Origin of the sequence: Sedimenticola hydrogenitrophicus, from assembly GCF_029017505.1 — a bacterium.
GTDB classification, from domain to species: domain Bacteria; phylum Pseudomonadota; class Gammaproteobacteria; order Chromatiales; family Chromatiaceae; genus Sedimenticola; species Sedimenticola hydrogenitrophicus_A.
Window position 1 is genome coordinate 1 of the sequence record NZ_JAQGEI010000001.1, and the last position, 57,671, is coordinate 57,671.

Annotated in this window: 46 protein-coding genes (1 of these 46 running past the window's edge); 28 read left to right on the plus strand and 18 right to left on the minus strand. The window is 62.5% G+C overall.

Translation table 11 applies throughout. The features are described 5' to 3' along the window. The first annotated feature begins 226 nt into the window (after nt 1-226). From O9K64_RS00005 to O9K64_RS00020, 4 genes are all read left to right on the plus strand, one after another. Nucleotides 227-661 carry a hemerythrin domain-containing protein gene (locus O9K64_RS00005; RefSeq protein WP_275096008.1) on the plus strand — a complete coding sequence of 145 codons (435 nt, stop codon included), beginning with the start codon at nt 227-229 and terminating at the stop codon, nt 659-661. Continuing rightward, complete coding sequence (locus tag O9K64_RS00010; protein WP_275096009.1) at nt 661-918, plus strand: DUF2249 domain-containing protein; 258 nt, start codon at nt 661-663, stop codon at nt 916-918. The genes O9K64_RS00005 and O9K64_RS00010 overlap by 1 nt, the downstream gene beginning before the upstream one ends. A 329-nt stretch (nt 919-1,247) precedes the next feature. Continuing rightward, nucleotides 1,248-2,606 carry a hypothetical protein gene (locus O9K64_RS00015; RefSeq protein ID WP_275096010.1) on the plus strand — a complete coding sequence of 453 codons (1,359 nt, stop codon included), beginning with the start codon at nt 1,248-1,250 and terminating at the stop codon, nt 2,604-2,606. Between the two features lie 193 nt (nt 2,607-2,799). Next, nucleotides 2,800-3,507 carry a Crp/Fnr family transcriptional regulator gene (locus O9K64_RS00020; protein ID WP_275096011.1) on the plus strand — a complete coding sequence of 236 codons (708 nt, stop codon included), beginning with the start codon at nt 2,800-2,802 and terminating at the stop codon, nt 3,505-3,507. Nucleotides 3,508-3,614: 107 nt separating this feature from the next. Here O9K64_RS00020 and nadA read toward each other — a convergent pair whose 3' ends face one another. Next, nucleotides 3,615-4,667 carry a quinolinate synthase NadA gene (nadA, locus tag O9K64_RS00025; RefSeq protein WP_275096012.1) on the minus strand — a complete coding sequence of 351 codons (1,053 nt, stop codon included), beginning with the start codon at nt 4,665-4,667 and terminating at the stop codon, nt 3,615-3,617. Nucleotides 4,668-4,692: 25 nt separating this feature from the next. After that, nucleotides 4,693-5,361: an NUDIX hydrolase gene (locus tag O9K64_RS00030; protein ID WP_275096013.1), complete on the minus strand. Its 669-nt coding sequence runs from the start codon at nt 5,359-5,361 to the stop codon at nt 4,693-4,695. 167 nt (nt 5,362-5,528) lie between these two features. Here O9K64_RS00030 and O9K64_RS00035 point away from each other — a divergent pair, with 167 nt between their 5' ends. Further along, nucleotides 5,529-6,395, plus strand: coding sequence for an HDOD domain-containing protein (locus tag O9K64_RS00035; protein WP_275096014.1), 867 nt, complete (start codon nt 5,529-5,531; stop codon nt 6,393-6,395). 144 nt (nt 6,396-6,539) lie between these two features. Further along, nucleotides 6,540-7,727, plus strand: a complete 1,188-nt coding sequence (locus tag O9K64_RS00040) for a diguanylate cyclase domain-containing protein (RefSeq protein ID WP_275096015.1) — start codon at nt 6,540-6,542, stop codon at nt 7,725-7,727. A gap of 218 nt (nt 7,728-7,945) precedes the next feature. Here the strand turns inward: O9K64_RS00040 and O9K64_RS00045 are convergent, their stop codons facing one another. Further along, entirely contained in the window at nt 7,946-8,854 is a 909-nt protein-coding gene (locus O9K64_RS00045) for an ROK family protein (protein WP_275096016.1), read from the minus strand. Between the two features lie 22 nt (nt 8,855-8,876). Then, nucleotides 8,877-10,412 (minus strand): dynamin family protein, encoded by a 1,536-nt coding sequence (locus O9K64_RS00050; protein ID WP_275096017.1) that lies wholly within the window; start codon nt 10,410-10,412, stop codon nt 8,877-8,879. A 550-nt stretch (nt 10,413-10,962) separates the two neighbouring features. Between O9K64_RS00050 and O9K64_RS00055 the strand changes: the two genes are divergently transcribed. The 9 genes from O9K64_RS00055 (at nt 10,963) to O9K64_RS00095 (ending at nt 21,186) form a co-directional block, all read left to right on the plus strand. Continuing rightward, complete coding sequence (locus O9K64_RS00055) at nt 10,963-11,358, plus strand: SCP-2 sterol transfer family protein (protein WP_275096018.1); 396 nt, start codon at nt 10,963-10,965, stop codon at nt 11,356-11,358. A gap of 162 nt (nt 11,359-11,520) precedes the next feature. Continuing rightward, nucleotides 11,521-12,675: an efflux RND transporter periplasmic adaptor subunit gene (locus tag O9K64_RS00060; RefSeq protein ID WP_275096019.1), complete on the plus strand. Its 1,155-nt coding sequence runs from the start codon at nt 11,521-11,523 to the stop codon at nt 12,673-12,675. A 73-nt stretch (nt 12,676-12,748) separates the two neighbouring features. Continuing rightward, nucleotides 12,749-16,714: an efflux RND transporter permease subunit gene (locus O9K64_RS00065; RefSeq protein ID WP_275096264.1), complete on the plus strand. Its 3,966-nt coding sequence runs from the start codon at nt 12,749-12,751 to the stop codon at nt 16,712-16,714. Beyond that, nucleotides 16,695-17,198 carry a hypothetical protein gene (locus O9K64_RS00070; protein ID WP_275096020.1) on the plus strand — a complete coding sequence of 168 codons (504 nt, stop codon included), beginning with the start codon at nt 16,695-16,697 and terminating at the stop codon, nt 17,196-17,198. The genes O9K64_RS00065 and O9K64_RS00070 overlap by 20 nt, the downstream gene beginning before the upstream one ends. An 86-nt stretch (nt 17,199-17,284) precedes the next feature. After that, nucleotides 17,285-18,076, plus strand: a complete 792-nt coding sequence (locus tag O9K64_RS00075) for a hypothetical protein (protein ID WP_275096021.1) — start codon at nt 17,285-17,287, stop codon at nt 18,074-18,076. 54 nt (nt 18,077-18,130) lie between these two features. Then, entirely contained in the window at nt 18,131-19,057 is a 927-nt protein-coding gene (locus O9K64_RS00080; protein ID WP_275096022.1) for a hypothetical protein, read from the plus strand. Between the two features lie 52 nt (nt 19,058-19,109). Next, complete coding sequence (locus O9K64_RS00085; protein WP_275096023.1) at nt 19,110-19,742, plus strand: division plane positioning ATPase MipZ; 633 nt, start codon at nt 19,110-19,112, stop codon at nt 19,740-19,742. Between the two features lie 204 nt (nt 19,743-19,946). Further along, on the plus strand, nt 19,947-20,525 hold the full coding sequence (locus tag O9K64_RS00090) for a DUF302 domain-containing protein (RefSeq protein ID WP_275096024.1): 579 nt from the start codon (nt 19,947-19,949) through the stop codon (nt 20,523-20,525). Between the two features lie 175 nt (nt 20,526-20,700). Then, complete coding sequence (locus O9K64_RS00095; protein ID WP_275096025.1) at nt 20,701-21,186, plus strand: hypothetical protein; 486 nt, start codon at nt 20,701-20,703, stop codon at nt 21,184-21,186. Between the two features lie 6 nt (nt 21,187-21,192). On the opposite strand, the gene O9K64_RS00100 is transcribed toward O9K64_RS00095, so the two are convergent. The 3 genes from O9K64_RS00100 to epmB all read right to left on the minus strand — a co-directional run bounded on the left by O9K64_RS00100 (nt 21,193) and on the right by epmB (nt 26,308). Next, a complete protein-coding gene (locus tag O9K64_RS00100; RefSeq protein WP_275096026.1) occupies nt 21,193-23,280 on the minus strand; it encodes an EAL domain-containing protein in 2,088 nt (695 codons plus the stop codon). A 47-nt stretch (nt 23,281-23,327) separates the two neighbouring features. Next, a complete protein-coding gene (locus tag O9K64_RS00105) occupies nt 23,328-25,154 on the minus strand; it encodes a hypothetical protein (RefSeq protein ID WP_275096027.1) in 1,827 nt (608 codons plus the stop codon). 146 nt (nt 25,155-25,300) lie between these two features. Continuing rightward, nucleotides 25,301-26,308 carry an EF-P beta-lysylation protein EpmB gene (epmB, locus tag O9K64_RS00110; RefSeq protein ID WP_275096028.1) on the minus strand — a complete coding sequence of 336 codons (1,008 nt, stop codon included), beginning with the start codon at nt 26,306-26,308 and terminating at the stop codon, nt 25,301-25,303. A gap of 35 nt (nt 26,309-26,343) precedes the next feature. Here epmB and efp point away from each other — a divergent pair, with 35 nt between their 5' ends. Together efp and epmA are read left to right on the plus strand one after the other, a co-directional pair. Beyond that, nucleotides 26,344-26,916, plus strand: a complete 573-nt coding sequence (gene efp / locus O9K64_RS00115) for an elongation factor P (RefSeq protein ID WP_275096029.1) — start codon at nt 26,344-26,346, stop codon at nt 26,914-26,916. Between the two features lie 255 nt (nt 26,917-27,171). Continuing rightward, nucleotides 27,172-28,161, plus strand: coding sequence for an EF-P lysine aminoacylase EpmA (epmA, locus tag O9K64_RS00120; RefSeq protein WP_275096030.1), 990 nt, complete (start codon nt 27,172-27,174; stop codon nt 28,159-28,161). A gap of 184 nt (nt 28,162-28,345) precedes the next feature. Here the strand turns inward: epmA and O9K64_RS00125 are convergent, their stop codons facing one another. Continuing rightward, nucleotides 28,346-28,876, minus strand: a complete 531-nt coding sequence (locus tag O9K64_RS00125) for a MarR family winged helix-turn-helix transcriptional regulator (protein ID WP_335342203.1) — start codon at nt 28,874-28,876, stop codon at nt 28,346-28,348. A 149-nt stretch (nt 28,877-29,025) separates the two neighbouring features. Between O9K64_RS00125 and O9K64_RS00130 the strand changes: the two genes are divergently transcribed. The 4 genes from O9K64_RS00130 to O9K64_RS00145 all read left to right on the plus strand — a co-directional run bounded on the left by O9K64_RS00130 (nt 29,026) and on the right by O9K64_RS00145 (nt 35,888). Further along, nucleotides 29,026-30,798 (plus strand): N-acetylglutaminylglutamine amidotransferase, encoded by a 1,773-nt coding sequence (locus tag O9K64_RS00130; protein ID WP_275096031.1) that lies wholly within the window; start codon nt 29,026-29,028, stop codon nt 30,796-30,798. Nucleotides 30,799-30,809: 11 nt separating this feature from the next. Then, complete coding sequence (gene ngg, locus O9K64_RS00135) at nt 30,810-32,561, plus strand: N-acetylglutaminylglutamine synthetase (RefSeq protein ID WP_275096032.1); 1,752 nt, start codon at nt 30,810-30,812, stop codon at nt 32,559-32,561. A 3-nt stretch (nt 32,562-32,564) separates the two neighbouring features. Then, complete coding sequence (locus tag O9K64_RS00140; RefSeq protein WP_275096033.1) at nt 32,565-33,719, plus strand: osmoprotectant NAGGN system M42 family peptidase; 1,155 nt, start codon at nt 32,565-32,567, stop codon at nt 33,717-33,719. Nucleotides 33,720-33,959: 240 nt separating this feature from the next. After that, on the plus strand, nt 33,960-35,888 hold the full coding sequence (locus tag O9K64_RS00145) for a putative bifunctional diguanylate cyclase/phosphodiesterase (RefSeq protein WP_275096034.1): 1,929 nt from the start codon (nt 33,960-33,962) through the stop codon (nt 35,886-35,888). Nucleotides 35,889-35,919: 31 nt separating this feature from the next. Here the strand turns inward: O9K64_RS00145 and O9K64_RS00150 are convergent, their stop codons facing one another. From O9K64_RS00150 to O9K64_RS00190, 9 genes are all read right to left on the minus strand, one after another. After that, entirely contained in the window at nt 35,920-37,212 is a 1,293-nt protein-coding gene (locus O9K64_RS00150) for an RNA polymerase sigma factor (RefSeq protein WP_275096035.1), read from the minus strand. 6 nt (nt 37,213-37,218) lie between these two features. Beyond that, nucleotides 37,219-37,623, minus strand: a complete 405-nt coding sequence (locus O9K64_RS00155) for a VOC family protein (protein ID WP_275096036.1) — start codon at nt 37,621-37,623, stop codon at nt 37,219-37,221. A gap of 25 nt (nt 37,624-37,648) precedes the next feature. Continuing rightward, nucleotides 37,649-38,053 (minus strand): YciI family protein, encoded by a 405-nt coding sequence (locus tag O9K64_RS00160; RefSeq protein WP_335342204.1) that lies wholly within the window; start codon nt 38,051-38,053, stop codon nt 37,649-37,651. A 49-nt stretch (nt 38,054-38,102) separates the two neighbouring features. Further along, nucleotides 38,103-38,456 (minus strand): DUF1428 domain-containing protein, encoded by a 354-nt coding sequence (locus O9K64_RS00165; RefSeq protein WP_275096038.1) that lies wholly within the window; start codon nt 38,454-38,456, stop codon nt 38,103-38,105. A 336-nt stretch (nt 38,457-38,792) separates the two neighbouring features. Then, entirely contained in the window at nt 38,793-39,149 is a 357-nt protein-coding gene (locus O9K64_RS00170; protein ID WP_275096039.1) for a YciI family protein, read from the minus strand. 307 nt (nt 39,150-39,456) lie between these two features. After that, complete coding sequence (locus tag O9K64_RS00175; RefSeq protein WP_275096041.1) at nt 39,457-42,654, minus strand: efflux RND transporter permease subunit; 3,198 nt, start codon at nt 42,652-42,654, stop codon at nt 39,457-39,459. Between the two features lie 291 nt (nt 42,655-42,945). Next, nucleotides 42,946-44,193: an efflux RND transporter periplasmic adaptor subunit gene (locus O9K64_RS00180; protein WP_275096043.1), complete on the minus strand. Its 1,248-nt coding sequence runs from the start codon at nt 44,191-44,193 to the stop codon at nt 42,946-42,948. Nucleotides 44,194-44,880: 687 nt separating this feature from the next. Further along, nucleotides 44,881-45,606, minus strand: coding sequence for a response regulator (locus O9K64_RS00185; protein WP_275096044.1), 726 nt, complete (start codon nt 45,604-45,606; stop codon nt 44,881-44,883). Nucleotides 45,607-45,611: 5 nt separating this feature from the next. Further along, entirely contained in the window at nt 45,612-47,123 is a 1,512-nt protein-coding gene (locus tag O9K64_RS00190) for a DUF4118 domain-containing protein (protein WP_275096045.1), read from the minus strand. Between the two features lie 173 nt (nt 47,124-47,296). Between O9K64_RS00190 and O9K64_RS00195 the strand changes: the two genes are divergently transcribed. From O9K64_RS00195 to O9K64_RS00220, 6 genes are all read left to right on the plus strand, one after another. Next, nucleotides 47,297-48,742 (plus strand): TrkH family potassium uptake protein, encoded by a 1,446-nt coding sequence (locus tag O9K64_RS00195; protein ID WP_275096046.1) that lies wholly within the window; start codon nt 47,297-47,299, stop codon nt 48,740-48,742. Between the two features lie 389 nt (nt 48,743-49,131). Continuing rightward, nucleotides 49,132-51,636, plus strand: coding sequence for a PAS domain S-box protein (locus O9K64_RS00200; RefSeq protein ID WP_275096047.1), 2,505 nt, complete (start codon nt 49,132-49,134; stop codon nt 51,634-51,636). Beyond that, nucleotides 51,633-52,070 carry a response regulator gene (locus O9K64_RS00205; protein ID WP_275096048.1) on the plus strand — a complete coding sequence of 146 codons (438 nt, stop codon included), beginning with the start codon at nt 51,633-51,635 and terminating at the stop codon, nt 52,068-52,070. The genes O9K64_RS00200 and O9K64_RS00205 overlap by 4 nt, the downstream gene beginning before the upstream one ends. Nucleotides 52,071-52,091: 21 nt before the next feature. Further along, nucleotides 52,092-54,185 carry a putative bifunctional diguanylate cyclase/phosphodiesterase gene (locus O9K64_RS00210; protein WP_275096049.1) on the plus strand — a complete coding sequence of 698 codons (2,094 nt, stop codon included), beginning with the start codon at nt 52,092-52,094 and terminating at the stop codon, nt 54,183-54,185. A 181-nt stretch (nt 54,186-54,366) separates the two neighbouring features. Next, nucleotides 54,367-55,977 carry a CHAD domain-containing protein gene (locus O9K64_RS00215; protein WP_275096050.1) on the plus strand — a complete coding sequence of 537 codons (1,611 nt, stop codon included), beginning with the start codon at nt 54,367-54,369 and terminating at the stop codon, nt 55,975-55,977. Then, on the plus strand, nt 55,974-56,720 hold the full coding sequence (locus O9K64_RS00220) for a ParA family protein (protein WP_275096052.1): 747 nt from the start codon (nt 55,974-55,976) through the stop codon (nt 56,718-56,720). The genes O9K64_RS00215 and O9K64_RS00220 overlap by 4 nt, the downstream gene beginning before the upstream one ends. A 97-nt stretch (nt 56,721-56,817) precedes the next feature. On the opposite strand, the gene O9K64_RS00225 is transcribed toward O9K64_RS00220, so the two are convergent. Beyond that, nucleotides 56,818-57,159 (minus strand): S24 family peptidase, encoded by a 342-nt coding sequence (locus O9K64_RS00225; RefSeq protein WP_275096053.1) that lies wholly within the window; start codon nt 57,157-57,159, stop codon nt 56,818-56,820. A 55-nt stretch (nt 57,160-57,214) separates the two neighbouring features. Between O9K64_RS00225 and O9K64_RS00230 the strand changes: the two genes are divergently transcribed. Then, nucleotides 57,215-57,671, plus strand: partial view of an ABCB family ABC transporter ATP-binding protein/permease gene (locus O9K64_RS00230; protein WP_275096054.1) — the 5' portion only. 1,352 nt of this gene lie beyond the right edge of the window; the window shows 457 of its 1,809 coding nt (coding positions 1-457); its start codon is at nt 57,215-57,217; its stop codon lies off the right edge, out of view.

Here is a 57,671-nt window from a genome sequence, read left to right on the forward strand (position 1 = left end):
GTTACCCCCCATTATTTTTCCGTTTGTAAGTACCGCGAAAGGTGTACAGGGAGGCATTAGGCCTGCAGTTCCCCGTGGATTCCTTGACTTTGGTCAAGAGAATATTATGGATCGCTAACGTTTTGAATTTGCTCTGGATTGATTGAAATCAAGGTGCCGGGGGGCGGGTCTTTCGATACTCTACCGCTGCGGAATATTTTAAACTGACAATGTGAGAATACGAGTAATGACAACGATCACCGAAACCATGGCACGCAATCACCGGCATTGCGATGAACTTTTTGCTGAAGCGGAGGAGTTGATTTCACAGGGAGACTGGGTGCAGGGACGTGACAAGTTTGAGGCCTTTCGTGATACCACCGAAAACCATTTCACGATGGAGGAGGGGGTGCTTTTTCCCGGTTTTGAACAGCGTACCGGCCAGACAATGGGGCCGACCCAGATGATGCGCATGGAGCACGCGCAGATGCGCCAGCTGATGGCGGACATGGAAGCGGCGGTGGCGCATGAGGATGATGAACGTTATCTGGGACTCTCCGAAACCATGATGATGGTGATGCAGCAGCACAATATGAAAGAGGAGCAGATGCTTTATCCGATGACGGATCAGGCATTCGCCGGCGATGCGGAAGCCACCCTGCAAGAGATGAAAATGCTCTAATGGAAGTGCGGATCGATGTGAGCATGCTGGAGCCCTGTGAGCCGTTGGAACGAACCCTGGAGACGATACAGCAGTTGCATCCGGGTGATTATCTGCGCGTACTACATCGGCGTGAACCTCACCTGCTCTATCCCCTGTTGGAGAAAAGCGGTTTTTCCTGGCAGTGCCGGGGCGACGAGTCGGCGGGCTATGAGGTATTCATCTGGAAGACGGATGATCTTGCCGCGGCCCTAGCTGTGGAGTCTGTCAGCGAGTAGCTAGAACCTTTATTTATCACAACGTTCTCCTCGGATATAGATATATAGTATCGTTTGGTAACTACTCGCCCGGTCAGTAAGTGATTGGCCTGCCTTGTTGGCCGATCTTGATGGCGCCTCGAATCCGGCCCCTTTTTCAGATTAACGCCTGCCCTTGTTTGAGCGAAGCGAGTTTGGGCAGGCGCTGAAAATGGGGCCGTATTCGAGGAAACAAGCCATCATGTGAGGCCGGCGAGGCAGGCCAATCAACCCCTGAGTATTTACATCGTTTGATACTTTATCGTTCGATACTCTATTGTTTGGTTATGAACTGACGGCTTGGTTAACAGATGCTCAACACCGCGACGCTCTCCCTGGATCAGGCTCCGCCGATTTCGATTCCCTTCAGGTACTTTCTGACGGCGCCGCTGTTTGGTCTGGCCGCGGCACTGATGTTGCTGATCAACGGTCCCGATCTGTTCCTCACCCGCTGGTCGCCCCTGACCCTGGGCCTGACCCATATGATCACGCTCGGCATGCTGGCAATGGTAATGTGCGGTGCGCTGTTGCAGATGCTGCCCGTGATCGCGGGTTCACCTGTACCCGGGGTGGTTGCGGTCGGCACGTTGTGTCATATCCTGATCACCCTGGGAACCGGCCTGCTGATTTTTGCCTTTCTATCGGGGAGTGTTGTCGGTGAGGCGGTGGCGCTGGGCATGATGGGCGTAGGCGTCATCGTGTTTTTTGTGGCCGTTATGATCGCCTTGTGGCGGGTGAAGCACGTCAGCGCCACGATTGTCGCGATACGCCTTGCCGTTGTCGCCTTACTGATTACGCTGTTGTTCGGCGTGCTGCTGGGGAGCGGCATTCTCGGCTCCCTGGGGTTCGGGGATATCGCCGCGCTGGTGGATGTCCATCTTGGCTGGGGCATATTGGGCTGGATCGGGCTGTTGCTGATCGGTATCTCTTATCAGGTGGTCCCCATGTTTCAGGTGACGCCGGAATACCCGCCCCGCCTGCGTCGACTGCTGGCGCCCGGGCTGTTTGTCGGCTTGCTGATCTGGACGCTGCTGATGCTGGGGGCGATCTCCGGTGTGGTGAACGGTTGGGTAGCGGAGGTTGCAATGTTCATTCTGATCTGCGGCTTCGCGCTCTATGCGGGGGTGACTCTCCGGCTGCAGTCGCAGCGAAAACGCCGGGTCCCGGATATCACCCTGCTGTTCTGGCGTACCGGCATGCTGTTCATTCCGTTCTGTGCACTGATCTGGATAGCCGGGAGCGTTTCACCCGCTATCGGCAATGACCCCCATTACAGTCTACTCCTCGGCGTGGGCCTGCTGTTGGGGGTGGGTGTGGCCGTAATCAACGGCATGCTGTACAAGATCGTCCCCTTCCTCTCCTGGTTCCACCTGCAGAACCGGCAGATGAGACTGATGTGCATGACCGTGAAGGTGCCGAACATGAAGGAGTTTATCCCTGACAAGGCCGCGCGCCTGCAATTGTATCTGTTTCAGGCGGCAATGCTGTTGACCCTGGCGGCCACCCTGTTCCCTGCTTGGTTTACCCACTTGGCGGGACTCTTGTTCCTCGCTTCGAATGCCCTGCTGATGAAAAACCTGTTGCTCTCCATGCAGCGGTATCGTCAGACCAACGAAGCCCTGTCGGCCTACGCGGAAACCACCGGCGCGTCCAGCGCCGGCGCGGGTTGAGCGCCGTAAAACCCGGAATTCGGCCGCTCCGCCGCGGGATTGCGGAGGAGCGGTCCTGGCTTTTGCCACTACTGCATTGGCCTCTTATCTAGGTCCATGTGATTTCCATCAGTTGTTTTCTGCGCTAAAATACCCATTCCTCAAATATTAACTTACTGAAAGTTAAGCAATTGTTATTATTGATGGTGTGATTATGCCGACCGAACTGAGTGAGGCCTTCCTTTTTTCCCAGCTTGATGAGGGTCAATTGGAGCGCGTTCGCAAGATGAGCAGCGAGATCCGCTTGCAGGATAATGAGGCCCTGTTTGAGGTGGGTGATGAGGCGAGGCGCTTCTTTCTGGTCCAGGAGGGGCAGATAAAACTCTCCCGGCTCTCCATGAACGGCAACGAGAAGGTGATTGAAGTGGTAACGGCGGGTTATACATTCGCCGAGGCCCTGATGTTCTCGGATAAACCGTCATATCCGGTACGTGCCACATCCATCGGTAAATCGCGACTCATCGCGGTGGACAGCCGGGGCTTCCTGGATCTGCTCAGGGAGTCGACCGATACCTGTTTCCGGGTCATGGGCGATATGAGCATGCGGCTGCGCCGCATGATCAAGGAGATCGATGACCTGACCCTGCAGAGTGCCACCGGCCGGGTGGCCGGTTATCTGTGCGGTAAATCCATGTTGAAGGGCCAGACGCGGGTCGCCTTTGAACTGGCGACCCCGAAAGGGGTGCTGGCCTCACGACTGTCGGTGAAGCCGGAGACCTTCTCAAGAATTCTGCACAACTTTACCGACCAGGGGCTGGTCAAGGTGAGGGGCGGTCATATCGAAATCCTCGACGTGGAAGGGCTGCGCAAGCATGCCGAGTCATCGGGCGTCTGCGGCCAGCAGATCGGCCCGGAGAGTTGACGTCGGGATTGCGGACCCCAGGTTAAACGAGAGAGGGCGCTTCAGGACGCCCTCTCTCGTTTAGTCATGATCGATCACCAACCGGATGAGCGGGTCAGCTTCCCTGACTATTTCTGCCTGCTCCGGGCGAAATCCAGCATCCGCTGTATCGGTTTCACCGCCAGCTCCCTGACGTCCGGATCGATCAGGATTTCGTTATTTTCCTGTTCCAGCACCTGCAGCAGATTCTGCAGCGCGTTCATGCCCATCCAGGGGCAGTGGGCACAGCTCTCGCAGGTGGCGCCTTCACCGGCGGTGGGCGCCTCGATCAATTTCTTGTGTGGTGCCAGCTGCTTCATCTTGTGGAAGATACCGCCATCGGTGGCGACGATGAATTCACTGTTGTCCATCTCCACCACCGCCTTGATCAGGGCGGTGGTGGAGCCCACCACATCGGCCTGCTCGATGACCGCCTCGGGGGATTCGGGATGGACCAGCACGGCGGCGTCCGGGTGCAGTCGCCGGACCCTTTCCAGGGCCACCGATTTGAACTCTTCGTGCACCACGCAGGCGCCGTTCCAGAACAGCATGTCGGCACCGGTCAGCTTCTGCACGTAGTGACCGAGGTGTTTGTCCGGAGCCCAGATGATCTTTTCACCGCGGGCGGCCAGATGCTCGACGATCGGCAGGGCGATGCCGGAGGTCACGACCCAGTCGGCGCGCGCCTTCACCTTGGCGCTGGTATTGGCATACACCACCACCGTGTGATCGGGATACTGATCACAGTAGGCGCTGAATTCATCGGCCGGACAGCCTTCGTCCAGGGAGCAGGTGGCGTCCAGGTCGGGCATCAGAATCCGCTTTTCCGGATTGAGGATCTTCGCGGTTTCGCCCATGAAGCGGACGCCGCAGACCACCAGGGTGGTGGCCTCCTGCTGGGCGCCGAAACGGGCCATTTCCAGGGAGTCGGAGACACAGCCGCCGGTCTCCTCCGCCAGCTCCTGCAGGTCGCCATCGGTGTAGTAGTGGGCCACCAGCACGGCATTGCGTGCCTTCAGCAGCGCCTTGATGCGCGCCTTGATCGCCTGTTTCTCATCCGCACTGAGGATCGGCCATTGCGGATGGGGAGGGACGATGACCGGGTGCGGTCGGATTTCTGCAGGAGCGATTGTCTGCGTCATGGTGTTCTCTCTGTGGTTGGTCGGCTCAGCGTATGATATCGACCCGATCCGGGGCGGTTAGTCGGTAGATTTTAGCCGGGCGGTGATTGCCGTTGCGGCGCTTTCCGCCGATCTCTTCCAGGCGGTTGAGGGACAGGGCCCATTTGCGGAAATTCCGTTTATCGAGCTTTTCGTTGCGCAGGATCTCGTACACCGATTGCAGTTCGCTCAGGGTGAATGTCTCCGCCATGAGCTGGAACGCAATAGTGGAGTAATGGGTCTTGGCGGCGAGCCGTTCGCGTGCCAGGTGAATGATCTCCGCATGGTCAAAGGCCAGTTCCGGGAGCCGGCGCAGTGGAAACCAGGCGGCCTCGGCGGCATCGCTGCCGGGCGACAGGCTGAGCTTGTCGGCCGACACCAGGGCATAATAGGTGACGCTGATGACCCGCTCCCGTGGATCCCGGTCGGGACGCCCGAAGGTATAGAGCTGTTCCATGTAGAGATCGGCGACCCCGGTCTCCTCCTCCAGCTCCCGTTTGGCACAGCTGTCCAGATCCTCGTCGATTTCGAGAAAGCCTCCGGGTAACGCCCAACGGCCCTTGTACGGCTCCTGTGCCCGGCGTATCAGCAGCAGTTGCAGCTGCTGGTCGCGCAGGGCGAAGACCGCCACGTCGGTGGTGACGGCAGGGTGGGGGTATTGGTACTGAAAAGGCACGGCTATCCGATTACTAAGTGTTAAAAATACACTATATCTTGGTCGTTGCGCTGCAACATGTCAAGCGGTCTGTTTATCCGGTTATTCGGTTAGATGCCATAGCCACTAAAGAAAACCAGCCAACCCCCGCTAACATGGATACGAAAATAACCGGGAACACTATTGCTATGGACGCTGAACAAGAGCGCGCGGTGCGGGAACTGCTCAAGGTCAAGCAGCTGCCGCCACTCTCGACCACCGCCGCCCAGCTGCTGGAGGCCGTTTCGAACGACGAAATCGACTTGAAGGCACTGGCGGCGATAATCAATCAAGATCCGGGGCTGGCCGCGCGCATCGTGGGGCTGGCCAACTCGGCCTATTTCGCCCAGCCCGCGCCGGTCTACAGCGTGGAGGAGGCCATCATCCGGGTACTCGGGCTGAATATGGTCAAGAGCCTCGCCCTGGGCATCAGCGTCGCCAGGGTGTTCGACCTGGAAAAGTGTCCTGTTTTCGATCTGCCGGGATACTGGTATAAAGCCTTGGCGGCCGGCCAACTGGCGCGGTCACTCGCCCTGTTGCTGCCGGCGGTGCGGCGGCCGGATGCGGCAGCGCTCTATCTGGGCGGGCTGTTCCATAATCTGGGAGCCCTGCTGCTGGTGCATGTGATGGGCGAGGCCTACGCCGGCGTCCTGCAGCTGGCGGCACAGGAGCCGGCGGGAAAACTGCTGGATATCGAACGGGAGCGGCTCGGGCTGGACCATCGGCAAGCGGGGGCCTGGCTGGCCGAGCGCTGGCACCTGCCACCCGTCATTGTGACCATGCTGGGATCTCTCGGCGACGGCAGCTATTCCGGTGCGCATCAGACGGCGGTCAATCTGTTGAATTGCGCGGTTGACTGGGTGGGCGCCATTCGTACCGGCGAGGCGTATGCGCTGGTAGACTGCCGCTGGTTGAATAACATCGACGGGCTGGATCGGGAGCGGACCCCCCAGATCGAAGAGACCTTGCGCCACCAGTTGGATGATCTGGAACGGGTTGCGGGACAGCTGGCATGAACGTAACTACTCACGGGGTGATTGACCTGCCTTGCCGGCCTCACACGATGACTCCCCCAAGATCGGCCAACAAGGCAGGCCAATCACTTACAGACCGGGTGAGTAGTTACGCATGAACAAGAATACCAACCAAAGAGATCCAATGTGATATTTGGCCATCAGGACCATTTTTTTTCACTTGTCGATTCACTCTCGGCCATCCGCCTGCTCTCCCGGATACCGTTGGAGGGTGTCTCGGAAGGGCGGTTGTTGGAGCGGGCACTGGAGGCGCTGATCGAGTACCAGGACCTGGAGCAGTGTTCGATTTTTCTGCTCGAGGGTGAGGTGCTGCGTTGCGCGGTGGGGGGTGGCCTGGATACCTTCGGCCGGCGCGTTCCGGAGCAACCCGCAACGGGCGGCGCAGGCATGCTGTTCAGCGTCGGGGAAGGGATCATGGGGCTGGCTCTGGAGAGCGGCCAGATTCAGTATTGCCGCAACTGCAAGACCGATCCGCGTTTCAAGCCCTTCGCCAACACCACCCTGTTCTATGGCGATGGTTCGCTGATCTCCGCCCCCATCGTCTCCGATGACGAGGTGTTGGGCGTGCTCAATGTGTCCCATCATCTGCCGGAGTTTTTCCAGACCTGGCAGCAGCATTTTCTCATGTTGTTCGCCAATTTTCTCGGCCGGCTGCTGCATCTGCACCGTCTGGTCAACCGGCTTGAGGAGCGGATCAGCTCACGCACCCAGGCGTTGGCCCAGTCGCTGGAGGAGTCTGAGCGGTTGCGTGCCCGCTACCAGGAACGCTCGATCATGGATGAGCTGACCGGGCTGTGCAATCGGCGCTATTTCTTCGCCGAAGGTGAACCGATGCTCGCCCGGGCGGTGCGTTACGGTCACCCGCTGGGGCTGATGCTGATCGATGTGGATCAGCTGCGAGGGCTCAATGACAAATGGGGGCACCTGGCGGGGGATCAGGCGATCTGTCGGATAGCGGAGACCCTGCAAAAGGAGGCGCGCACGGGTGATCTGCTGGCCCGGCTGGGAGACAGCGAATTTGCGCTGCTGCTGCCCCATACCCTGCCGGATGGACTGGAGAGTATGGCCGGACGCATCCAGGCGGCGGTTGCCGAGCTGGAATTGCGGCCGCAGGATGAACCGGTGAATCTCTCCGTGAGTATCGGCATGACCACGTTGTGCCGGCAGCCGGACATCAGGCTTGTTGATCAGCTTGAGTTGCTCTATAGCCAGGCTGGTTACGCGCTTGCCCAATGTAAGCAGGCGGGGCGCAACCGGCGGCTGTTCTATGCGGCGGAGCTGGAGCCGGCCCTCGGACCGTTGCCGGATGAGTGATCGGCTGCCGCCGCGCCTGGCTCACAACGCCCTTAGGGCTTTCGGGTGAAAGGATTCCAAGATCGTTGGCGGCAGGAGGAGTGGTACAGGGATGTACCGTTTACGGAGCCGAGGATGCCATGCCGCCATCGAGCCCCCAGGGATGGGTTTACGGCGTTGTCTTGGAATCCTTTCACCCGGAAGCTATCCGCACTGCACCAGAATCCGACAAAGTAGAATTAGCCCTGTTCGTCCACAGCCCAGAGCCAGGCGGCGCCGCGCACCCCGCTGGCGTCGCCGTGCTGCGGTGGCAGCAGGCGGGTACGCACCACATCAGAGAAGATATAGTCCGTCCAGATCCGCGGTACCTGTTGATACAGTCGCGCGACGTTGGATAAGCCGCCGCCGAGGATAATCGCTTCGGGATCCAGGAGGTTGATGACCGCGGCGAGACTGCGTGCCAGCCGATCCTCGTAACGCGCCATGACCCGTTGCGCCGCTTGCTCCTGTTGTGCCAGTCGTTCGGACAACGCCGCGCCACTGATCGATACTCCCGTCTCCCGGTGGTAATCGGCGGCCAGGCCGGCCCCCGACAGGAAGGTCTCGATACAGCCCCTTTTTCCGCAATAGCATGCCGCCCCGGGCAGCTCCGCCGCGCCAGGCCAGGGGAGTGGGTTGTGTCCCCATTCACCGGCGATGCGGTTGGCGCCGGGGATCAGGCTGCCATTGATAACGATCCCGCCCCCGACACCGGTGCCGATGATGACACCGAAAACCGAAGCATAGCCCTGACCGGCGCCGTCGATGGACTCCGAGAGGGCAAAGCAGTCGGCATCATTGGCCAGGCGCACGGGACGCTCCAGCAGCCGTTCGAGATCCTGTTGCAGGGGGTTGCTATTCAGGCAGGTGGAGTTGGCGTTTCTGATCAGTCCGCTGGCGGGAGAGAGCGATCCGGGCGAGCCGACGCCGACCGTTCCGCGCCGGCCGGTCTCCTGTTCGATGCGCTTTATCAGCCCCGCCACCGCAAGGAGGGTGGCCTGGTAGTCACCCGCGGGTGTCGGGATACGCCGCCGGGTCAGGTGCTGGCCCCGCTCATCCAGGGCTAGCGCCTCTATCTTGGTACCCCCGAGATCAACCCCGATACGCATGGCAGGGACCGTTGCGGGAAAATCAGGAGGGACCGCTGGAAGCCGGACTCAATGCCGCCTCCGCATCCGGCTCGATCTGCGCGGCGGCGAGCAGGGGTTGGTTCTCCAGGTGTACCGAGGCGTCCCCCGACGGATTGGTGAAGCGGTCATTGAGGGTCTGCACGTAGTTGTCGGCATCCTCCTTGACCTGGGCCAGGCGTTTCCTGGCGCCACGTCCCCAGCCGGCCGGGACGCTGCTGAAGATGCTGCGCCAGGGCTTGGTGTTACGCAGGAAGGCGTTGCTCAGGTTACCGCGGACCGCCAGCTTGTCCGTCTGCCGTTTCAGCTGCCCCAACAGACTGCGGGCCGCCAGCGAGCGGATCAGGAAATGCAGCCCCAGCACCACGGCCAGGCTGGCGATCGTCGCGCCGATCTGCAGGGGCGGACTGGCCAGGAGGGCGTCCAGCCAGGGCGGGGCAAAACTGAATCCCTGCCAATAACCCTGGTTCAGGGTGATGGCGACCAGGGCGATCAACAGCAGCCCGAAGGCCAGCGCATCGCCCCAGAGCACGCGTCTTTTCCAGCGCGCCATCGCCTCCCGCACGGCGGGGATGGCCCGTTCCTCGATGTCCCGCGCGGTTCGTTCCAGTACCCCGACAATACGGTAGGCGCGTTCGATCTCCACCTCGTGCATGCGGTTGTGGATCTCTTCCAGATCCGCATCCCGTTTGCGTTCGAAGCGCTGGCGGAGATTGTCGTCATCGATCGGTACCGCGGCGTCCGGGTTATAGATGGTGTAGAAGCGGCCGGCGGTCAGGCCCCTTTCTCCCAGGGCTCGCTGCCAGGCGGCCACCACCTCTTCCGGATTGTCCTCCCGCGCGGCGGAATCGATCTGGTTGAGGATATAGAGGAACTTGCCCGCATCATTGCGGCTGATGGTATTGCTCACCAGATGGCTCAGGGTATCCTGCATGGCGCCCGGTTCCGGATGGCGGGCGTCGAAGAACACCAGGACCAGGTCGGAGAGGTCGATGATGTGATCGGTAATGCGCAGGGTGGAGGTGCGCTGGGCATCGGCGTCGAATCCCGGGGAGTCGATCAGGATCTTGCCGCGCAGCCGTTCGCTGGGGCAGGTCTTCAACTGCAGGTAGGAGTCGATGCGCTCCCCCTCGCCCTTGGCAACCCGCTCGATATCCCCGCTCATCTGGTAGAAGGGGAAGCGTGGATCCGCGTCCAGTGCCACCCCCGGCAGGGCGTGTGCCGTTTTCTCCCGGCTGTAGCAGGTGACGGTGAACTTGTCGTCCACGGCCTGATTTCCGGTGCGCTGGAGTTTGTAGTCGAGGTAGTGATTGATAAAGGTGGATTTGCCGGATGAGAAGGTGCCGAGCACGGCGATCAGCGGCCACCAGGGTATCTGGGTGGCATAGGATTCATCCGTCCCGAGCAGGCCGGTGCGGTAGGCGATGCGGTCCAGCTTCTTGAAACTCTGTACTGTCCTGAGCAGTACCGGGTTCTCTTGTTCAAGGTGGGTTTCAAGATGTTTCAGGCGTCCTTCGATGAGTCTTCCTGCCGTGTTCATGAACTGCTCCTGATGTCGGGTATGGCTGTAGGGATGGGGTATTGCCCCGACTGCTGTTTAGGGCTCGTGCAAAAATAAGTTCCGGTATTCGGTCGCCACTGGACCCCGTCGGCGGCGTTACGCTTTTTGGCAAGGGAACAGCCATTGCCTGCAAAGCGTGCCTTGCCGACATGGCCCAGTGACACCCTCGGTACTGCGGAATTATTCTTGCGCGAGCCCTTATTTGCCTCAGATCACTGTTACCCCGGATTTATCTAGTGGCCATACTAACGCGCCGCAACGGTGGGTGGTAGTCTGTCGGTGGGTTTCCGGTCACTAACGGGGCGCGGTATCCCTCCTGCCGTGGCGGGGGGCGGTGGCGACACGGGAAGTGAAAAATACGTATTTGCCCAAATACTTATAGGTGCTTTTTTCAACCGCGGAGGGTGCGGGGGTATTGATCAATATCAGTATATAAGAGATACTTAATAAACTCATGTTGCCTGTTGCAGCCGCCGATGGCGGTCATCAGGCGACAGGGACTTGATCTTAATAAGTGAGGGAGCGTGACATGGCTGAACTTTTTTCTGAAGAGTGGATGCAGAGTTTTATGACCCAGTGGAACGCGGAGTCCGAACTGGTCTCCGCCCTTGAGCAGATCGGTTTTGGCAGCGTGATCGGCTACGGGTTTGAGGGCGAAGCGCAGCCGCGCGGGGTGATCAGCGTGGAAAACGGCCGGGCGGTATCCGCCGGAGCCTACACGGGGGAGCCATTGAACTGGGATATCCGTTGTAGTGAGGCGCAGTGGAAAAAGTGGATCAGTAAGCCGCCCGGCATAATGGGACTCGGGGTGGCATTTACCTCGGGCAAGATGAAATTCAAGGTGGGTGACTACGCTTCCATGCTGAAGGATCCGCGTATGGCCGCGCCGTTCATCAAGAGTTTTTCCGTCATGGGCAAGGCCTGAGCACCGGCGAGACCGGTTTTACGGCGACGGGCATCAGCTGATAGGCAGAAGGCGGGATAACACGCCTGAAAAACTAAAAGTGCCCTGGGGGCTGCCGGTCACGGCAACTTTCCCAGGATGATATATCAACAGCAGTTCTTAATCGGCGGGATAACTAAAAAGATGGAAATACAGGTCCATGCGGTCACGCTGGCGATAGCACTGAGTGTCGCCGCGGTTCTGCCCCAACAGGGTTTGGCACAGAGCGAGAATGGCGATTATTTCGTCGTCCAGCAGGCGCGCGGCACCTCAACCGTCTCGCTCGGCGGAACGGTGATGCCATACAAGGAGGTGACGCTGTCGGCCCAACTGCCCGGGCGGGTAAGGCACCTGGCCGGTATCGAGGGGGATACCTTTGAAAAGGGCACGCTGCTGGTGGCCCTGGACGACAGTGAGTTGCTGGCCACGCGCAATGCCGCCCTGGCCCAGCTGGCCAATGCCGATGCGCAACTGCGCGCCGCCGGGGTGCAGTATAACCGTGAACTCTGGTCGCCCCAGTCCCAGCAGGCGATGGGTGGCATGGGCTTGCCGAACCTGTTCGACCAGATGTTCACCCGGCCGATGGAGGGCTTCTCCGGCAACCGTAACCAGACTGTGGAACGGCGCGCCGACCTGTACAGCTCCGGGGTGCAGATCACCCAGGCACAGAATGCCATCCTCTCCGCCCAGTCCCAGATCCAGGCGATCGACGCCAAGCTGCGCGATGCCATCAGTCTCGCGCCGTTCGACGGGGTGATCCTGAAGAAGTTCGTCGAGGTGGGGGATACCATGCAGCCGGGTCAGCCGCTGCTGGTGTATGCCGATGTGGAGTATCTGCAGATCATGGTGGACGTGCCGGCCAGGCTGCGCCCCGGCCTCTATGAGCAGATGATGCTGCGGGCGGAACTGGATGTTACCGGGCAGGTGGTGCCGGTGCGGGTGGCACAGATCTTCCCGACCGCCGATTCACAGCGTCACACCGTCAAGGTGAAGTTCGACCTGCCCCAGGGGGTGTCCGCGCCCGGCATGTATGTCAAGGTCAGGGTGCCGGACCACACCGCCCCGGCGCGCAATCATCCGGTCATTCCCGCCTCCTCCATCCGCTACAACGGGAGTCTGCCGGGGGTCTATGTGGAAGGCCAAAACGGCCGCCCGGAACTGCGCCTGATTCGGGCCGGCGAAAGCCTGGACAACGGTTTTGTCAGTGTGCTCTCCGGTTTGACCGCCGGTGAGCGGATACTGCGCGATCCGGCAAGCGGTCTTGCCTCGGGCTGGACCCGTCCGGTGGATCAGCGCTGAACGGGCGTGAAACCTCCGGTACCCGTGGACGCCACCCAGGCCTGTCATAGCGCTGCAACCAAGTGTGAAAATGATGAATCAGGAAGATGCCAATAAAGATGAGCGGAACAACGCGCAACTGACCGACGAGCAATTGGGGCTTGCCGGGCGTACCGCGCGCTTCTTCATCAACTCGCCGCTCTCGCCGCTGTTTTTTATCTCCATGATGCTGATGGGACTGCTGGGTCTGATGATGACGCCGCGGCAGGAGGATCCGCAGATCTCGGTGCCGATGGTGGACATCTTCGTCCAGTACACCGGTGCCTCCGCCGACCAGGTCTCCAATCTCGCCATCGAGCCGCTGGAGCGGATCATGAGCGAGATCGACGGCGTCAAGCACGTCTACTCCGCCTCGCAGCGCGGCATGGGCATGGTGACCATCGAATTTGATGTGGGCGAGCAGATGGGCCCCTCGCTGGTCAAGGTGAACGACAAGCTCGACTCCAACATGGACAGGATCCCGCCCGGGGTGTCGCCACCCCTGGTCAAGGCCAAGGGCATAGACGACGTACCGGTGGTCAACATCACCCTCTGGTCCAAGGATCTGGACAACAACGGCCTGCCGGACGTGGATGACGGCCAGCTGCGCATGCTGGCGCATGATGTGCTGCAGAGCATCAAGGAGATCCCGGATACCGGCAACGGTTTCGTGGTGGGCGGGCGTGCCGAGCAGGTGACCATCGAGGTCTCGCCGGAGCGGCTCTCCGGCTACGGCATCAGCCTCGACCAGGTGGCCAACCGTATCCAGACCTCCAACAGTGAACAGCAGGCGGGCGGGGTCGAATCCGGCAATACCCGCTTCACCGTCATGACCGGTGCCTTCCTCAAGACCACCGACGATATCAGTCGCCTGGTGATCGGCACCCACAACGACGTGCCGGTCTATGTGCATGACGTGGCGCGGGTGGTGCAGGGGCCGGAGGATGCCCGCCAACTGGTGGCCTACTACACGGGACCGGCCGGCGATCAGGCACAGCCGGCCAGCGGGATTCCCGCCGTGACCATCGCCGTGGCGAAGAAACCCGGGGTCAATGGCGTCACGGTGGCCAGTGCCATTATCGACCGGGTCGAACACCTGAAGGGGCTGCGCATCCCCTCCAATGTCGGCGTCAGCATCACCCGCAACTACGGCGAGACGGCCGAGGACAAGGTCAACGAGCTGATCTTCAAGCTGTTCGTCGCCACCGGTTTCGTGTTCCTGCTGGTGCTGTTTGCCTTCCGCGCCCTGCGCCCGGCCATCGTGGTGGTCCTGGTGATCCCGGTGGTGCTGTTGATGACCATCTTCTACGCCTGGGTGACCGGCTACACCATCGACCGGGTCAGCCTGTTCGCCCTGATCTTCTCCATCGGCATCCTGGTGGATGACGCCATCGTGGTGGTGGAGAACATCTACCGGCGCTGGCTGGAGAATGGCTCCACCGACGCCTATACCGCGGTGGACGCGGTGCGGGAAGTGGGCAATCCCACCATCCTGGCGACCTTCACCGTGATCGCGGCGCTGTTGCCGATGGGTTTCGTCACCGGCATGATGGGCCCCTATATGGAGCCGATCCCGGCGCTCGGTTCGGCCGCCATGCTGATCTCCCTGTTCGCCGCCTTTGTCTTCACTCCCTGGCTGGCCATCTCCCGCTGGCTGCGCCCCAGCCTGGCCTACCTTGAGGTGGCGGAAGAGCGCGAGAAGGTGGGTACGCAACGCCTGGCACGCTTTTACGAAAAGATCCTCACCCCGCTGATCCGCTCGCGCAACAAGCGCATCCTGTTCCGCGTGCTGTTGTGGGGGAGCTTCCTCTTCGCCTGTTCCATGTTCTACACCCAGTGGGTGACGGTGAAGATGCTGCCGCTGGACAACAAGCCCGAGTTCTCGGTGGTGCTGGACATGCCGGAGGGCACGGCCCTGCCGGTCACCGCAAACCTGGCGCACCGGATCGCCGAGCAGCTGCGCCAAATGCCGGAGGTGACGGCGCTGCAGGTGTATGTGGGTACCGCGCGTCCGTTCGATTTCAACGGCATGGTGCGGCACTACTATCTGCGCCAGGATCCGTGGCAGGCCGAGGTCCAGGTACAGCTACTGCACAAGAGCAAGCGGGAGCGCAGCAGTCATGAACTGGCGCTGGCGGCGCGCGAGGCGGTCAGGGAGATCACCCGTGAGTCAGGGGCCAGGTTTGCCGTCGTGGAGATGCCGCCCGGTCCGCCGGTGCTGCAGTCGGTGGTGGCCGAGGTGCATGGCCCTACCCCGGAGATCCGCCGCCAGCTGGCCGCCGATCTGACCGGTATATTCGAGCAGACGGAGAGCCTGGTGGACGTGGACAACTACCTGCGAGGCAGCTATGAATACTGGCTGTTCCGCGTGGACACCGAGAAGGCGGTGCGGCGCGGTGTCTCGGTCGACACCATCAACCGCAACCTCTCCATGGCGCTGGGCGGGATGCGCCTGGGCGACGTCAAGCAGAAGGCGGGGCACGAGCCGATCAATATCCTGATCCAGGTACCCCTGGCCGAGCGCTCCCAGATCAACCGGCTGGGCGACCTGCCGATCCAGTCCACCAGCGGGGTCACCCTGCCGCTGCGCGAGCTGGGAGCCTTCGAGGTGATGCAGGAGGAGCCGATCATCTATCACAAGGACCTGCGCCCGGTGGAGTATGTGGTGGCCGACGTGGGCGGTGCACTGGCCGCGCCGGTGTACGGCATGTTCCAGGTGCAGGATCTGCTGGCGGCCGATTACACGGCACCCGACGGGATCAAGGTGGACGCCTTCTGGTTCAAGCCGCCGGCCGACGACAACCGTTCCAGCATCGAGTGGACCGGCGAGTGGACGGTCACCTTCGAGACCTTCCGGGACATGGGGGCGGCGTTCATGGTGGCGCTGGTGCTGATCTATATCCTGGTGGTGTGGGAGTTCGGCAATTTCCGCATCCCGGCGCTGATCATGGCACCGATTCCCCTGACCCTGCTGGGCATCATCCCCACGCATGCCCTGATGGGGGCGGAGTTCACCGCCACCTCGATGATCGGCTGGATCGCCCTGGCCGGCATCATCGTGCGCAATTCGATCCTGCTGGTAGACTTCTCCATCCACGAGATCCAGCGCGGGGTATCGGTGGAGCAGGCGGTGATACGCGCCTGCACCACGCGGACCCGGCCGATCATGATTACCGCCCTGGCCCTGGTATGCGGCTCCAGCGTGATCTTTACCGATCCGATCTTCCAGGGCATGGCCATCTCGCTGGCCTCGGGTGTCATGGTCTCCACCATCCTGACCCTGATCGTGATCCCGCTCGGCTGCATGAAGGCTAGCGACGCGCTTTGTGAAGTGGCGGCCGCCGGGTATGACGGCGGCAATACCCCGCTGCCTGAACTGGCGGATGGGCCCTCCTGCCCGGCCGCTCCGCCCACCGTCCGGGGTCCCTCGCTGCTGCTGGTGCTATGGGTCAAGATCGCCAGCCTGCTGCTGATGCTGTTCTACGCCGGACGTGGAATCTTCCTGCTGCTGGGAGAGCGGCTGCGGCGTGGTAAATCCGCTGCGACGCCGGCCGCCATGGAAGCCGCTGTGGCGCCGCAACCGGTGACCCAGGGCCAGCCGTCACCGGGAGGTGAAGCCGCCCAGGCGGACGCGCCGAAAGCGGGGCGGGATCCGGGGCCGGGGGTGGGGCAGGCGATACCTGGTGAAGATAGGGGTGAGGATAGGGGCATAGCTCGGCCGGCAGCGGTTAAGCGTGCCGTCAGGAAGGCCGCGGCAAGGAAAAAACCGACGCCAGAGAAAAAACCGCTGGCCGGGGAAAAGCCAGCGGCCGGAAAAAAGCCGGCCGCCAAGAAAAAAGCCGTCAAGAAGGCGGCCGCCAAGACCCAGCCCGCGCTGCCACGCAGCGCGCCCGGTTCGGGGCCCGTGGCGGAGCCGGCGTCCACTGAAGATGATTTGCACACCATGCCGACACCGCCTGGACGCAAGGGGGGGCGGCGCGGGATTCGCCTGAAGGTGGATAATGAAAGCGGCATTGAGTAACCCGGTGGCAGGCGGGGTGGCAGGCAGGATGGTGCTGAGGCGGCTGCTCGCCCTGGGCATGCTGTGCGCCCTGGTGGTGCCGCGGCTGTTGCTTGCCGAGGGGACCGGGCCGTTGTACGGAAAATTCCGTCCCCTGAACCAAGCGGGGGGCAAGCCCCCGGCCGCGCAGCGGGCGCGGCGCTATTCCGGCGAGGCGGGGTATCACCTGAGGGGGCCGCTGGCCGATCCCCCCGCCTATGCGCCGTCAGGCGGTCCTTACCCGCAGCGACCGGCGGTGCAGGGCGGTTTTTTCATGGCCTATCCTAATGGATCGCCGGGGCGGCGATTCGGGCCCGGTCCGCGCAGCGTCAATGCGCCGGCGCAGAGGCCGTCCTTCCTGCGTCCGCCGGACAAGGGCCGCTACCTTAGACCGGCAGGGCCGCTGTCGGCGCCGCCGGAATTGGGCTACCGCTTCCGGCCACCGGGGCGAGGCCGTCAGGAGTAGCCCGGTGTTCCCGCGCGGGAAAGCGAAATAAAACAGATAACAGGCCCGTCCGGCGACCGCACCCGGACGCCATTTTGGAGGTATAGATGTCTATCCGTGGTCAATGCATGTTACTTGGCCTCTCGCTGCTGGTAGCCGGGGTGGTGCCCGGTGTGGCGTCCGCTGCGGCGCTCGGTGTCGCTCGGGGCGAGGCGGCCTCCCCTGCCGCGGTGGAGTTTTCCGCCGATACTGTTCAGACTGATCCGCAAAAGCGGCAGCGGGTCGGCCGTATCTATGTCGGCACGAGTCGCATACGCAGTGAGATGGAACAGAATGGCCAGCCGGTGGTTAATATCATCGATACCGGGCAGCGGATAACCTGGGTACTCTATCCACAGCAGCGAAGTTATATCGAATATCGGATGGAGACCGGGGAGACGACAGCGCCGGAGAGCCCCTGTGCCGGTATCCCCGGCGCCCGTTGCAAACGGTTGGGTGATGAGCCTGTCGATGGCCGTCCCGCCAGCAAATGGCAGGTGATGCTGCCGTCGCCGCGCGGAGTGGTGGAGAGCACCCAGTGGATCGGCAAACAGCGCTCATTCCTGTTGCGGCAGGAGATCCAGGGAGGGGCGGTGATGGAACAGCGCCTGCTGGCGATGGAAGTGCTCCATGGACGTCCCGTCGAGAAGTGGGAGATGGTCCTGACCCAGGGGGAGCAGCCGGCCCAGCGCTCTACCCGCTGGTTTGATCCGCAACTCAATCTGGCGATCAAGGAGGCGAATCCGGGAGGCTATGTCCGTGAGCTGCAGAACATCATGGTCGGGCCGCAGGACCCGGGGCTGTTCAAGATACCGGAACAGTTCAAGCAAATCGTACCCCAGCCGGGTCAGGAACGCTGACGTACGGGCTGCCGGGAAACCCACTGAGTGATCGGATGATCATGGAGTAATACGATGAAGATCAGATTTGGATGGATAATGGCGACGGTCGGTTTGACCCTGGCCGGGATGGCGGGGGGAGTATTTGCGACCCCGGCGGGTCTGCCCCAGCAGATGCTGCCCAGCTATGTGCCGGCAGCGCCCGGCCGGGGAGTTGCCAGTTTCCGGCCGCATTATCGCATGCAGCCGGTGCGCCAGTTGCCGTACTTCGTCCGGCCCGGCGTCAGACCGCCGGTGTACGCGCCGCTACCGCGTACCGCGGCCTGGCCGATACCAGTGAGTTATCGACCCATCGCGCCGCTGCCGCCCCCCCGGATGCCCCGCTATGGCTACCCGGGACAAGGGCCGCGCTGGGCCGCTTATCCGCTGCCGGTCCCGGTCAGGGGGTATGGAGCGCGGCCAACGCCATGGACGGGGTATCCCTATCCGCCACGCCCGCCGGTCGTAGCCTGGGGCTATCCTCGCCCGGCGCCGTATCGCCAACGCCCGGCCTATCCACCGGTGACCCCTGCCTTCCAACCGCCGCCGTTCTGGATACCGCCGGCCGGGGCGGGTGCGCCGCCGCCCCAGTTCGGGTACCCCGGTCGGCCCTGGTTCAGGCAGCCGGTGCGGCCGGCGCCACGCGCGGTTGCGGGGCCACTGGCCGGGCGTTACCAGCCCTATGCGGGCTATCCGGGCGCGCGACCGGATTATCGATTTCGCCCCCTACCCCAGGCGGTGGCATTTCAGGGCCAGCCTGTCGCAACAGCGTACCGACCCGGTCCGGCTTATCCGCGGGACTCCCGTTTCCGCCAGGATCCACGTTTTCATCCACTGGCCGGGCAGCGGATGACCACCGCTCCCTATCGGTATAGGCAGCGCCCGGCGCGTGGCGAGGCGGCCTACGGACCCGGCCGCCGGGACGCCACCCGTGTGGCACTCGGGTGGCGGCAGGGATATTGAATAACCGCTGTAGCGGTCGGCTGAATCTGAACAACAAACATAAGGGCCTGGCATGATCACTGTCGTGGGTAGTCTGAAAGGTGGCTCGGGAAAGAGCACGGTAACCTTCAACCTGGCCGTCTGGCTGGCGATGGCGGAAGCCGAGGTACTGGTTATCGATCTGGATCCCCAGGCCACGCTGCGCGACGTGGTGGACGTTCGGGATGAAGAGGGGTATCACCCGCGGATCTCCGTGAAGGGGAAAAAACAGCTGGATGGGAACAGGCTGAATGGCGTGGACGAGGTGCTGATCGATATCGGTACCGCGGATATCGAGATGATGAAACGCGCTATCCAGCTGGCCGACCGCATCCTGGTACCGGTTCCGCCCTCCCAGGCGGATATCTGGTCGACCCAGCGGTTCATCCAGTTTGTAAATTCCACCACCGCGGGGAAGAGCCCGGAGATCATCGGTTTCATCAATCGGGGCGATACCCACCATGCCGTGCGGGAAACCGATGAGGCCGCGGCGGCCCTGGTGTCGCTGCCCGGGATGAAATTCATCAAACCGCGACTGTCGCAGCGTACCATTTTTCGCCGCTCGTTCAGCGAGGGGCTGGCGGTGTTTGAGCTGAATCCGCGGGGTAAGGGAAGCCGGGAGCTGAACGCGCTCTGTGCAAAACTTTATCCCGGGATGCTGAAGTAAATAAGACGTAACTACTCACCCGGTCTGTAAGTGATTGGCCTGTCTTGCCGGCCTCACGTGATGGCTGGATCAAGATCGGCCAACAAGGCAGGCCAATCACCCCGTGAGTAGTTACAATAAGACTAAATAAGCGGCCAGGGATTCGGCAGATGAACCAGCCGGCCCGGTACACAGGGCCATTATAGGCCGGGGAGAGGTGTAATCATGCATGTCATCAGAAATCTGTTTGCCCTGATCGGCGTGGTGGCGGTGATCGCCGCCGCCGTGGCGGTGGTGAAAGCCCGGACCGTGCTGGATGGGTTCGATCCCGGCGCTGTGCAGGTCTACCGGGAACTGGCCGGGAAAATAGTCGAGACCCGCAATGCCGCCGAGGCAACCGTCTGGAAGGTACCGGTAGAGGAGGGGCTGACACCCGAGGATGTCGAACTGTCCATGAAGACGGTCGCCAATGAGCTCAACATCTCCAATGTGGGGGAGCTCCCCCTGTCCAAGGATGTGGAGGCGAAAAGCGGCGCGCAGTACCGCTTCGTCAAGATCTACATGTTCTGCAACTCCCTCACCGCCGCGCGGATGCTGGATTACAGCGACGCCTTCTCTGCCTATCTGCCGTGCCGGATTACCCTGGTTGAAGATAAACAGGGGCGACTCTGGCTGTATGCGCTGAATATGGATCTGATGATTCATGGGGGTGAGCCGCTGCCCGCCGCGCTGAAGGAGGAGGCACTGCAGGTGAAACAGGTGATTCTCGACATTATGCGGCGTGGCGCGGCTGGCGATTTTTGAGTGTATTACCGGCTGGCGGCGAATCGCCGTCGGCCGGTTCCCCCGGCTCCGGTACACCAGCCCTAAGGAAAAAACAGGGGCCAGGAGAATCCGTATGTGATAGTATTCATTAGTTTATTAAAATATAAGCAAATGATAATTTATCTTGTCCGGGCTCAGCCTGAGGGGGGCGCAGATGGTCGAAGAAAAAGAACGGCAGGATCAGGGGCGGGTTCCGGAACAGGGCCCGGCGTATTCGATGGAGCGTCTCTCGGAAGCGTTCGAGAACAGTGCCCGACGCTGGGAGCTGATTGTCTATCCCTCCCTGTTCGCCTTTATCATCCTTGCGGCCTACGGTTTTTTCCTGGTCTACAACCTGGCCAAGGACGTGCATTATCTGGCGGTCAGCGTGGATACCAATATGACGCGGTTGGCCAGCAATATGCAGTCCGTGTCGGACAATATGGGACGGATGACAGTGGATATCCGCACCATGTCCGCCCATATGTCCGATATCAACGACAAGATCAGCACCCTTGAGCCGATGCTCGAGACCATCGGATCGATGGATCGCTCGATCCAGCAGATGACCCAGTCCACCTATATGATGCAGCGGGATTTTGCCCGCTTTAATCACAATATTGCCCGCCCCATGAACTTCATGAACAACATGATGCCGTGACGGCGGCTAGGCGGAGCTGAACTCGTAGGAGATGCTTTCCGAGGGCTCCTGGAGGAAATAGCCCTGAATGTAATTGACCCCGACGGTCCAGAGGATGGCCAGGCTGTTGGCATCCTCCACCCCCATGGCGATGGTCTTGATGTTGTGTTGCCTGGCCAGCGCGTTCAGTTCATTCAGCTGATCCTGTTGGTCCTGCCTGGAGGCCAGCTCCTGCATCAGTTCAAAATCGAACTTCACAAAATCCACCTCCAGATGCTTTAACAGGGTTTCCGCCTTCGGGCTGGCGCCGAACTGATCGATGGCCAGCTGGCACTTGATCTTTTTCAGGCCCTCGATCAGTTTCTTCGCGGACTGGATATGATTGCGCAGATCCCGCTCATGTATCTGGAAGGTGATCCAGGGGCCCTTGGCCTTGTGCTTGCGCAGGCAGTCACAGATCCACAGCAGCATGCCGTCATCTTCCAGGCCGGCGCTGGAGATATTGATGAAGAAGTTGACCTTCTTGCCCTCCTTGCGCTGTTCCGCCAGTTCCTGGATCGCCCTGTTGATGACCCAACGATCCACTTTGGCCATCTGTTCCCCCTGCTTGGCATGGCGGATGAAGTAGTCGGGAAGGATCTCCTCATTATTGTTGTCCAGCAGCCGGGTCAGCACCGCGTAGTGTTCCCGGCTGTCCCCCTGCAGGCTGACGATCGGTTGATAGACCAGGCGGAAACGGTCGTTTTCCAGGGCATGCTGGATCAGCTCATTGATGCGCGCCTCATCGCCGGTATTATCTTCCCCGTAACTGGCCTGCATCTCGCCGGCGTCGTAGAGGGAGTAGCGGTTGCCGCCGGAATTGCGCGCCGCCTCGTAGGCGTGATAGGCGCGGTTGATGAAATCCTGACTGCCGCTGATCTCCTGATCCAGCAGCGTGACGCCAATACAGCAGGTGACATTGGTCTGCTGATAGACATACGCCTCGACCAATTGCCGCAACCGCTCCGCCATGGTCTCCGCGTCGACCGGGTTCTGCTTGTCGCTCAAAATGGTGAAGGTGTGATCACCGAAGCGCGAGAGCAGCTCCTCCTGGTCGATGTGGGTGGCGAGAATCCGTGCCAGCTCCTTGAGCAGCTGGTCACTGGCGGTGATGCCGATTTCAGCGCGGATCTCGCGGAAGCCATCGATCACGATGTAGAACAGGGAACAGCTGCCCCCGGTTTCACGCCGCGCCGCGAGCGTCTGTTCCATCTTGGCCATGAAATACTGCCGGTTGGACAGGCCGGTCTGGGAATCCTGGTTGCTCAGTAGTTCAATGGTCTGTTCAAGCTCCTTGCTCTGCGCCTCATTGCGGATCACCAGTTGGGTGCAGGGTTCGCCGTCGTAGGTGGCGGGCGAGAACTCCAGCTTCGCATCAAAGGTCTCGCCGGCGCTGTTCTGGCAGGCGATGCTGAGTTCGCTGTGCTCGTCACCCAGGGTTCTGAGGAACGACTTGATCCGTTTATGGTCCTTGGGCGAGACCATGTCGAGGATAGGCAACCCCTCCAGCTCACCCATGTCGACGAAACCGAACATCTGCAGGTAGGCCGGGTTGGCCTGCATGTGCATCCCTTCGTGTATATAGGCGATGGCATCCTGGGAGCTGTCGATCAAGGTATTGCAGCGCGCTTCGGCCTCTTTCAGTTTCTGCCGCGTCAGGGCCAGTTCCTGGCGCACCCGCCGATCTTCCGACTCGCGCCGGATCACCAGTTGCAGATGATCCGGGTCGCCGCTGGAGACCACGTCCCGCGCCCCGTCACGCATCGCCTGGAGAAGGATTTCCGGATCGGTTTCCGGATCCTTGTAGAGCAGGATATAAGGTGCGTCCTGATAAGCGGCCCGGAACAGCCGGGTGGTGGATGCCAGCTTGTCGCTGGTCTCCGGCAGGGAGAGCAGGATCAGTTCGGGTTGCCCGCCGTCGACGAGATCGAGCAACGTCTCCTCATCCGCGGCAAATGTGGGATGGATTACCAGACCGGCATTGCGCAATGTACTGATGTAGGTCTCGGCCTCATTGAGGGAGGGCTCGACGACCAGAAGGCTTATCGGTATGTCGGTCTCGGAGTATCCATTCATAGTAGGTGTCGGGTGTCCAGTGTATTGAATCCACAGCCCATGCATCTCTACAGCATGGGCCAGATAGTGTCGAAGTCTGTGTCGTCATCCGCCAGGTCGTCGCCGTTGCCGGTCTGCGCATCGAGGTAGCTGAAGTGAAACTGGGCGAAGGCGCCGGTCGTCTCAAGTAGCTGAGTGAGCCTGGCCTTGCGTTCGGCCCCCTCCTCATTGACGATCATCACCAGATCACCGGTCTTGAACGGCAGGGTGGGCAATATCAGACAGGCGGGCTGATCCGAAGCCGCCAGTTCCGGCAACAGCAGGGCCTTGTGAGGGTGGCTGGCCGGGTCATCGCCTTCCAGGTAATGAATCAGCACCGCGGCGGCGCTCGGGGCGATCATCTGCAGGCCAAGCTGTAGCCCCTGGCCGGACAGGTTTCTCGCCCAGCGGCTGATGCCGATCGCAAACAGCCGCTTGTTGGTGGCCGATTGTACGCCGATGACTTCGCCGATCTTGATCTTCGGTGCATCGATGCCCTGCCAGTGGATGCAGTAGCCACCGGCGCTCTCGTTGATGGTCTTGCAGGAGTAGGCCTCATGCTGCTGCTCGGATGGCCGGGATGCCCAGAGGGGGGCGCTACCCTTTCCGGAGCCCGGTTCATTGACACTGCTCGCGATGATGGTCTCCTGGATCGATTCATCAAATCCCTCCAGGCTCAGCTTGTGTCCCGCCAGGGTGTAGGATGAGCGGTCCAGCAGGTCGCCGGCCGGCTGATCCATCCACTCCAGCCCCCGGCCCGGCCGTTGCGTGGCTGCCGGTTCCTCCGCTGTGCCGTCGCCGATCAGCAGGTAGTGGATAGCGGTCACGCCCACGGCCACTTTCAATTCAAAATTGAGCCGGGTGCGGACAAACTCCCGTTTCGGGGCGGAACTCAGGATCTGGATCAGCCGACGCAGCAGAGGTCGGGAGGGCCGGGGATCCGTCAGCCCCATCTCGGCGGCGGCGTCATCCGCCGGCAGGGTGTCGCAGGTTTCCCGCAACATGTCTACCAGCGGCTGGGTATTCAGCACCCGGCGGGAATCGGCGGCCTCCTCGTTCTCAAGCGCATGGTGGAGGGGCGGGGAGTCCGAAGAGAGCCTGGCCACAAAGTCGAACTGGCTCAGCGGTTCGGCGCCCGGCAGGCGCAGGGTCGTGCGGTTGCTCCAGTCATCCAGGGCGTGCGACACGCACTCGATCTCCCGCTGCCGCAGCCGGTAGGGTGAGCAGATGGAGAGCAGCAGCGCCTGTTTATACAGCGTGGCGATGGTGCTGATGGTGTCATCGTTCCTGCCATCCCTGACCGGCACTTCCTGGATGCCGTTCTGCTCGGCAAAGGCGTAGAGGCGGTGTATCTCTTTCCACACCGTGGCCGGGACCGGGTCATAAACAATCACCGACTGATAGATGACCCTGGAGAGCAGACGCATCACCCGGTGAACGGCGATGATCAGCAGTTTGCGATCGAATTTTGCCGAACCGCCCGCGACCATGGTCTCGATGAATATCTTGTAAGCGAGGGCCAGTTCGGTATGCAGTTCCCGACAGAGTACGGCGATCTTTCTGCTTTTTGCCGAGAGCGGGAAGGGTGAATCATAATAGTATTTGCGCAGGTTGTCGGATATGTAGTCGATCGGGCGGCAGAACAGTTCGGCAATCTTGATACGGTTCAGATTGGGGACTTCAAGCCGGTTGAATTCGACCAGGGCCTTGAATACCTGGCGCGACGTTTCACCCACATTGGCCACCGGCAGACTGCTGATCCAGGTGGTGGCATCCTTCGGTTTAAGCAGCAGCGAATCTGCGGGCGCGGCACTGCGCTCAGGCATTTTAAAACCGAGTGTGTTCTTAGTCTCCATGAAATCGTTATAATCCTGACAAATGGAATTCAACAACCGACCAACCACACGCATTTTACAGTATTATTATCGGCAGGTTCAGATCCTACTATAGTAAATATTTGATTGTAAGCGGGTTCAGCCCCAGCGGGTGGCGGCGTGGTGGCTCAGAATGCCGGCTGCTTGGAGGCCGCGCCCGCCACCTCCCGGACCATTCGGGGGACCAGGTAGCCGGGCAGGTTCGCCTGCAGTGCCTGCTGCAGGCGTCGCGCCTCGGCGGCCTCCACCTCGAAGTGCGCGGCGCCGGCGACCCGGTCAAGCAGATGTAGATAATAGGGGAGTACCCCGGCCTCGAACAGCGTCAGGCTGAGTTCGGTCAGGGTGGCGGCGTTGTCGTTCACCCCCTTGAGCAGCACCGACTGATTGAGCAGGCTGACGCCCGCCTGCCCGAGCCGGCGCAGGCCGCGGGCGAGTTCCGGGCTCAGCTCCCGGGCATGATTGATGTGCAGCACCAGCACCGGTTGCAGGCGTCCGCCGGCGAGCCACCCGGTCAGCTCTGCCGTCAGGCGCGAGGGGATCACCACCGGCAGGCGGGTATGGACACGCAGCCGCCGCAGGTGCGGGATCGCCTCCAGCCGAGCGACCAGTCCGGCGAGTTTTGCATCACTCAGAGTCAGGGGGTCGCCGCCACTGAGGATGATTTCATCGATCTCTTGTGCCTGGCTGATGTGGTCGATCGCCTGCTGCCAGCGCTGCCGCAAGACGGCGGCCTCCTGGTACGGGAAGTGGCGCCGGAAACAGTAGCGGCAGTTGACCGCGCAACTCCCATTGGCGATCAGCAACAGCCGTCCCCGGTATTTGTGCAGCACCCCCGGCACGATCGCCTTCTCCAGGTCACCCACCGGGTCCTCCACGAAGCCCGTGGCCGGCAGGTTTTCCGCGCCGAGCGGCAGGACCTGGCGCAGCAGTGGGTCGTCCGGGTCACCTTTTACCATCAACTCGGCAAATTCCCGCGGAACTTTCAGGCCGAACCGCCGCGCCGCGGCACGCGCGGCCGGCAACAGCTCCCGATCCAGGCGCAGAAACCCGAAGAACGCATCGACGTCGCCGAAGGCGTTGGCCAGCGATTGCTGCCACAGGGGAGTCTGACAGACAGGCTCTATTCGATGTATCATGCGCGTTTTCCAGTCGGCTGTTTGGTGAGGACAAGATGGCAACGTATAGTACCAGTGAGTTCAAGGGTGGGCTAAAGATCATGCTCGATGGCGACCCCTGCTCCATTATTGAAAACGAATTCGTGAAGCCTGGCAAAGGCCAGGCGTTCAACCGGGTGAAGATCCGCAACCTGAAGACCGGCCGCGTCATCGAGCGCACCTTCAAGTCCGGGGATTCGGTCGAGGCCGCCGACGTGATGGAGATGGACCTGCAGTATCTCTACTCGGATGGCGAGTTCTGGCACTTCATGCATCCGGATACCTTCGAGCAGGTGAGCGCCGACGCCGCCGCGGTCGGCGATTCGGTGAAGTGGCTCAAGGATCAGGACATGTGCACCGTCACCCTGTGGAACGGAACGCCGATCATCATCGAGGTGCCCAATTTCGTCAACCTGACCATCACCGAGACCGATCCCGGCCTCAAGGGCGATACCTCGGGTGGTGGCGGCAAGCCGGCGACCCTGGAGACCGGTGCCGTGGTGCGGGTGCCGCTGTTCGTGCAGACCGGCGAACTGATCAAGGTGGATACCCGCTCCGGGGAGTATGTCTCGCGGGCCAAAGAGGAGTGACTTGGGGCAGCGCTTGAACCTAGATTCCTCAGTTGACCGCTTCGAGCGGCATGTAAGCCATTAATATGCAAAAAGTTACTCTGCAATCGTCGACCCACCCATCGGGTGAAGGCCGCTACGACCGCCAGTGCACGCACCGCGCGGCGTCTGGCTGCGTTATAACTCGTTGCAATAGAATGACTATTACGCCTCGTTATGCCTTGCCAGACACCACGCTGCACGCACCCTGGCGGCCGTCCAACTGAGGATTCCAGGTTGAACGACCGTCAGACCGGTTCCGGGGTGTCTCCGGCGGCGTCCATCGAGACGCTCCGCCTGCGTGCCCGGGTGATTGCGCAGATCCGGGCGTTTTTCCAGCGCCAGGGCGTGCTGGAGGTGGAGACCCCGGTCTGCTCCCGGGCGGCGACCACCGATCCCGCCATCGAGTCCCTGGTCACCCGCTATACCGGTCCCGGTGCCCCGGGCGGCCTGCCGCTCTACCTGCACAGCTCACCCGAATTTCCGATGAAGCGCCTGCTGGCCGCCGGCGCGGGCCCGATCTACCAGATCTGCAAGGTATTTCGTGACGGAGAGGCGGGGCGACTGCACAACCCCGAGTTCACCCTGCTGGAGTGGTATCGCCCCGGCTTCGATCACCATCGGCTGATGGACGAGGTGGAGCGGCTGGTCGGTGGGTTAATGCCGGAACCCGCGGTTGCCCGGCGTCTCAGCTACCGGGCGCTGTTTCAACAGCGGTTGCAGATCGATCCCCACCCGGCCACGGCCGAGCAACTGCGCAACTGCGCCCTGCAACAGGGCGTGCCGGGTGTGGACCGGCTGGACCTGCCGCAGCGCGACGCCTGGCTGGATCTGCTGATGACCCACTGCATCGAACCGGCCATGGGGCCCGGGCTCTGCTTTGTCTATGACTACCCGGCCAGCCAGGCGGCCCTTGCCCGGGTGCGGCCCGGCAGCCCGCCGCTGGCGGAACGCTTCGAACTCTACCTGGATGGTATCGAACTGGCCAACGGCTTTCACGAGCTGACCGATGCGGCCGAGCAGCAGCGTCGCTTTGAGCGGGATCTGCAGGCCCGCACCGCAGCCGGTCAGCCGGTCGTACCCATGGACCGCCGGTTCATCGACGCCCTGGCCCGGGGCCTCCCCGACTGCGCCGGGGTGGCGTTGGGGATCGACCGCCTGATCATGCGCCTGGCCGGCGCGGACCATATCGAACAGGTGATCGCCTTTCCGCTGTCACGCGCCTAGTAGTCTTCCAATGTAACTGCTCACTTACCGACCGGGTGAGCAGTTACCTTCCAGTTTAATATTGCCGGGTAAAGCTGTTTCAGTTTTGTAGGGTGGATAAGCCGGTAGGCGCATCCACCATTGCCGCGGTGAGGAGTGGTACAGGATGCACCGTTTACGGACCTAAGGATGGAATGAACGCAAATCAGGGGCCGGGCGGGTCGATATCCAGCAGCGGGGCGGCATCGATACTCTCCGCATCCATCATGGTGGCGACGCGCTGCAACGCGGAGAGGATCTGGGTCTTCTCCCAATCCTCCAGCGCCTCGAACCGTTCAATGAACTTCTCGTGCAACAGCGGCGGGGTGGCGAGCAGGATCTTCAGGCCTGCCTCGGTCAGGCGCGCATTGACCACCCGCTTGTCCACGCTGCTGCGCACCCGCTCGGTCAGTTTTTTATCCTCGAGACGATTGAGAATGGTGGTGACGGTGGCCTGACTCAGGGACACATCGTCGGAAATCCGCTTTACCGTGACGTCGCCCAGGGCGTTGATGGCGCGCAGCACCATCACCTGGGGGATGGTCAGTCCACAACTCTTCACCATGCGTTTTGACTGCAGATCGGTTGCGCGAATGATGCGGCGCAGGGAGACGAGCACGTCATGCCAATACTGATTTTCGGCCATGAGTTGGGTCAGGTTGAATTTGAAGGGTGGGGAATTATAGCCAGTTTTCATATTTCAACCAATTTTCAACTAATGGTTTGGACTCTAAACATTAGAAGTGTAATAATAACCTATTAAAATTACCATGAGAAGGGCGCGGCGGAATTCGCCGGGACAGTCGGCTGGCGCGGGCTGCCGTGTCGACAACAGGAGTTTGTCATATGTGTGGATTCGCCGGGATATATGCCCCCGGAGTGGCTGAATCGAATGTCGCCCGGGTAGCGAGTATGACCCGCAAGCTGGCTCCCCGGGGCCCCGACGGCGAGGGGATTGTGACTCGCAACGGGCTGGCCCTGGGGCATCGCCGCCTCAAGGTGATCGACCTGTCGGAACATGCCCAGCAGCCGATGGTGGATGCCGAACTGGGCCTGGACCTGGTGTTCAACGGCTGTATCTACAACTACCGTGAGCTGCGCGAGGAGTTGCAGGGCCAGGGCTACCGCTTCTTCTCCCAGGGCGATACCGAAGTGGTCCTCAAGGCCTACCACGCCTGGGGAATCGAGTGTGTGAAGCGATTCAACGGCATGTTCGCCTTCGCCATTCACGAACGCGACACGGGACGTCTGGTGCTGGCCCGGGACCGGCTCGGCATCAAGCCCTGCTACCTGGCGGAATCGGCCGGACGGCTGGCCTTCGCCTCCACCCTGCCGGCGCTGCTGGAAGCGGGCGATATCGATACCGGTATCGACCCGGTGGCGCTCAACTATTACCTGAGTTTCCATGCCGTGGTGCCGGCGCCCTTTACCCTCCTGAAGGGGGTGCGCAAGCTGCCGCCGGCGACCATCCGGGTCTACGAGAAGGACGGCTCGCATCGCAGCGAGACCTACTGGCGGTTGCGCGTGGGTAGCCGCGAGGAGGACCGCTCGGTGAGCGCCGGGGAGTGGCAGGAACGGGTACTGGAGGCACTGCGGCGCGCGGTGCGCCGGCGCATGGTGGCGGATGTGCCGGTGGGCGTGTTGCTCTCCGGCGGTCTCGACTCCAGCCTGATCGTCGGTCTGCTGGCGGAACATGGCCAGACCGGCCTGAGCACCTTCTCGGTGGGTTTCGAGGAGGCCGGTGGCGAGAAGGGGGACGAGTTCCAGTACTCCGATCTGATCGCCGAACACTTCCAGACCGATCACCACAAGATCATTGTCCCCTCCAGCCGCCTGCTGGAGACCCTGCCGGAGACCTTCGGTGCCATGTCCGAGCCGATGGTCAGCTATGACAACATCGGTTTCTACCTGCTCTCCCATGAAGTCTCGAAGCACCTTAAGGTGGTGCAGTCGGGGCAGGGTGCCGACGAGGTGTTCGGCGGCTACCACTGGTATCCGCCGCTGCTGGAACCAGGCGCCGGAGCGGCCGATTACCGCCGCCTGTTCATGGACCGTGATTTCGACGAGTACGCCACCACGGTCCAGTCCGAATATGTGCAATCGGACTTTGCCGGTGCCTTCATCGAACAGCAGTTCGCCGATGAGAATGGCGGCAGCGCGGTGGACCGGGCGCTGCGTCTGGATACCACGGTGATGCTGGTGGATGACCCGGTGAAACGGGTCGACAACATGACCATGGCCTGGGGGCTGGAGGCACGGGTGCCGTTCCTGGATCACGAACTGGTGGAGCTGGCTGGCCGGGTGCCCGCCGAACTGAAGGTGCGCGACGAGGGCAAGTGGGTGCTCAAGGAGGCGGCGCGGCAGGTAATCCCGCACCAGGTGATCGACCGGCCCAAGGGGTATTTTCCGGTACCGGCGCTAAAATACATTGAAGGGCCTTACCTGGATTTTGTCCGGGACGCCCTGAACGACAGCCGGGCCATCAATCGCGGGCTGTTCAACCGCGACTACCTGACCAGGCTGCTGGATAAGCCGAAGGACCACATTACCCCGTTACGGGGTTCCAAACTCTGGCAGGTCGCCCTGCTGGAGCTTTGGCTGCAGACCCACCATCTCTAGGGTACAGAGCAATGACCAAACCAGAGAAAGGAATGGATGGTAATCTGAATATCGAGCAGATGGGATCACTGAAACACTGGGGGGAACCCCCCAGTTCGATCGCCGACGAACTGGACAAGCAGGCGGTGGTCGACTGCGGATGGGGCCGGCTGATCTTCGGTCAGACCTTCCGCTCCAGCCGCCAGCTGGCCGACCAGCTGCGGGATGAACGTCTGGGGCGCCGTGATGTAGCGCTCTACAGCCGCGACCCCCAGGTGGTGGTCTCCCAGGCGCCCCGGGAGCTGTTTATCGATCCCTCCCTCACCTACCGCCTGAACCTGGAATACGCCGAGCTGGCGGATGTGGCGCCCGCCGGCATCGAGATCCGGCCGATAGCCGATGCCGCCGATATCGAACAGGTCAACCGCATCTACAAGGCGCGCGCCATGGTACCGATGCGCGAGGAGTTCTTCGACTATCAGCAGTCCCATCCCGAGTTGCGGATTCTGCTGGCGGTGGAGGAGCAGAGCGACCAGGTGGTCGGCTGCGTCACCGGGGTGGATCACTATCGCACCTTCGCGGATCCCGACAACGGCTCCAGTCTGTGGGCACTGGCGGTCGATCCCCAGTGTGAGCACGCCGGTGTCGGCGAGGCGCTGGTGATCGCCCTGATCAACGCCTTCAAGTCCGCCGGCCGCTCGTTCATGGACCTGTCGGTGATGCACAACAATGCGCAGGCGATCCAGCTGTATGAAAAGCTCGGTTTTTTCCAGGTGCCGGTGTACTGCATCAAGACCAAGAACGCGATCAATGAGCAGCTCTATATCGGCCCGAAAAACGACGCCAAGCTGAATGTCTATGCCCAGATAATTGTCGATGAGGCCTATCGACGGGGCATCGTGGTGGATATTGTCGACGCCGCCGGCGGCTTTTTCGACCTGAGCCTGGGCGGTCGCACGGTCAGCTGCCGCGAGTCCCTGACCGATCTCACCAGCGCGGTGGCCATGAGCCGTTGCGACGACAAGGCGGTGACCCGGCGGTTCCTCGCCCGGGCCGGCCTGAACGTGCCGGAGCAGGAGCTGCTGCGGGACGAGGCGCAGGCGCTGGCATTCCTGCAGCATCACCAGCGCATCGTCATCAAGCCCGCGCGCGGCGAACAGGGAGTCGGCGTCTGCGTCGATCTGAGCGAGTCCGGCGAGGTGATTTCCGCCTATGCCCAGGCCGCGTCTCTCTGCGACCGGGTGGTGGGCGAACGTTTCGTGCCGGGTGAGGATCTGCGCATCATCGTGATCAACGACGAGGTGGTGGCGGCGGCGGTGCGGCGGCCCGCCTCGGTGGTGGGGGACGGTGAGCACACGGTGGCCGAACTGATCCGCAAACAGAGCCGGCGGCGGGCGGCGGCCACCCAGGGTGAGAGCGTGATCCCGATGGATGAGGAGACCGAACGCTGTGTCAACGACGCCGGCCTGGCCATGGACCGGGTGCTGCCGAAGGGGCAGCGCCTGAAGGTGCGCAAGACCGCCAACCTGCACACCGGCGGCACCCTGCAGGATGTCACCGAGCGGTTGCATCCGGCACTGGCCAAGGCGGCCATCCGCGGTGCCCAGGTGCTGGACATGCCGCTGGTCGGGTTTGATTTCATGGTGCCGGACGTGGAACGCCCGGAGTACGCCATCATCGAGGCCAACGAACGCCCCGGGCTGGCCAATCATGAACCCCAGCCCACGGCGGAAAAACTGCTGGACATGCTGTTTCCGCAAACCACCCTGGCACATCACAGGTGATGCATGAAGATACTGGATATCGATCGCCGCTACCTGCGCGAAACCCTGCTGGAACTGCTGCATATTCCCAGTCCCACCGGCATGACCGACATCGTGGTGCAGCTGGTCTGCCACAAGCTTGAGGCGATGGGGGTAGAGTATGAGCTGACCCGGCGTGGGGCGATCCGCGCCAACCTGTATGGCCAGGTGCACTCGCCGGACCGCGCCATCGCCGCCCACCTCGACACCCTCGGGGCGATGGTCAAGAATCTGAAACCGAACGGCCGCCTGGAGGTGGTCTCGGTCGGCACCTGGCCGGCGCGCTCCGCCGAGGGGGCCCGGGTGACCCTGTATATCGACAAGGGGGTGCAGTACCGCGGCAGCCTGTTGCCGCTGAAGGCCTCCGGTCATGTGTTCGGCAAGCAGGTGGATACCCAGGAGGCGAGCTGGCAGAACCTGGAGCTGCGCCTGGATGAGCCGGTGCACAGCATCGGCGCACTGCAGCAGCTCGGTATCCATCCGGGGGACATGATCTCCATCGATCCGCAGCCGGAGTTTCTCGACAACGGCTTCTGGATCTCGCGTTTTCTCGATGACAAGGTGGGGGTGGCGGCGGTGCTGGCCGCCGCCAAGGCGATCAGCGATGCCCAGTTGCGACTGCCGATGGACTGCCATCTGCTGTTCACCATCTCCGAGGAGACCGGGGTCGGCGCCTCGCATATCCTGCATGGCGACGTGGCCGAACTGCTGGCGGTGGATAACGGCACCATCGCCCCGGGGCAGAACACCTCCGAGTACGGTGTCACCATCGCCATGCAGGACTCCAGCGGCCCGTTTGACTGGTACCTGACGCGGCGCCTGATCTCGCTGTGCCAGACCTGTGGTATCGAACACAGCCGCGACGTGTTCCGTTTCTACCGTAGCGACTCGGCCTCGGCGGTGGAGGCCGGCAACGACATCCGCACCGGGCTGATCTGTTTCGCCCTGGACGCCTCCCACGGCCATGAGCGCACCCATGAAAAATCGGTCCTGGCGGTGGCCCGGCTGCTCGCCATGTACATGCAGAGCGGTCCGCTGTTCGAGCGCGACGAACGGCCCCTGGGCCCGCTGGACGATTTCCCGGAAGATCCCACCGACTGGGCCGACGACCTCAGTGTGGACAAGCCGGAGTCCGAATAGCCGATTACGCCGGGGGTGGCAAAGCTGCTCAATATGGGGATCCTTTGAAACTACCTACTTACAGACCGGGTGAGTGGTTACGATACTTTTTGCTATTTTTGATGCGGTCTGATTCCGACTCCAGTGCATTGAAATTCGGGAATTTCCCGAGAAACATTCGATGGCCAAAGGGATCAAGTTTCCATCCTGCTTGCCGACAACAGGTTCACGTGCACGATTCCTACACCGTGAATGGGGAGTATGGGAACTATATTCGATATCAAAACGGAACAGGTACGGCTTGTTTACAGCGCCATCCCGTTCTCCACGCTGACCATTTTCATCAACAGTACATTACTGTGCATCGTCCTTTGGTCAGTCACCGACAACAAATTACTCTTCCCCTGGCTGGCTGTTACCTATCTTTTATCGGCACTTCGATTGGGGTTGTACCGAAAATTCAAGCTCACTAGTCCCGCCCCGGCCAACATCCTGCTGTGGGAAAAACGGCTCCTGATCACTACCGTTCTATCCGGCCTGCTCTGGGGCATGGCAAGCCTCGTGCTATTTCCCGGTGACGACATCGCCCATCAGGTATTCCTGGCTTTTGTGGTTGCCGGCATGAGTGCTGGCGCTGTCACCACGCTCTCGGCCCACACCACCGCCTGCCTGGCGTTTATCAGTTTGGCGTTGCTCCCCGTTGTCCTGCGCTTCTTCTCGCTGGGCGATTCACTCGGATATACCATGGCGTTCATGTCGGCGCTTTTCCTTGTCATGCTGATGATCACCTCAATACGTCTCAACCAGACGATTTTGGGGGCTCTTGAGATGCGATACAGACGGCAGGTCGCGGAGGCGACCATCCAGCGCCAGGCACTCTACGACACCCTGACGGATCTCCCCAACCGACGCATGTTTTTTGATCGCCTGAAGCAGGAGCTGGCCCGATCACAGCGACACAGGCATCTGGGTGTGGTCATGTTTCTCGATATTGATCACTTCAAGAAAATCAATGATTCACTCGGTCACCTGGTCGGAGATGAACTCTTGATTGCGATCGCTGACCGGCTAAAAGGGCGCCTACGCGACGAAGACGTTATCGCGCGTCTTGGTGGAGATGAGTATGTGATCCTGGTTCCCGATATTGGGGATGCCCTGGAAGGGGCCACGCGCCGCGCCCAGTTGTTTGCCGAAGAGTTGCTGACACTCATCCGCGGGCACTTTGATATCAGGGGGCACCATCTGCATGTAACGGCCAGCATTGGCATTACACTCTTTCCCCTGCAACAGAAAAAACCTGAAGACCTTCTGCAGCAAGCTGATACAGCGATGTACCAGGCAAAGAAAGAGGGGCGCAATAGCGCATGCTTCTTCCTACCCAACATGCAGGAGGCAGCCAACCAGCGTTTATCCATTGAAAAAGGTTTGCATCAAGCCCTCGCCAGGGATGAGTTTGAACTCTACTATCAGCCTCAGCTGGATAGTCACGGTACACTCATCGGCGCCGAGGCACTGCTGCGCTGGCATCACCCGGAGCGTGGCGCGGTTTTACCCGGAGAGTTCATCAAGATTGCCGAGGAGACCGGGATCATCCTGGAGATAGGCGAATGGGTGTTGAGGGCGGCTTGCAGGGCTATCTCGGCGCTCTCCCTGTATCACATGACGATATCGGTCAACGTAAGTCCCAAGCAGTTCAAGGATCCCAATTTTGTCGAGCGGGTGAACAGGGCGCTAAACGATACCGGTGCGGATCCCCATCGCCTGCGTATCGAGATTACAGAAAGCACCGTCATCGACAATATCGAGCAGACTATTGTCCGGCTACAGCAGCTGAAGAGACTCGGGATCAGCTTCTCCATCGATGACTTCGGCACCGGCTACTCCTCCCTTGCTTACTTGAAGCGCTTGCCTGTGGATGTCATCAAGATTGATCAGTCGTTTGTGCGTGACATCGAGACCGACTCCAACGATGCGGCTATTGTGGAGACCATCATCGTGATGGCCAAGCATCTTGGTCTGGGTGTGGTGGCGGAGGGCGTGGAGACCGATGCCATGCGCAATTTCCTGCTATCGAAGGGTTGTCACCAGTTCCAGGGCTATCTGTTCAGCCGCCCTCTGCCTCTCCATGCATTGCAAAGCCGGTACCTGACCGGCCAGGCACAGCCGGTTAAGCCAAATGTTCCTGTTTAGCACTCTGCGGGAATAATACTTACCTAGGCTGTTAGTTCCTGTATGGGTCGGATTTGCCGCAGGCAATGGCGCGCCGCCGCAGCAGGCGCCGTTCCTGCTCATTGGCGGTGAGCGAGGCGGCGCGCTGGAACTCCCGGCGCGCCTCCTCCAGGCGGCCGAGCTTGAACAGCAGGTCACCGCGCACGCTCGGCAGCAGGTGATAGCCCTTCAGGCTCAGCTCGCCGCTCAGGCCGTCGACGATCTCCATGCCTGCCAGGGGGCCGAACGCCATGGCCACGGCTACCGCGCGATTGAGCTCCACCACCGGCGAGGGGGTCAGCTGGGCGAGGGCGTCGTAGAGCGCGGCGATGCGGCCCCAGTCGGTCTCCTCGGCCAGGGCTGCCCGGGCGTGGCAGGCGGCAATGGCGGCCTGCAGGCTGTAGGGACCGAGCGCGGCGCCGATGGCAACGGCCCGCTCCAGTGCCGCCAGGCCGCGCCGGATCAGCAGCGGGTCCCAGCGCGCGCGGTCCTGATCGAGCAGCAGAATCGGCTCGCCATCGGGGTCCACCCGGGCATGGATGCGTGACGCCTGGATCTCCATCAGGGCCACCAGGCCGTGCACCTCCGGCTCACGCGGCATCAGTTCGGCGAGGATACGGCCGAGTCGCAGCGCCTCGTCGCACAACGCCGGACGTACCCAGCGATCGCCCGCGGTGGCCGAGTAACCCTCGTTGAAGATCAGGTAGATCACCTCCAGCACCGAGCCGAGCCGGCCGGTGAGCGCCTCGCCGCGCGGCACTTCGAACGGCACCCGGGCCGCGCTGAGGGTGCGTTTGGCGCGCACGATGCGCTGGGCAATGGTCGGCTCCGCGGCCAGGAAGGCGCGCGCGATCTCATGGGTGGTCAGTCCTCCGAGCAGCCGCAGGGTGAGGGCCACGCGCGCCTCGGGCGACAGCAGCGGGTGGCAGGCGGTGAAGATCAGACGCAGCAGGTTGTCGCCGATATCGTCATCCAGGGCCATGTCGATGGCCTCCTGAAAATCGGCCTGGGCGGTGGCGTGCCGTACATCCAGTTCGTACCCCAGTTGCCGGTGCTTGCTCTCCAGCAGCGGGTTGCGCCGCAGCTGGTCGCGGGCGCGGTTTTTCGCCGTGGTCATCAACCAGGCGGCCGGCCGCTCCGGGATCCCGTCCTCCGGCCAGTGCTCCAGCGCGGCCACCAGGGCATCCTGGGCGAACTCCTCGGCGCGACCGATGTCGTGGGTCAGGCGGGCCACCACGGCGATCACCTTGGCCGCCTCGATGCGCCAGACGGTCTCGATGGCACGCCGGGTGTCGCCCGCGCTCATGGTCCCTTAACTCTCCACATGGATCATCCAGGGTACGCCGAAGCGGTCCGCGAGCATGCCGAAGGCGGGAGAGAAGAAGGTCTCTTCCAGCGGCATTTGCACCTGGCCACCCTCGGCGAGCAGTCCGAACAGCTTTTCGGCCTGATTAACGTCCTTGGCATTCAGGGTCAGGGCGAAGCCCTGGAACCGCGTCTCGCCCGAGCAGTTGCCATCACTGCCCATCACGACGCTGTCACCGATCCTCAGGTTCATGTGCATCACCTTGTCGGGATCATCGACCGGGCAAATGGACGGGTCCGGGGCCTCCGAGTAGCGCAGCAGGGCGACGATCTCGGCGCCGAGCGTGGCCTGGTAGAAGTGGGCCGCCTGTTCCGCGCAGCCTTCGAAAAAGAGATAGGGTTCGATACGCATGGTCTGTCGCTCCTGTGGTTTCCGGTTACTCTCCGCCGATCCCCATGTCGCGGAATCGTTCCAGTGTCTCGGAAGGTTCGAAATCCTCCAGTTCAAACAACTGACGGATCTCGATCTCCGCCCTGCCGCGGTCGATCGACGGGTTGGGGAAGCGGCGCGCCCACTCGATCGCCTCCTCGCGCGAGGCCACCTGGATCAGGGTATAGCCGGCAATCAGCTCCTTGGTCTCGGCGAACGGACCATCTATCACACTGCGTTTGTCTCCGTCATAACGGATCCGCCACCCCTTGGCGCTGGGCTGCAGCCCGGAGCCGTCCAGCAGCACACCTGCCTTGATCAGCTCCTCGTGATAGGCGGCCATCTCGGCCAGCAGCGCCTCGCCGGGCATCACTCCGGCCTCGGAATCCTTGGTGGCTTTTACAATGATCATGAATCGCATCTGGGTACCCTCACGTTTCAGGTGGGCCGGCCGGCGCCAGCTACTCGTCGACAATTATCTCGAAGCCGCCATAGATCATGCGGCTGCCGTCAAACGGCATCGGATTGGCCTCCGGATTCAACCGGGGATCGGCCATCGCCTTCTCCATGCCCTGGTCGCGCGCCTCGCGTGACGGCCACAAGATCCAGGAAAACACCACCGTCTCCTCCGCTTTGCACTTGACCGCCATGGGAAACGAGGTGACTTCACCCTCCGGCACGTCGTCGCCCCAGCACTCGACCAGTTTCAGCGCCCCGTACTCCTTGAACACCGCGGCGGCGGTCTGCGCGGTCTTTTTGTATAACTCTCTGTTCTCGGTGGGTACCGCGAGTACGAATCCGTCGATATATGACATGATGTTGCTCCTCCGTTCTGATCGGCTGCGTCAGCCGATTTCTCGATCCTTTCCATTTTGTCCCTGTTATCCTGACGACGGGCGAAGCGGGGTGAAATCGACAGCCTCCGATATTTTTTTGTATTTTGTTAATCAACCCGTAACCAGTTGTCCGGACGGTACGGGAGCCGCCGCCCCCCTTCGTGCCGGAGGCGCTATCCGGGTTTACTGCACCTGTAGGAGCGGCTCTGCCGCGAAAGGCGATCGCGATTCACAGGGGTCGGAGTCAAATCGGTCCAACGGCCGGGGGTGAATCAGACCTTATGGCCGATTTGACTCCGACCCCGGCATGGTCAATCAACCGGCGTAACAGGGCGCCAGTTCGCGCACCTCCACCGTCGCCCAGCGGGCCGCCGGGCACTGCCCGGCGATGGCGATGGCCTCCTCCCGGGTGACGTTGTCGAGCAGAAAAAAGCCGCCCACCATCTCCTTGGCCTCGGTGAAGGGGCCGTCGCGCAGTTGCGGCTGGCCATCGCGTACCTGCACCCGCACGCCCTGGCGGTCGCCGAGCAGGGATTCGCTGGCGCGCAGCAGGCCGCGGGCGGCCAACCCCTCACCGAAACGCACCATCTCGGCGTAGGCCTGGTACCCCTCCGCCTCCGTGCGTTGCGCGCGCTGGCCGTGGGGTTCCAGGATCAGCAACAGGTAGGACATGGTTCTCCTCCTCTGGAGTTAGTTAACTCGACAAAGCCGAGGGCTTGGTGGGTGAGTGCCTCAAAGGTGCCACTACATCATGGGCCGCCCAGAGTGGGTGGACGACTTTTCATGCCGGCGGCGCCTTCCCAATCCCGGATCGGTAAAAAACCTTTACTCTCGCCAAGGCGCAAAGAACGCAAAGTCAAAAAAAGATCTGTTTTCCTTGGCGTGCTTGGCGTGCTTGGCGTCTTGGCGAGAGTTCAACTGTCATTAAGAGACACCTGCCAGCGGGGCCGGAGTCGGCTTTGACTCCGGCCCCGGCATGTCAATCCGCCTCCGACCCCTGCGGGCGCAGACCGCCTCCCGGGTGGTGACTGGGGGCGTGGGGTGACCGGTGCGGTGCCAGGTGGGGCCGCTGCTCGAAATCTTCCGGACTGGTGCGCAGCCGGTGATCGGTGACCAGCCGGTAGAACAGCGGGATGAAAAAGATCGCCAGGAAGGTCGCCGCCAGCATGCCGCCCACCACCCCGGTGCCCACCGCGTGGCGCGCCCCGGCACCGGCGCCGCTGGAGATGGCCAGCGGCAGCACGCCGAGGATGAACGCCAGCGAGGTCATCAGGATCGGCCGGAAGCGCAGCCGCGCCGCCTCCATGGCGGCGGCGGTGGCGGAGTAGCCTTCGCCCTTCTTCAGCAGGGCGTACTCGACGATCAGGATGGCGTTTTTCGCCGCCAGGCCGAGCAGGGTCACCAGGCCGATCTGGAAATAGACGTCGTTGCTGAGCCCGCGCAACCAGACCGCGGCCAGCGCCCCGAAGGTGCCGAACGGCAGCGCCAGCTGCACCGAGAGCGGCAGCGACCACTTTTCGTACTGGGCGGCGAGGATCAGGAACACCATCAGTACCGCCAGGCCGAGCGCCAGGTTGGCGGTGCCGCCGGAGCGCTTCTCCTGGAACGAGGCGGAGGTCCACTCGTAGCTGAACTCCGCGGGCAGAGTGCGGTCGGCGATCTCCTCGACGATCTGCAGCGCCTGCCCGGAGCTGATGCCGGGTGCCGCATTGCCGAAGATCTTTACCGCCTGGACGTTGTTGTAGCGGTCCAGGGTCTCCGGCCCCGAGGTGTAATCGACCCGGGCCAGCGCCGACAGCGGTACCTGGTCGCCGTTGTTGGTCGGCACATAAAGCGCGCCGATGTCCCGCGGGGTGGCGCGATAGCCCGGTTCGGCCGACATCTGCACCTGCCAGGTGCGGCCGAACTTGTTGAAATCATTCACGTAGAGGGTGCCCAGGGTGGCTGCCACGGTGGTGAACAGCGTGTCGATGTCGACCCCCAGCAGTTTCGCCTTGGCCCGGTCCAGATCGACATAGAGCTGCGGCACCCGCGAGCGCCACAGCGACAGCGGCTGGACGATGCGCTCGTCCTTGCGCAGCTCCGCCAGCAGCTGTTCGCTGGCGGCCGCCAGTGCCTTGGGTCCGTCCTCGCCGCGGTTCTGCAGGTAGAGCTCGAAGCCGCCGGCATTGCCGAGACCGAAGATCGGCGGCGGCCCGAAGGCGATCACCAGGGCCTCGCGGATGCCGCCGCTCTTCGCCATCAGTTGGCCCACCATGTCGTCGGTGGAGCGCTGGCGCTGGTCCCAGTGGCGCGCGGCGACGAAGATGGTGGCGGCGCTGTTGCGGAAGCCGCCGCCGAGAAAATCCAGTCCGGCGAAGGCCACCACGTGTTCGGCGTCGGGATCGGCGCGCATGATCTCGATCACCTCCTGCGTCACCGCCTCGGTACGGCTGAGGCTGGAGCCGTCCGGCAGGTAAACGGCGCCGATGTAGTAGCCCTGGTCCTCGTTCGGCACCAGGGAGCCGGGGGTGATCTGCCACAGGAACACGGCCGCGCCGACCATCAGCAGGTAGAGCACCACGGCCAGCCCGGCGCGCCGCAGCAGGAAGCCGACGCCGGCCAGGTAGCCGTTGGTGAAGTGGGCGAAACCGCGGTTGAATGCAGTGAAGAAACGCCCCGGGTGGCGGCCCTGGTTCTGCAGGATGAGCACCGACAGGGCCGGGGTCAGGGTCAGGGCGACGAAGCCGGAGAGGATCACGGCAATGGTGATGGTGACGGCGAACTGGCGGTACAGCTCGCCGGTCAGGCCGCCCAGGAAGGCGATGGGGATGAACACCGCGCACAGCACCAGGACGATGGCGATGACCGGCCCGGTCACCTCGCGCATCGCTTTCAGCGCCGCCTCGCGCGCCGCCAGCTTCTCTTCGTGCATGATGCGCTCGATGTTCTCCAGCACCACGATGGCGTCGTCCACCACGATGCCGATGGAGAGCACCATGCCGAACAGGGTGAGGGTGTTGATAGTGTAGCCGAGCAGGTGCAGGCCGACGAAGGTGCCGAGCAGCGACACCGGCACCGCGATTACCGGGATCAGGGTGGCGCGCCAGTTCTGCAGGAACACGAACACCACCAGCACCACCAGCACGATCGCCTCGCTCAGGGTCTTGATCACTTCACGGATCGACACCTCGACAAAGCGCGTGGTGTCGTAGGGGATCGAGTAGGTCAACCCCTCCGGGAACTGTTTTGCCAGTTCGGCGACGGTCGCCTTGACCTCGTCGCCGACCGCCAGCGAGTTGGCCCCGGGCTGCAGGAAGATGCCCACCAGGGTCGCCGGCTTGCCGTTGTAGAGGCCGGTGAAGTCGTAATCCCGGGAACCCAGTTCGATGCGTGCCACATCCTTGAGCCGCAGCAGGGCGGTGCCCTCGCCGGCACGCAGGATGATGTCACCGAACGCCTCCGGGCTCGACAGGCGGCCGCGGGCATTGATTGTATAGACCAGATCCTGGCCGTCGCCGATCGGCGGCTGGCCGATCTTGCCGGCGGCAAACTGGGCGTTCTGCTCACGGATGGCATCGGCGATCTCGTTCGCGGTGACGCCGAGGGCGGCCATGCGGTCCGGCCGCAGCCAGATGCGCATGGCGTAATCCTTGGCGCCGAAGATCTGCACGTTGGTGGTGCCGGGGATGCGCTTCAGCCGGTCCAGCACATTCAGGGTGACGTAGTTGCTGGTGTAGAGGTCATCGAAGCGGCCGTCCGGCGACAGGAAGGCGAGCACTTGGAGGAAGGCCGAGGAGCCCTTCTCCACCGTCACCCCCTGGCGGCGCACCTCCTCCGGCAGGCGCGGCTCGGCCTGCTTGACCCGGTTGTTGACGTTGAGGGCCGCCTGGTCCACGTCGCTGCCGATCTCGAACGTGGCCTGGATCTCCAGCACCCCGTTGGAGGCGGAGGTGGAGCTCATGTACATCAGGTTCTCGACACCGTTGATGGTGTTCTCCAGCGGCGCGGCCACCGTCTGCTCGATGGTCTCGGCCGAGGCGCCGGGGTAGATCGCCCGTACCGTCACCACCGGCGGGGCGATCTCCGGATACTGGGCGATGGGCAGGATGCGCATCGCCAGCAGGCCGGCGAGCACCAGGAATATCGACAGCACGGCGGCGAAGATCGGCCGGTCGATAAAGAATCTGGACAACATGTTAGTGCTCCGTCAATGTGATAATTGCGATTTCAGTGAGCTTGTCAGCGTTCATGGCAAGGCGCGCCTCGCCGGCAATGGCCGGCTCCCTTGGCAAGAGGCGCAACGCCGTCCATGGGCGCTGACAAGCTCACCCTTCGGGCGTCCCTGTGGCGTCCCTGTGGCGTCCCTGTGGCGTCCCGCAGCCGCGTTGCAGCGCTTGACAAGGGAGCCCGCCATTGCCTGCGCACTGCGCCTTGCTGCGAAACGCCACAGGGGCGCTGAATCCGTAATTATCACGTTGACGGAGCACTAGTACCCCTCAGCGGGCTGCGCCAGCGCCGCCGTCGGCGCGCTGTTGGTGGCGGGCGTTGCCGGCGCGGGGGGCTGGGTCTGGATCGGCATGCCGGGGAAGAAGATGCGCGCCGTGCCCTCGATCACCACCCGGTCGCCCGCCGCCAGCCCGGAGCGGATCACCCAGAGGGATTCGCCTTCGGCCATGTCGGGCTGCTCCACCCACTGGCCGACCTCGACCGGCCGGGGTTGGGCGGTGGCGGCGCCGTTTTCGCCCTGGCCGACCACGTAGACAAACTTGCCCTTGGCGTCCTCCTGCACCGCGCGTTGCGGCACCGCCAGGGCGTTGGGGAGGATACCCCCGGTGATCCTTACCCGAACGAACTGGCCGGGACTGAGCCGGGCCGCCGGATTGGGCAGGATGGCCCGTACATCGTAGGCGCCGGTGCGCGGATCGGTCCGGTAGTCGCTGAAATCGACCTGTCCGGCGTACGGATAGGCGGAACCGTCGGCCAGCCGCACCTCGACCCGGGTCTGATCCGGCGGCGGCAGTGTCAGGGTGCCTTCGGCCAGCTGGCGGTCTATTTCCAGGCGCTCGTTCTCGGCGATGGAAAAACGCACGTGCAGCGGGTCGACCTGGGCCAGCCTGACCAGGGGGCCGCTGGTCGGCGAGACCAGCGAGCCCTCCACCTGCAGGGCACGGCCGATACGGCCGTTGATCGGCGCCTCCACCCGGGTATAGTCCAGGTCCAACTGGGCCTGGGACAGTTCCGCCTCGGCAGCGGCCACCCCGGCGCGGTGCAGGTCACGGTTGGAGCGGGCATCGTCCAGGTCGCGCTGGCTCACTGACAGGGACTTGACCAGCGGGGTCAGCCGTTTCACCTCCCGCTCGGCCTGGGTGAGGCGCGCGTGGGCCTCGGCCAGGTTCGCTTGCGCCACCCGCTTGCGCGCCTCGAACGGGGCGCGGTCGAGCTGAAACAGCGGCTCGCCGGCCTTGACTCGGCCACCCTCGTCGAACAGCCGCTGCTCGATCAGCGCGGTGACCCGGGGACGGATCTCGATCTCGCGCGACGCCTCCAGCCGGCCAACGTACTCAAACTCCGCCGGCAGGTCCCGGGGCTGCAACGCGACCACCGTGACCTGCTGCGGCGGCATGGCGCCATCCGCCGGTTGCGATTCGCTCTCGCTGCAGCCGGTCAGCTGCAGCATCAGCACGCCGATGGCCAGGCCGACGCAGGCGGGGCGGATCTGCCTGGTTATGCTCATGCGGCCTGTACCTCGGGCCGATGCGGGAAGGGGTGGGTTGTCATGACGGAAACTCCATATCTATCAGTTGTGTATGTTGGGGGCGATGGCGGGTCGGGGCAGCCGGCTATGGCGTCGCTCACTTCAATGTTAATCGCTCTCCGGGCCTCACCGGTTACCCGACTCCGCCCCGATTGCCCGTAAACCGCCGTATCTTCCTGGTAGACGAATGAATCAGCGCCAGATCGACACCGGCTGTCGCATCGGTTCTGTCATGCCGGCGGTGTTTTCAGTACGGGGGGAGCCGATCGATTTGCGAGGCTGGCTGCCGATCCCGATGTGAGGCGGTGTGGTCAACAGGGAAGCTGTCGTGTCGGATGGTCGTGTAGGGTGGCTCCTCATGATTTCCCTCTGTCTCGCGCGTCGCTCCATGTCGGGCGCTGCCCGATGTTCCTGTTACGGCCCCGTCGAGCAATGATACAGAGTGATAATAGTCCATATATCGGAACTGCACGCGGATTCTACCTCATTGTTTAAATAGGAAAAAAGCACAAGAAATACCGGCTTTTTGTGGAGGGGCGGTTGCGTCCGAGGAGGTGGAATCAGGCTGATTGAGTTCGGGTTTTTGGTGAATGCGGGAGAAACCACGGATGGACACGGATAAGCACGGATTGCTATTCGGGGGAGACAACCGGGATTTGGGGCGGATTAGTTTGCATCCGAACCCTGAACGTTATCGTCCAGGGCGATCGGGAGGGCCAGCCGGTAGCCGACCCCTTGCACGGTGATGATAAAGCGTGGATGGGCCGGGTCATCACCCAGCTTGTTGCGCAACTGGCCGACCAGTACCCGCAGGTAGTGGGTCTCCTCCTGCTGTGCTGGGCCCCAGACGGTGCGCAGGATCTGTTGGTGGGTGAGCACCTGGCCCGGTGCGGCGATCAGCAGACGCAACAGCTCATACTCTTTTTTGGTCAGGTGGATGGGGCGATCGTCGATAGTCACCTCGCGTTGGGAGAGATCCACCCGCAGCCCCTGTGACTCGAACAGGCGTTGGCTCGCCGACGGCTGCCGGGCATCACGCAGCACCACCCGGATGCGCGCCATCAGTTCACTGATGCCGAAGGGTTTGGTGACATAGTCATTTGCGCCGGCATCCAGGGCCGCCACCTTATCGGTTTCGTCGGCGCGCACCGACAGGACGATGATGGGGACCGGGGACCACTCCCGCAGGCGGGCGATGAACTGCTGGCCATCCAGATCGGGCAGCCCCAGGTCGAGAATGATCAGGTCCGGTGGCCGGGCCGCGCACAGCGCCAGGCCCTCCTCACCGAGGCGCGCCTCGCACACGGCGTAGTGGTGCGCCTCCAGGCTGATGCGGAGAAATTTGCGGATCTGTGCCTCGTCTTCAACGATCAGGATGGTCTCTTGCGGCATCGCTGTCATTCTCCCGGTTCCGGCTGTCCGACCGGCAGCCGGATGCACATGCAGGTGCCGTGGCCATCCGGCCCATCCCCGGCGGTGACGCTGCCGCCATGCGCCATGATCATGCCCCGGACAATCGCCAACCCCAGGCCGGTGCCCTGGCGGTTGCCGCGATCCCCCTGGCGCGCGGTGTAGAACATATCGAATATCTTTTCCCGCTCCCCGGGCGGGATGCCGGGGCCCTGGTCACACAGGCGGATCTCCACCTGACCATCGGCATAAGCGGCGCCGAGGAGGATACGTCCGTCGGCCGGTGAAAAGCGCAGCGCATTGTCCAGCAGGTTGACCAGCGCCTGCTCGATCAGTACCCCGTGTACCCAGAGCAGTGGCACATCTGCAGCGATATCGATCGACAGGGGCCACCCCTCCAGGGGGTCGCGCATCCGCTCCACGGCGCTGGCGACGATATCGTGCAGATCGACCCAGTCGCGCCGCAGACTCAGGGTGCCCTGACCCAGGCGGGTCATATCCAGCAGGTTCTGAATGTGACGGTCCAGCCGCTGCGCCTCTTCGACCACGGTTTTCAGTAGTTCGATGCGGTTCTCGCTGCTGAAACTGTCACCGTACTCCAGCAGGCTGGTGGTGGAGCCGATGATGGAGGCGAGGGGGGTGCGCAGATCGTGCGATACCGACGACAGCAGGGCGGAACGCAGCTGTTCGGTTTCCGAGACCAGTCGCGCCTGTTCCAGGTCCGCCACCAGCTGGGTGCGGTGCAGGGCGATCGCTGCCTGATCGCACAGACTGCGCGACAGTTGCAGCTGCTCATCCTCCAGCTCCTCGCTGTGGACCGCCAACAGGCCGACCGGCTCGCGGTCGGCGATCAGTGGCAACAGTTGCCAGGGGCCGTGGGTGACAGGATCGGATCGCCCTTCTACCCAAGCCTGGGTCATGTCGATGGCTGGCGGTGCGGCGAACAGCGCGGTGCCCGCTCGCGGAGTCGCAACGCCCTGGCTGTCCGGGAGATAAACCGCCACCGGGCAGTCGAGGGCGTGCGCAAAGTGATCCACCAGGGTGTCCAGCACCGCTTCGGTATCGGTAGCCGACGACATGCGCCGGCTGAACTCATAGAGGTTGGAGATGCGCTGCAGGGAGAGCCGGCGCTTGAGCATCTCCTGGTGCATGCGGGCCGCCAGCTTGCCGGTAATGGCAGCCATCAGCAGGAAAAAGATCAGGGTGGCCACATCGCCGTCGTCGGCCACGTCGAAGGTGTAGAAGGGCGGGGTGAAAAAGAAGTTGAAAGTCAGAAAACTGAGCACGCTGGCCACCAGCGACGGCCCCAGGCCGGTGCGCGCGGAGATGATCAGTACCCCGGTCAGGAACAGCAGGGAGAGGTTGGCATGGGGCATCAGACGATGCAGCAGGAAGGCCAGGCTGGCCGACACCAGGACGATGAGAATGGCCTCGGCATAGGCCATCGGCTTCCGGGTGAACGGATGATCGGGGCTGCTGTTGTCGATCACTATGGGCATGGTTACCGGTTTTCCGCGTTTCGGATCCTGGATGGATGGGCGTCATTGTGCGGCCTGCCGTGATCGCAATAAATAAAAAAAGCATAAAATTTTTACACTCTTTTTATGTGACCAGGCAGGAGGCGGTTCCGATAATAGGGCATTGCTTGGTTGTGGCGTTACCGCTTGGTCCTATGAACCCCTCCATCATTGCCCATGTCCTCGGAATCTGGCTGCTTCTGTTCAGCGGCAGCCTGCTGCCGCCGCTGATCATATCGCTACTCTATCACGATGGCGAGACGCTGCATTTTTCCCTACTGGTGCTGTTCAGCCTGATCAGCGGGTTGGTGGTCTGGTTGGCATCGGCAAAACACCGGACCCAACTGCGCACCCGCGATGGTTTCATTATTGTGGTGTTGCTGTGGCTGGTGACCAGCCTGCTGGGCATGCTGCCGTTTATCTTCGGCCTCGATTTGAGTGTTGCGGACGCCCTGTTCGAATCGGTGTCGGCCTTCACCACCACCGGTGCCACGGTGATCACCGGCCTGGATGATCTGCCGCCCTCGATACTCTTTTTCCGCCAGGAGATGCAGTGGCTCGGCGGCATCGGCGTGGTGGTCTCGGCCATCGCCCTGCTGCCCATGCTGGGTATCGGCGGCATGCAGATGTTCAAGGCGGAGACCCCGGGGCCAATGAAGGATGAGAAGCTGACCCCGCGTATTGCCCACACCGCCCAGGCGCTGTGGAAGCTCTATCTGGTGATGACCCTGGCCTGCGCGCTGCTCTACTGGGCCGGCGGCATGTCCCTGTTCGATGCCGTGGCACACAGCCTGACCACCGTCTCCACCGGCGGTTTCTCCACCCATGATGCCAGCCTGGGTTACTTCGACAGTGTCTTTATCGAGAATGTGGCGACCCTGTTCATGCTGCTCGGCGGGATCAGTTTCAGCGTCCATTTCCTGGTCTGGAAACAGCTCTCTTTTCGTCCCTACTGGCAGAGCGTGGAGGTCCGGGTGTTCCTGTTACTGGTCCTCGCGGTGATCCTGGTGACCAGTGCGGTACTCTATTTCGAGGGGGCCCGGGACAGCCTGCTGGAGTCCCTGCGCTACGCCTCGTTTACCGTCGCCTCAGTGGTGACCAGCACCGGGTTCGGTATCGACGACTTTTCCGTCTGGCCCACCATGCTACCGCTGCTGCTGATCCTGATCAGCTTTGTCGGCGGCTGTGCCGGCTCCACCGCCGGCGGCATGAAAGTGATCCGCTTCGTCATCATGGGCAAGGGGGCTGGACTGGAGATCCAGCGGCTGATGCACCCCTCCATGATCAGATCGCTGCAGCTGCAGGGCAAGGTGATCGACGTGCGGGTCGCCGACGCGGTGCGCAGCTTCTTCAGTGTCTATGTCGCCACCTTCGTATTGTTCATGCTGTTTCTCATGGGCCAGGGCCTGGATCACGTGACGGCCTTCAGCGCGGTGGCCACCTGCATGAACAATCTCGGCCCCGGGCTGGGTGACGTGGCCAGTAACTTCCAGTCGGTGTCCGATTCGGCCAAGTGGATACTCTCCTTCGCCATGCTGCTGGGCCGCCTGGAGATCTTCACCCTGCTGGTGGTGTTGAGCCCCGCGTTCTGGCGCCGCTGAATCCCCGGCCTTCCACAGACTCCTGAGAACAGGCGATACACCGTCTGAAAACGTAGGATATTTCCGCAAATGGGCTATCTGTGACCGATGTCTGATTCGCGCCCCGATTCTTGACTAAAATACTAATATATTTCCGGTGGTGATCTATAGTTGAGGTCTGTTCCCCTATGAAGGCCGTTCTGTTACCCCGCTAGGGCCATGGCGTCGGGTTCGCGGCGGGCCTGGGGAGCCATGCCGGGTGGAAACCTCTGAAATAGCGGCAAATGGGGCTATTTGGGTCACTTGTTTCGAAGGATTGATGATCGGATCGAGATGATCCGGGCAGGTGCTGGATTAACGTATTGGTCATGTGGAATTGGCGCTTCGTATACAGACTGCTGGGTATATTGGTGCCGTTGTCACTGGTGCTGGCGGTGGTGCTGTGGTTGCTGTTCAACGCCGAGGCCAGCGGGATACGGCAGATCGCGCGCGCCGATGAGCAACATGTGATTCAACTGGCGGTCCAGCTGATAGAGGCGGAACTGGATCGGGTTCGCGGCGATGCCCTCTATCTGGCCGAACAGTCGTCGCTGCAGCAGTGGCTTGAAACCGGCGATCCCGCGGCGCAGGCCCGCCTCGGCGAGGACCTGCTCACCTTTACCCGGCATCGCGGTCTGTATGACCAGGCCCGGTTCCTCGATGAGGTGGGTCGGGAACGGGTCCGTGTCGACTGGAATGGAGGCATTCCCCGGACTACCCCGCCCGAGCAACTGCAGGACAAGGCGGACCGCTACTATGTCCGGCGAACCCTGGCCCTGGACAAGGGCGGGATCTACGTCTCGCCCTTCGATCTCAATATCGAGCACGCCAGGATCGAGCGACCGCTCAAGCCGATGATCCGCTTCGGCACGCCGGTGTTCGACCAGACGGGCAAGCCGCGCGGACTGATCATGCTGAACTATCTGGGGCGGCGGCTGCTCGACCGGCTGCGCAAGGTCACCACCAGCTCCGGCAATCATCCGTGGCTGCTTAACGCGGACGGATACTGGCTGCTGGGCCCGACGCCGCGGCAGGAGTGGGGTTTCATGTATCCCGATCGTCGGTCGCTCAGCTTCGCCAGCGAATACGCGGAGATCTGGTCGGCGATGCAGGGTGGCCGGGTGCAGGATCAGCTGACGCACGATGACGGGATTTTCAGCTACCGGCGGCTGGAACCGGAGACCCTGCCCCTCGGCTTGAACGCGGAACGCTGGTATCTGGTCAGCCGCCTGCCGCGGGCGGTGGTCGCCGGCGAGCTGGCCGGGCGCAGCCACAACTACCTGCTGGTGTTCCTGATACTGACGCTGCTGCTGGCCCTGGTGGGTGGCGTCATTGTGCGCAAAGACCTGCAGCGGCGACTTGCCGTGGCCGGGATCAGTGACAGCGAGGCGCGTTTCCGCGGGCTGTTGGATTCCGCGCCCGACGCTATCGTGATCATCGATCGGGCAGGGCAGATCAATCTGATCAATAACCAGGCCGAGAAGTGGTTCGGTTACAGCCGCGATGAGCTGATCGGGCAACCGGTTGAACAGCTGATCCCGGAACGCTTTCGCGGCCGCCATACGGTTTATCGGCAGGACTATTCGGAAAAACCGGTGGTCAGGCCCATGGGGGCCGGCGTTGAATTGTTCGGTCGCCGCAAGAATGGCACCGAGTTTCCGGTGGAGATCAGTCTGAGTCCACTGAAATCCGCCGGCGGGCTGCTGGTGACCGGCATCATTCGCGATATCACGTCACGCAAGCGGGCCGAGGAGGCGCAGCACCTGATCGAGGCACGCTATCGGGAGCTGGTGAACAACCTGCCGGTGGGGGTGTATCGCAGCAGCGGGGATGAGTCAGGCTGCTTTCTCGAGGTGAACCAGGCCATGCTGGAGATGTTTGAGGCCGAGTTCCCGGATGAGTTGATGAACTGCGCCCTGGGGGATCTGTTTTGTGACCGTGCCCGACAGCGGGCATTCAGCGACCGACTCCACCGGCAAGGCCGTGTGAACGGTGAAGAACACCACATGAAGACGTTGCGGGGAAAGAACTTTTATGCGGCGATAACGGCGGTAAAGAAGCAGGATTTCACCGGCCGGATCTATTTTGACGGTGTCATAGAGGATATCAGTGAACGCAAGGAGAGTGACCTGCAGATCCAGCAGCTGAATGAGGTGTTACGTGCCAGGACCACGGCGCTGGAGTCCACCAACCGGGAACTGGAGGCCTTCTCCTATTCCGTCTCTCACGACCTGCGTGCGCCGCTGCGGGCCATTGACGGTTTCAGCAGCACCCTGCTGAGTGACTATGCCGGGTCGCTGGATGAGCGGGCCCAGGACCGGTTGAAAAGGGTACGGGCCGCGGCCCAGCGCATGGCGGCACTGATCGATGATCTGCTCAAGTTGTCCCGGGTCAGCCGTACCGAACTCAAACAGGAACTGGTGGACCTGACCCGGCTGGCCAGCAAGGTGCTGGAGGAGTTGCACCAGGCGGAACCGCAGCGCCGGGTCCGCCTCACGGTTCAGCCGGATCTGTATGTCCAGGGTGATGTCCGGCTGTTGCGCGTGGTGATGGATAACCTGTTGGGCAATGCCTGGAAATTCACCGGCCAGCGCGCGGAGGCGCTGATCGAGGTCGGCGGCAGTGCCGGCGAGGATGGCGCCTGTGTCTTCCATGTCCGGGATAACGGGGCCGGTTTCGATATGGCCTATGTCGACAAACTGTTCGGCGCCTTCCAGCGGCTGCATGACAGCGGTGAGTTTCCCGGCACCGGTATCGGCCTGGCGACGGTGCAGCGGATCATCCATAAGCACGGCGGGCGCATCTGGGCCGAAGGCAATGTCGGCGAGGGGGCGACTTTCTATTTCACTATCGATCGGACAAGGAGCGCGACATGAGCGACAAGGTGATTCTGCTGGTGGAAGACAATCCGGATGATGAGCTGCTGACACTCGATGCGCTGGCCGCCAACCACGTCGGCAACCGGGTGGTGGTGGCGCGCAACGGTGTCGAGGCGTTGGACTATCTGTTCGCGAACGGGATTTACAGCGGGCGCGAGGTTAGCGATCTGCCGGCGGTGGTGCTGCTGGATCTGAAGCTACCCAAGATCGATGGCCTGGAAGTGCTGCGGCGCATCCGCGCGGATGCACGTACTCAACTGCTGCCGGTGGTCATCCTGACCTCTTCCAACGAGGACGAGGACCGACTCAAGGGTTATAGCCTGGGCGCCAACAGCTATGTCCGCAAGCCAGTGGATTTTGATGAATTTGTCAGGGCGGCCGGACAGTTGGGACTGTACTGGCTGTTGCTCAATCAGGCCCCGCCTGATTGATGCCGGAAATGGAGATCACCCATGACGCGATCCGAAACCCCCACCCCCCTTCTGCACGTACTGATCATTGAGGACGTGGAGGACGATGCCTTGCTGCTGGCGGATTCTCTCCAGGCCGGCGGGCTTACGTTCGACTGGGAATATGTGGACTCGGAAGCGGCCCTGACAGCGGCGCTGCAATCCCCCTGGGACATTATCTTTTCCGATTTTTCCATGCCCAATTTCAGCGGTACCCGCGCCCTGGAGCTGGTGCGTCGGCATGATCCGGATATCCCGTTCATCTTCGTCTCCGGCACCATCGGCGAAGCGACGGCGGTGGAGGCGATGAAGCGGGGCGCCCAAGACTTCGTCATGAAGGGACAGTTGGCGCGGCTGCTGCCGAGCGTCGAGCGCGAACTGCGGGACGCCAGAACGCGCCGCGAACGGCGCCAGGCCGAAGCGGCGCGCAACCGGCTGGCCGCGGTCCTGGAGGCGACCCCGGACCTGGTCGCCATCCATGCGCCGGACGGCAGGCTGCGCTATCTCAACGGCGCCGGCCGCCGGCTGTTGGGGCTGGATACCCAGCAGCAGATCGAGGGGCGCAGCATGCAGGATATCTTCCCGGAGGATATGGCCCAACAGCTGCTGGTCGATGTGATCCCTTATGTGCGTGAGCATCACTCGTGGAGCGGGGAGACCGTATTGCAGATCGCCGAAGGCGATGAACTACCGGTGTCGCTGGTGGTACTGGCGCGCCACAACCCGCAGGGGGAGCTGGAGGATCTGTCGATTATCGCCAGGGACATATCGGAACGGAAACGCTTCGAGGCGGAGCTGCAGCATCGCGCCACCCATGACGCGCTGACCAGTCTGCCGAACCGCTACTTCCTCATCGATCGTATGACCTCGGCGCTGGAACGGGCCCGGCGCCACGACAGCTGCGTAGCGGTGCTGTTCCTGGATCTGGACAATTTCAAGCGCATCAACGACACCCTGGGGCATGCCGCGGGAGACACGCTGCTGCAGCAGGTGGCGCAGCGGCTGACCAGCTGCCTGCGGCCCAACGATACGGTGGCGCGGCATGGGGGGGATGAGTTCACCATTATGGTGGATGACCTGTCGGGCGTCGACAACACGGTGCTGGTCCTGAGCAAGCTGCATGCGGCCTTCGAGAGCCCGGTGAACATCGGCCTGCATAAGGTGTACGTCACCTTCAGTACCGGCATCGCCCTCTACCCGCATGACGGGGAGAGCGTGGAGGATCTGTTACGCCACGCCGACACGGCCATGTACCAGTCCAAGTCTTCGGGACTCAACCAGTACCGTTTCTATGCGCCGCGCATGAACGCCCGCGGCCACGAATACCTGGCCATGGAGAGCGATCTGCGCCAGGCGCTGGCGCAGGAGCAGTTCCGCCTGCACTGTCAGCCCCAGGTGAGTCTGCGCAGCGGCCAGATTGTGGGCATCGAAGGATTGATCCGCTGGCAGCATCCGCGGCGCGGGCTGGTGTCGCCGGCCGACTTTGTCCCCCTGCTGGAAACATCGGGACTTATCATTCCGGTCGGCGAATGGGTGCTGCGGCAGGCCTGCCGGTTGCATCGCCAGTGGCGCGAGGCGGGGTTTGACGGGCCACGCATCTCGATCAATGTCTCGGCCATCCAGTTCAACGACCGGGACCTGCTGGACAAGGTGCGTCGCGCCCTGGAGGAGGAGCAGATGCCGGCCGGAAAACTGGAGCTGGAGATCACCGAGAACATGGTGATGCGCGACCCGCCCGGTGCGGCGGAGATCCTGAAGGCGCTGCATACCCTGGGGGTGCGCACCGCCATCGATGATTTCGGCACCGGCTACTCCTCCCTGGCCTACCTGAAGCGGTTCCCGGTCGACGTGTTGAAGATCGACCAGACCTTCGTGGCGGATCTGGGCCGGGACCTGGGCGATGAGGCGATTGTCGAGGCGAGCATCTCGCTGGCGCGCAAGCTGGGCCTGGAGATCGTCGCCGAAGGCGTCGAAACCCTGGAGCAACTGGAATTCCTGCGCGCCTGCGATTGCGACCTGGTGCAGGGATACTACCTGAGCAAGCCGGTGACCGACGCGGCGCTGATTGGACTGTTGCCGAAGGTATGGCACTGGTGAGCCGCCGGGGTACCCGCCCCGTGGCCGGGCCATTTTCCGCTGCCCGGCGGGGTGGGTTGGGCCGCTGCGCCGGCGCTTGAAACCCGTCCCGGCAACTGTAATGGTATTTTTATGCCCGCTTGATTAGTATCTAGCCCCTGAGCGGACCCTACCGCGAGCCCTGAGGGCAGGATACAACCACATGAAGGCACCAGAGCTCCAGTATCAGCTGCGGGATGCAGGGTCGATCGGTGAGGTGATGACGGCCCTCTCCTCACGGTTTCAATTGACCAGTGAGCCGGAACAGAGTGTGCGCCACACCCTCCATGACAGTTTCGACTGGCGCCTGTTCCAGGCCGGCCTGCAGCTGGACGAAGTGCAGGGACAGGGCCGGCATGAGCTGACCCTGCGCAAGCTGGATGACGGCGCGGCTTGCGAGACGATACGTCTGGAGGGTCCGGTCGAAGGGTTTTACCAGGCGTATCCGCCCGGACTGTTGCGTGACCGGCTGGCCGCCGCGCTGCAGATGCGCAGCCTGCTACCCCAGGTGGAGGTCCGCTGCCGCGAGCGACTGCTCAGCGTCCTGGATGACGAGCGCAAGACGGTAGTCAGGGTCACCCTGCAGGAGCACGCCGCCCGACCGCCCGGACGCGGCGAGTACCGGCCGATGGCCGCCCTGGTCCGGCTGTTGCCGGTGCGCGGCTATGCCAAGCCGCTCACTCAGCTCGGCCGGTTTCTCGCCGACACCCTCGAACTGCAACCGCAGCGCGAGCCGCTGATTGTCCTGGGCCTGGCGGCCATCGACCGGCAGCCACTGGATTACAGCTCCAAGCTGGATATCGAATTGCAGCCGCGAATGCCGGCGGGGGAGGTGGCCCGGCAGATTCACCTTACCCTGCTGGAGACCCTGGAGGCCAATCTGCCGGGTACCCGGGCCGACCTGGATTCGGAGTTCCTGCATGACCTGCGGGTGGCGGTGCGGCGCACCCGCTCGGCGCTCAGCCAGATCAGTGGGGTGTTCCCCGAGGCGGAGGTGGAGGCGTTCAAGGAGCGCTTCGCCTGGCTGGGCCAGCTGACCGGCCCAAGCCGCGACCTGGATGTCTACCTGCTCGGTTTCGACGAGTACCGCAACAGTCTGCCGGAGCCGTTCCGCCACGACCTGGAGCCGCTGCACGCATTTCTCGTCCGCCATCAGCAGGCCGAGCACCAGGCCATGGTGCGCAAGCTCAACTCGCCCCATTTCCACCGCCTGATCAAGGAGTGGCGCGCCTTCCTGCAGGCAACGCCCGGCGCGGAGCCCAGTCTGGAACAGGCCGCGCCCCTGGTCGGCAAGCCGATCGCCAAGCTGGCGGGCAAGCGCATCCATCGCACCTTCGGCAAGGTGTTGAAGGAGGGCCTGGCGATCAATCCCCGCTCCCCGCCGGAGGCGCTGCACGGGCTGCGAAAGCGCTGCAAGAAACTGCGCTACCTGCTGGAGTTCTTCCAGAGCCTCTATCCCGCGGACCAGGTGAAGCCGCTGATCAAGCGCCTGAAGGGGCTGCTGGACAACCTGGGCGAGTTCCAGGACCTGGAGGTGCAGGCCGACAAGCTGCGCGAGTTTGCCCACCAGATGGTGGCCGAGGGCGAGGTGCCCGCCGATACCCTGCTGGCGATGGGCATGCTGGTGGATGGCCTGCTCCGGCGGCAACAGGAGAGCCGGCTGGCCTTCGCCGAGCGCTTCGCCCGGTTTGCCGATGCGGAGCAATTGGCCACCTTTGAGCAGCTGTTCGGCAAGGCGGGGAAAAAGCGCGCCGAGTCCGGGGGGGCGGCATGAGGATTATCGGCGTCTACAACATCAAGGGCGGGGTGGGCAAGACCGCCTCCGCGGTGAATCTCGCCTACCTGTCGGCCCGCGCCGGGCTGCGCACCCTGGTCTGGGATCTCGATCCGCAGGGCGCGGCCAGCTACTACTTCCGCATCAAGCCGCGCGTCAAGGGGGGCGGCCGCAAGATGATCAAGGGCAAGCGGGACCTGGACGGGCTGATCAAGGGGAGCGATTTCGACAACCTGGACCTGCTACCGGCCGATTTCTCCTACCGCAACATGGACCTGGTGCTGGGTGAGGCCAAGGGTCCGGTGAAACAGCTGCTGCGGCTGTTGCGGCCGCTCTCCGAGGAGTACGACCGGATCTACCTGGACTGTCCGCCGAGCATCTCGCTGGTCTCGGAGAACATCTTCCGCGCGGCCGATGCCCTGCTGGTGCCGACCATTCCCACCACCCTGTCGCTGCGCACCTATGAACAGCTGGTGGCGTTTCTGGAGGGTCACCAGGTGGGCGAGGTGAAGCGGATGCCGTTCTTCTCCATGGTCGACCGGCGCAAGCGCATGCACCGGGATCTGATCGAGCAGCTGCCGGCGCGTTTTCCGGAACTCCTGGATGCCCACATCCCCTATGCCAGCGATGTGGAACGCATGGGCTTTTTCCGCGCCCCGCTGGGGAGCTTCGCCCCGCGCAGCGCCGCCGGCATCGCCTACGAGGCGCTGTGGCGGGAGCTGGAGGCGGCGCTTGCGGGCTGATTGGGTGTTCGCAACAGGACCGAAGGATCGTTGGGGTGAGGAACAGATCCCATCCCACGGATCGCCGTCCCGGCCGGATGGCTCCGCCGGAAGGTTATCAGTTCACCAGGCCGTGGTTCTCTTCGTAGGGTTTATAATGCTTGACCTTGCGGCGGATATTGCGCTGGACAATTACCCCCTCGACCTTATGATGGGTGCCGTCCAGGGGCAGGCCCGGGTATGCCGGGTTGAGCGCCACCAGCCGCACCTGGCCCGACGCATCGCGGACCCATTGGCGGAACAGCCGCTCGCCATCCACGCTGATGATGACGTAGGCACCGCTGGCGCACACCTCGGAGGGCTCGATGACGATGATGCAGTTGAGCGGAAATTCCGGCTCCATGCTGTCATCCAGCACCTGCAGGGCGTAAAGTTCGTTGTAACTGCAATCTTGTGTCATATCGGTTGGCTCAGGAATTCTGCTGTATTAGTAAATTATTAAACAGTCTCTCTATATGACACACACTCGTCAAGCCCAGGCGCGTCCCCACAGTGACCGGCGCGACTGGAAAAACATCAGGAATATGCTTCCCTATCTTTGGGGTTACCGCTGGCGCGCCCTGCTGGCCCTGGGCTGTCTGGTGTTGGCCAAGGTGGCCAATGTCGGCATTCCCGTGGTGCTCAAGGGGATTGTCGACGGTATGGATCGCGGCCAGGAGACCCTGCTGGTCCTGCCGGTGGCCCTGCTGATCGGCTACGGCGCCCTGCGGGTCAGCAGTACCCTGTTCAACGAGTTGCGCGACGTGATATTCGCCCGGGTACGCTATCACGCCATGCGCCGGCTGGCGACCGAGGTGCTGACCCACCTGCACCGGCTCTCCCTCAGTTTTCATCTGGGACGCCAGACCGGCGCCATCAGCCGGGATCTGGATCGCGGCACCCGCAGTGTCAGCTCCATCCTCAACTACATGG

Excerpts from the sequence above, each read along its gene's own strand:
- O9K64_RS00035 (WP_275096014.1), top strand. The coding sequence starts at position 5,529 with ATGGACGCTGAACAAGAGCGCGCGGTGCGGGAACTGCTCAAGGTCAAG.
- O9K64_RS00155 (WP_275096036.1), bottom strand. The coding sequence starts at position 37,623 with ATGCGTATCGAACCCTATCTCTTTTTCGAAGGCTGCGCGGAACAGGCG.
- O9K64_RS00005 (WP_275096008.1), top strand. The coding sequence starts at position 227 with ATGACAACGATCACCGAAACCATGGCACGCAATCACCGGCATTGCGAT.
- O9K64_RS00175 (WP_275096041.1), bottom strand. The coding sequence starts at position 42,654 with ATGTTGTCCAGATTCTTTATCGACCGGCCGATCTTCGCCGCCGTGCTG.
- ngg (WP_275096032.1), top strand. The coding sequence starts at position 30,810 with ATGACCAAACCAGAGAAAGGAATGGATGGTAATCTGAATATCGAGCAG.
- O9K64_RS00055 (WP_275096018.1), top strand. The coding sequence starts at position 10,963 with ATGGCTGAACTTTTTTCTGAAGAGTGGATGCAGAGTTTTATGACCCAG.
- O9K64_RS00010 (WP_275096009.1), top strand. The coding sequence starts at position 661 with ATGGAAGTGCGGATCGATGTGAGCATGCTGGAGCCCTGTGAGCCGTTG.
- O9K64_RS00090 (WP_275096024.1), top strand. The coding sequence starts at position 19,947 with ATGCATGTCATCAGAAATCTGTTTGCCCTGATCGGCGTGGTGGCGGTG.
- O9K64_RS00100 (WP_275096026.1), bottom strand. The coding sequence starts at position 23,280 with ATGAATGGATACTCCGAGACCGACATACCGATAAGCCTTCTGGTCGTC.
- O9K64_RS00190 (WP_275096045.1), bottom strand. The coding sequence starts at position 47,123 with ATGCCCATAGTGATCGACAACAGCAGCCCCGATCATCCGTTCACCCGG.
- O9K64_RS00045 (WP_275096016.1), bottom strand. The coding sequence starts at position 8,854 with ATGCGTATCGGGGTTGATCTCGGGGGTACCAAGATAGAGGCGCTAGCC.
- O9K64_RS00150 (WP_275096035.1), bottom strand. The coding sequence starts at position 37,212 with ATGAGCGCGGGCGACACCCGGCGTGCCATCGAGACCGTCTGGCGCATC.
- O9K64_RS00185 (WP_275096044.1), bottom strand. The coding sequence starts at position 45,606 with ATGCCGCAAGAGACCATCCTGATCGTTGAAGACGAGGCACAGATCCGC.
- epmB (WP_275096028.1), bottom strand. The coding sequence starts at position 26,308 with ATGATACATCGAATAGAGCCTGTCTGTCAGACTCCCCTGTGGCAGCAA.
- O9K64_RS00020 (WP_275096011.1), top strand. The coding sequence starts at position 2,800 with ATGCCGACCGAACTGAGTGAGGCCTTCCTTTTTTCCCAGCTTGATGAG.
- O9K64_RS00215 (WP_275096050.1), top strand. The coding sequence starts at position 54,367 with ATGAAGGCACCAGAGCTCCAGTATCAGCTGCGGGATGCAGGGTCGATC.
- O9K64_RS00170 (WP_275096039.1), bottom strand. The coding sequence starts at position 39,149 with ATGTCCTACCTGTTGCTGATCCTGGAACCCCACGGCCAGCGCGCGCAA.
- O9K64_RS00080 (WP_275096022.1), top strand. The coding sequence starts at position 18,131 with ATGAAGATCAGATTTGGATGGATAATGGCGACGGTCGGTTTGACCCTG.
- O9K64_RS00145 (WP_275096034.1), top strand. The coding sequence starts at position 33,960 with ATGGGAACTATATTCGATATCAAAACGGAACAGGTACGGCTTGTTTAC.
- O9K64_RS00160 (WP_335342204.1), bottom strand. The coding sequence starts at position 38,053 with ATGATCATTGTAAAAGCCACCAAGGATTCCGAGGCCGGAGTGATGCCC.
- O9K64_RS00015 (WP_275096010.1), top strand. The coding sequence starts at position 1,248 with ATGCTCAACACCGCGACGCTCTCCCTGGATCAGGCTCCGCCGATTTCG.
- O9K64_RS00210 (WP_275096049.1), top strand. The coding sequence starts at position 52,092 with ATGACGCGATCCGAAACCCCCACCCCCCTTCTGCACGTACTGATCATT.
- nadA (WP_275096012.1), bottom strand. The coding sequence starts at position 4,667 with ATGACGCAGACAATCGCTCCTGCAGAAATCCGACCGCACCCGGTCATC.
- O9K64_RS00220 (WP_275096052.1), top strand. The coding sequence starts at position 55,974 with ATGAGGATTATCGGCGTCTACAACATCAAGGGCGGGGTGGGCAAGACC.
- O9K64_RS00195 (WP_275096046.1), top strand. The coding sequence starts at position 47,297 with ATGAACCCCTCCATCATTGCCCATGTCCTCGGAATCTGGCTGCTTCTG.
- O9K64_RS00085 (WP_275096023.1), top strand. The coding sequence starts at position 19,110 with ATGATCACTGTCGTGGGTAGTCTGAAAGGTGGCTCGGGAAAGAGCACG.
- O9K64_RS00095 (WP_275096025.1), top strand. The coding sequence starts at position 20,701 with ATGGTCGAAGAAAAAGAACGGCAGGATCAGGGGCGGGTTCCGGAACAG.
- O9K64_RS00130 (WP_275096031.1), top strand. The coding sequence starts at position 29,026 with ATGTGTGGATTCGCCGGGATATATGCCCCCGGAGTGGCTGAATCGAAT.
- O9K64_RS00060 (WP_275096019.1), top strand. The coding sequence starts at position 11,521 with ATGGAAATACAGGTCCATGCGGTCACGCTGGCGATAGCACTGAGTGTC.
- O9K64_RS00065 (WP_275096264.1), top strand. The coding sequence starts at position 12,749 with ATGAATCAGGAAGATGCCAATAAAGATGAGCGGAACAACGCGCAACTG.
- O9K64_RS00075 (WP_275096021.1), top strand. The coding sequence starts at position 17,285 with ATGTCTATCCGTGGTCAATGCATGTTACTTGGCCTCTCGCTGCTGGTA.
- O9K64_RS00225 (WP_275096053.1), bottom strand. The coding sequence starts at position 57,159 with ATGACACAAGATTGCAGTTACAACGAACTTTACGCCCTGCAGGTGCTG.
- O9K64_RS00180 (WP_275096043.1), bottom strand. The coding sequence starts at position 44,193 with ATGAGCATAACCAGGCAGATCCGCCCCGCCTGCGTCGGCCTGGCCATC.
- efp (WP_275096029.1), top strand. The coding sequence starts at position 26,344 with ATGGCAACGTATAGTACCAGTGAGTTCAAGGGTGGGCTAAAGATCATG.
- O9K64_RS00205 (WP_275096048.1), top strand. The coding sequence starts at position 51,633 with ATGAGCGACAAGGTGATTCTGCTGGTGGAAGACAATCCGGATGATGAG.
- O9K64_RS00070 (WP_275096020.1), top strand. The coding sequence starts at position 16,695 with ATGAAAGCGGCATTGAGTAACCCGGTGGCAGGCGGGGTGGCAGGCAGG.
- O9K64_RS00125 (WP_335342203.1), bottom strand. The coding sequence starts at position 28,876 with ATGAAAACTGGCTATAATTCCCCACCCTTCAAATTCAACCTGACCCAA.
- O9K64_RS00050 (WP_275096017.1), bottom strand. The coding sequence starts at position 10,412 with ATGAACACGGCAGGAAGACTCATCGAAGGACGCCTGAAACATCTTGAA.
- O9K64_RS00105 (WP_275096027.1), bottom strand. The coding sequence starts at position 25,154 with ATGGAGACTAAGAACACACTCGGTTTTAAAATGCCTGAGCGCAGTGCC.
- O9K64_RS00165 (WP_275096038.1), bottom strand. The coding sequence starts at position 38,456 with ATGTCATATATCGACGGATTCGTACTCGCGGTACCCACCGAGAACAGA.
- O9K64_RS00140 (WP_275096033.1), top strand. The coding sequence starts at position 32,565 with ATGAAGATACTGGATATCGATCGCCGCTACCTGCGCGAAACCCTGCTG.